Raw genomic sequence first — 57,671 nt, forward strand, 5'->3', positions numbered from 1 at the left:
CTGACATCCGAGTCGATGAAGGTTAACGGTTCTTCGGCAGACATGGGACGAACAATGGAGAGGATGAGGCCCGGATCCTCTATCGTCAGTACCTGGCCTTTTGCGGCACGATAGATAACATAATAGGCTGACTCGTTGCCGGCATGATCCTCCCAGGTCAGGCGGATCCCCTCCGCCAAGTTGTCCGTGCGGACGAGTGTTGGGGGCTGATGCACCATTTTTGGCAGCCAGTCCATTGCAGGAATAAGAGCGGGAGTCGCGTAAATCTCCTTTTTCAACCGTTCGGAAAAGCCGAGACGATTCGCCTGCAGACTGCTAGTGTTAAAGAACATGCTGCCCTTAACTTCTTCGTAGCGGCGATTGAATTTCAATTGATCCGGCAGCTCATCGGGGTTCATCCAGGCTGGATTTTCACTTGGCGAGCCGATCCGGTAAGAGGCTTGGCCGATATAGAGATGGGTATTGGAGCCGCGTTCCCGCAATTCCTTTATCCACCAATCGAGGACAACTTCATAGGCCGCTGACTCATTCCCGAAGTGCCAGTAGTTTTGCGGCGTCATGTAATCAACCCATGCTTCTTCAATCCATTTACGGGTGTCTGCATACAAGGCATCATAATTTTGCAAGCCGTTAGTATCGGAACCAGTGGGGTCGGAGGATTTGTTCCTCCAAATCCCGAAGGGGCTGATTCCGAATTTCACATAAGGCTTCTCTTTTTTGATCTCGGCCGCCAGCTTGCGAATAAAGGTGTTGACGTTATCTCTGCGCCAGTCAGCAATATTATTGAAGCGATCCTTGCCGTACGTCTCGTATGTTTGTTGATCTGGAAAATCACTTTCGTTAGCGGGATACGGGTAGAAATAATCGTCGAACTGGACAGCATCGATATCGTACTTCGATACAACCTCCATCACGCTGTTAATAATGTACTCCTGCGCTTCCGGGATGCCGGGATCGAGCAGAAGCCGTCCTCCGTAGGTGACCATCCAATCCTGGTGCTTTTTCAGCGGATGCTCGGCGGAAAGGCGGTTAATATCACTATGAATACTAATCCGGTAAGGGTTAAACCAAGCATGGAACTCCAGATTACGCTTTTGGGCCTCCTCAATCATAAATTGCAGCGGGTCATAGCCGGGGTCGCGGCCCTGTACACCGGAGAGCCACTCCGACCAAGGTCCGTATTCAGAAGGATAAAAAGAGTCGGCCGTTGGTTTGATTTGCATAATAATGGCGTTTATCCCGAGCGATTTTAGATCGTCAAGAATTTGAATATAATCGGCCTTTTGCCTTTCAGCTAACTGTTCCGGATCGATTACCCCGATCTCCTCCGGACTAAGCTTTGCCGGCCAGTCGATATTATCTACTGTAGCAATCCAGGCCGAGCGCATTTCCCGTTTGGGCGCTTTAACCGCGTCTTCATTAGTTACAAGCTGCCGGCTTACCACTTTTCCTCCTATGCTGGCGATATTCAGGTTTTTGCCCGGAGCATGTCCCGTCACCGGGGCGTTCTCGTCAATTGAAGCCGTCTGAGGTCTTGAGCTGGTGAAGCTGGCTTTTCCAGTCATTCTAGTCATATCGAACAACTCCTCATATAAGCTATATTTTAGTTCACCTTGCTCTTCTGAAGCGTTTTTCCGAAAGTCCAGATTCATTTTGTTAAAAAAATTCACGATAAATAAATTTATGTGAAACATTAATTCTCATAATCAAAGTATACTATAATCTTCCTGCAGCGGGCAAAGATGTAATGCAGGTATTAATGTTTTCGGCTGCAAGGCCGGGGACGTTAAAAAAGCAAAATAAACGCTTCGGGCTTGTTTATCTCCTTATAAAAAAGGGTAAGGTACAGGAAATGCAGCAAGCTGGCAGGTGAATATTATCATCACTAGTAAAGGAGCTGTTATTGATGGCTAAGATTGCTTTTTTGTTAGGACCCGGCTTTGAAGACAGCGAAATGAAGAAGCCTTACGACGCCCTCCGTGAAGCTGGCCATGAGGCGGTCATTGTTGGGCTAAAGGAAGGGGAGAAGCTCGAGGGCAAGAATAAGAAAGCGTCTTACAAAGTGGAGAAGGCCATTTCGGACATTAATGCGAAGGACTTTGATGGCGCGGTTATTCCCGGAGGCTCATCTCCAGAAGCGATTCGGATGGACAAGGACGTACAGGCTTTTGTAAGAGAGCTGGATGAGCTGGGAAAGCCCATTTCGGCAATTTGTCATGGCCCCCAAGTGCTGATCAGCGCAGACATACTGAAGGGGCGCACACTTACCAGCTATCCTGCCTTGGAGCACGATCTCGTGAATGCCGGGGCCACGTTCAAAAATGAAGAAGTGATTGTAGACCGCAACCTGGTCACCTCGCGGACTCCGGATGATGAACCGGCTTTTATCCGTGAAACGTTAAAGGTTATTGATGCAACAACTGTGAGCTCGTAAGGGTAGCGCAGCTTCAGGATGATTGCAAGTCTATGGCAACCACTACACAGGCAGTAATCGATAAAACACTCCCGCCATCCGAGAGATGGGGGAGTGTTTTTTGAGCCACGGATACTGAGGAAGAGAATTCCCCTTCCACTGCTTATTTAAAGGTCGAATTAGCCATAGCCGCGATAATATGCTTCTGTGCTAGTGTGAAGAGAATGACGATAGGAATAATCGCCATCGTACTTGCCGCCATAATGACATTAAAGAACAATGCTTCGTTACCAGCAACGGAGTCCCGCAGCATCGCAATACCGACAGTCAGTACCCGCATATCGTTCGAATTGGTCATGATCAGCGGCCAGAAGTAGGAGTTCCATCCGGAAATAAAGATTAGAATCCCCAGTGTTACAACGGTTGGCAGCGTCATAGGAAGCAAAATCCGGTATAAGATTCCGAATCTGCCGGCGCCGTCTACCCGAGCGGCCTCAATAACATCGTTGTTAACCGATTTGAACGCCTGACGCAGCAGGAAAATTCCGAATGCCGACGCTCCATGAGGGATAATCAGCGCGAGGAAAGTGTCCAGCCAGCCGACCTTGGACATCATGACGTAAACCGGGACGAAGGTAACCTGCTCCGGAACAATGAGAGCAGCCAGCACGAGCATGAAGAAAAGCTCCTTGCCCCAGAAGCGTCCTTTGGCAAAAGCGTAGGCGGCCATTAGAGCCACGTTCAGCTGCAGGATTACCAGGCCGGCCGCCTGCACAAACGTATTGAAGAAATAACGGGTATAAGGGACCACGTTGAAAGCTTCGATGAAGTTATCGAATACGAATTGTTTCGGCCACAAGGTAGGGACCGCCAGCCGCATTTCATACTGCGTTTTAAAGGCGCTGATCACCAGCCAATAGATCGGGAAAAACATTAAAGCAGTGACAAGCAGGGCTGCAATGATTCTAACAACATGCAAGACCTTCAAATTTTTCTGGCCCGCCATGCGGTTATCCTTCATAATGAACCCTCCTTTTACCGATGACCCATTGCACCAGTGTAAGCAGGAGAATGATTACAAACAGAATAACGACAAGCGCCGAGGCACGGCCCGTTCTGAACTCATCAAACGCCATCGTATAGATCCAATAGACGATCGCATTGGAAGCCTGCAGCGGACCTCCATTGGTCATAACATCAATGGATTGGAACACCTGCATGGAAGAAATGAATGTTGTAATCAGCAGGAACAAGGTCATCGGCGATAGCAGCGGCAGTGTGATCTTGCGGAACTGCTGGAACTTGTTAGCTCCATCAATGCTCGCCGCTTCATAGTACTCTACCGGAATGCCGCGCAGCCCTGCGATAAAGAGTATCATCGCGAAGCCTACGCCTTTCCAGACGGAGACAGCCACAATAGCCGGCAGTACCGTCTTCGTGTTAATGAGCCAGTCAACTGGCTGCAGACCAAACGTCCTCATAATCTCATTGAGCAGCCCATACTGGCCGTTATAGATCCAGATGAAAACCATCGCGGCGATAACCATAGATACATAATAAGGCATGAAGATAATCAGCCGCATAAAGTCAAACAGCTTGCTCGCTATGACATTAAACAATAGAGCGAGCAGCAAGCCGATGCCCAGTGTCAGCGTCACATCCATGACTGTATAGTACAGAGTAACCTTTAACGAATTATAAAAGGCATCGTTTGTCAACAGGTAAGTATAGTTGTCAATTCCGATAAACGTCCGGTTTGGCCGGGTCATGTTCCAGTTAGTAAAGCTAATCGAAATGGAATAGGCCAGCGGGTAATATAAAAAAAGCCCTAAGAAAAGCAAGGCTGGGAAAGCAAACGAGAAATCTTTGAGCTTTTCCAGCCTTTGGTGAAGGGAGGAGGCCCGTTTAGGGCCTGCCTCCACCTTAGGCTGTTTAAGTTCTGCGCTCATTTAACGGTAATCCTCCAATATCTCCTGGATTTTGACAGCGGCATCCTGCATTAACGGTTCAGGATCGGCTCCATTCAGCACCATCTCCCCGATAACCTCTTTGTACACGTTACTGAATTCCGGATAGGCTGGATGCTGTAAACGGGGCATAACGCTGTCAAAATTATCGAATACAGCTGCATACTGAGGCTGATTCTGGAAATATTGCTCTCCTTCCTCCGAGGTAAAGGCGGATTTACGCGTAGGCAGGTAACCGACCAGCTCCGCCCACCTGATGTTATGCTCAGCGGAAGTCATGTGCTCAATGAATTTCCATGCAGCTTCCTTCTCATTCGCTTTTGCTTTCTCCATCATTACGATACCGGCGCCGCCAATGTTGGAAATGCGCTCTGCATCTCCAGGAATAAAGGCTACTCCGACTTCAAAATCGGCATTCTCCAAATAAGTTTTAATTACAGCCGAGGAATGCTGAACCATAGCAATCTGGCCATCAAGGAACATCTGTCTCATAATGTCGGAGGCACCCCGGCCAAAGCCCATATGCATATAACCTTCATCCTGCCATTTTTTGAAATTCAATAAGTAACGCATGCTTTCCGGGTTGTGGATGGTCACTTCTGTATGGTCATCATTAAGGATGGATCCCCCGCCATTAATAACCCACGGATCATAGTACCAGGTATCCCAGCCTGGAACGGAGAAGGCATAGCGCTTGGTTTCCCCATTCTCAATGACCGCCACCTTTTTCATAAAGTCCTCAATCTCATCCCAGGTCTCCGGGGGCTTTACACCCAGTTCATCCAGCAGCGTTTTGTTATAGACGAATACCGAGGTGCTCACGATAAGAGGGAAGCCGTATTGAACGCCGTCATAAGCGTAGGCTTGCAGCATTCCTTCGGCAAAATCGTCGAGATCCGTTCCGTCCCTTTCGATCCAGGAAGTCAGATCGGCAAAGGTGCCGCTATCCGCAAAGTTGGGAAGCGAGGCCACCTCAACGTTGGTTACCGCCGGAACATCATTAGCCACAACCGCTGCCTGCAGCTTCTTGTGAAGGTCTGCGTAACCTCCCTGATAAACGGGTTCCACAGTAATATGTGGATATTTTTTAGTGAATTCTTCAATCATGTATTCGACACCGGGCATTTGGTTATCGGCATGGGCATGCCAATATTGAATCGTAATCGGCGTATCGTCGTCAGGATCGGCAGCGGCGCCCCCGCCAGACCCCGAAGAACACGCGACTAAACTAAGGGCGACAGCTCCGGTCAGTCCGAACTGTGACCATTTCAAGATCGTTTTTCTGTTTTCTTTCATTGTAAGTAACAGGCTCCCTTCAAAAATAGATTTATAAAGACGACACGGCTAACTCAAATACAGAGAGTCAAATCACCTCCACTGAGTAAACCATTGTATATTTAATGCATTTGGGTTTTCTCTTCGTCTCCACCCGAATGCGGTCTAGCACCAAAATGATTCATCGCCAATAGAGACATAACTGGCCCCATTGTTCAGGCACGCCTCGATTTCTTCTTGATAGCGTATCAAACCGCCAACGATCAGAGGCTGTTCAAGAGATTGCTTCAGCTCCCGCGCGATTCGCGGCATAAGGCCGGGCATCAGTTCAACCTCATCTGGACATGATTGGTGAATCATCTTAATGGCGGTATCCATAGCCGTAGTATCGATAGCGAAGATCCTCTGGATTGCACGCAGTCCTTCTTGCTTGGCTGCTGATATCACATTGGCCCTTGTCGTAATGATACCCTCGAAAGCGAATTCCCGTTTAAGGAAGGTGATCGAGGTACGGTCCCGGCCCAAGCCGCCTATCATATCCACATGAATATAAACTCGTTTACCTGCGCGATGAAGCTCCTTCAAAATTTGGTTCAGATTAACAATGTCTCCGGCCATCAGGTTGACCCTTTCGACGCGGCTGTGCCGGACGGCTTCCAGCTGGCTTAATTTTGTTACGGAAGCAATGATCGGGTTATAAGCTGCAGTTTCCATGCAAAGCACCACTTTCAGTTATTTCCTTATATGGTAACTTGTGATTGTAAACTCTGATGCCTACTAATATCAGCCTTTTGTAAAAAAGCAGTGCCGGGCAAAGAAATGGTCGCGACGAGATTAGTGTTGCCTTAATAAGGGAATTACTTGAAAAATAGGGATAAACATCTTTGTAAGCGGTTGTAATGGAAGTGATAGAAATATTCATACTAGCCGAAAATCAAGCTGAGCAAGTTATTCGGAAGGTATAGGTATGCTGCATCATTTCCACTGTCAATCTACAAGCGGGAAATTGTTCAAGCCTAGCCACAACGTGTCTTTTGGATGGTCCTTATACAATGATTCCGACATTGATTCCGCTTTCACTAATTTAGAAAAAAGTAACATCTAATGACAAGTGTAGTTTATATTATGCCAATAGGCTTCCCATTTAGCAAGGCTTACCAGAAATATTTTTTTATAAAATTTAATTAAATGAGGTTAAATATTACACAAAATAATTCGTTAAAATACAGAAATGAAAATCAATGTTAACAATAATTAATTTCATGGACATGGTTGCTTTCATGGACAAAGAAAAACCGTTCTTTCGTAAATGGCGGTCGCACTTCCATTTACCAAGAAACGGTTTGTTTTCTTTATTTTAGCTTTAAAATAGGACTTGTCATTTCCATGACTTGTGGGACAGCTCCCCACGATTGACCTTATTTAGACTGTGCTTTCAACAGGTCCCGAATTTCGCTGAGCAGTTCTTCTTCACGGGAAGGCTTGGGCGGAGCCTCGGGCTTCTTCTCTTCTTTGCGCTTCATCCTGGTAAAAAACTTAACAAATAAAAATACGGAGAAGGCAATTATAAAGAAGTCAAAAATCGTCTGCAAAAAGGCGCCATATTTCAATTCAACCCCTTGAATAAGCACGACACGTTCGGAGAAATCGACTCCTCCCGTCACGATACCAAGCAGGGGCATAATGAGATCATTCACCAATGAAGTCACAATCGCTCCGAATGCCGTACCGATAATAACCCCCACGGCCAAATCGATGACGTTCCCTTTCATAGCAAACTTCTTAAATTCCTGCCACATAATTATTCACCTGCCCTTCTATCCCATCAATCTCTTGCAAAACTATTGCCAGTATAGCAGACTCCTGCTTGTCCTACAGCGCCAAAAGACCTAATTTTCATAATGATTTCAAATTAAATGAGGAACGAGAGAGGAACGAGAACAGTGAAAGCCAGCTGAGTTCTCAGGCACAACTCCAGAATTAAAATAGCCAAGGATGACAGGGGTTCGCGGGGTTGTTTCCTGTGTTTTGTACGAATTCCATTCCTTGAGAGAATGAAGACATGCAGCAAATCCGGGCAGTTATCCGAGTGCTGCAGCTAATTCAGAAGTCTATAGAATCGTGAAGAACGCTGGGCTTAAAAAGAATATTGCGGGCTAATTTTCTCTACTAAAAATGCTGGTAAAGGGTCCGTCTCCCAGGTCATGCGGCCGGGGACAGACCCTTCATTCAAGGATACATGAAAACGCCTGCTTTTTAGTACAAGGCTCAATAATTACAAGGTTATGAAGTTAGTATATTAATCCATCATGATGTTGTAATGATTAAGCAATTGGGCAGATGTCAGCTCATAATCGTATATGGCTACTTTTCCAATCGCTCCTTCAAAGAAGGAGGCCATATCTCTAGTGGCAATACGAATTGGCGCGGTGCCATTGCCGGGAACGATGCTGTAGCCCGCCAGGCTGTCCTGATCTCTAAGCACTCCGTTTTTATAAACTTTGGTATATCCCGTAGGATAGGCTGTGCTGATATCGACAGTATTGATCACTAGTGTGTAATGAATCCATTCCCCGGCCGTTATCGGGTCTTGGAAATAGGAGCCCGCTCCTAATCCGCCGGAAAGGTTGAAGGCATAACCGCTGATGCGGTTCGGGCGATTCTCATCGTTTATGTAGCTGTACATTCGCGCAGCCCAGGAGTGCTGGCCCGGGGTGCCCTTGCCCATCCAATGGACATAGCCAGTACTCTGCTGATTGCTAAACTGCAAAGTATCTGGCCGCATCCACGCCTCGATGGTCAGAATTCCTGTTGTTGTCAGTTCCAGGTCATCATGATCGGCAATGGTAAAGTATTGGGAAGAACCGTTGAAAGCAGAAACGATATCTCCGTTAGGCATAGCAGCAGGGAGCGGCGAGCCGGTAAAAACGCCCAAGTGGCTATTTCCTGAATAATCTGCGGCTTCACCCGGTGTTAACGGCCAGTACCCTTTGGGCTGATCAGCCAAAACCGCTGCGTCATAGGCAGATGACGAGCTGGCGCCCATAACAGCTGCAGAGCTTGAGCCTGCGAATAATGTCATGACCAGGGCAACGGATACGGCAAGCAGTAAATAAGATTTGCGTTTTTTGTTCAACTTATGTCTTCCTTTCAAGATAGAATGGGAAGGAGTACACCTTCACTTATGCCTATTAGAGGCAGCCTCAGAAGATGCCGGCATTAAATGGTCTCTTATAGGCGCATTGACAATCTTTTGAATGCAGGTGTATCCTTAGAAGGAATTGAATCAACTGTTAGCCACTAGGGGAGTCCGTGAGGACTGAGACAAGAGAAGAAATCTTGGACCCTTTGAACCTGATCTGAATGATATCAGCGTAGGGAAGTGGAATGGCTTTTGTTGATCTACACAAATGTCCAAACCGCTCCTGTCCGGGGGCGGTTATTTTTTTAATGCAGGCAGGAAAGCACGGGTGGAACCGGAGCTGCCTGACGGAGAAGAGGATGGATAAGGAGGGCTTGTGATGAGGGATTTTCGGTTATATGCCATTACCGGGGAACAATTTCACCCTGGACGGGATGTCATCGAAGTGATGGAGGAAGCCATCTTGGGTGGTGTTGACATTATTCAGCTCAGGGACAAGACAGGAAGCAAGCGGGATATTCTGCACAAAGCGAGGAAGCTTAGGGAATTAACCCGCAAGCATGACGTATTATTCATTGTCAATGATCATATTGATATCGCACTGGCTTCGGATGCGGATGGGATTCACTTGGGTCAGGATGATTTGCCCCTTGCTGAAGCCAGAAAAATTATGGGTAATAAAATTATCGGAATATCGACGCATGCGATTGAAGAGGCAAGAGCTGCTGAGCGTGAAGGAGCGGATTATATCGGGGTTGGCCCGGTCTTCCCGACTAAGAGCAAGCTCGATGTGGTTGATCCGGTAACCACTTCTTATGTAAGGGAAGTTGCCGGGGAGATCCGGATTCCCTTCGTTGCCATTGGTGGCATTAAACTGCACAATGTCGATCAGGTGCTGGATGCCGGAGCAACCCGAATTTGCGTAATTAGTGAAATAGTAGGAAGCGATGATGTGCGCGGCACAGCGGAGAAGCTGCTGCAAAAAATCAGGACCCGCACAAACTCTTAAAACAAGCTCCGCTAATCCGGAAAATCGAAGGCATGAGAAAGTGGGGTTGATGATGGATTTAACTATTAATGGCACGGTTAGGCAGGTTTCCGCTGATACTGTATTAGGAGTTGTCGCGGAGCTGGGGCTGCAGGATAAATTGATTGTCGTTGAACTGGAAGGACGCATTATCGAGAAGGAACAATGGGACAGGGAATCGGTTCGCCAGGGAATGAAGATGGAAATAGTTCATTTTGTAGGAGGGGGTTAAGCGTATGTCATTAGTTAAAGATCAGTGGGAGATTGCCGGGCAAACGCTGAATTCCCGTTTTTTTCTGGGGACTGGCCGCTACCCGAATCCTTTTGTGCAAAATCAGGCGATCGAGGCTTCGGAAGCTGAGGTGCTCACCTTTGCAATTCGCCGGGTTAATCTCGATTCCGTAGAGGATGACGCTATTCTTCAGCATCTGCAGGAGCGGGAGTTTATTTACCTGCCTAATACATCGGGAGCGAAGAATGCCGAAGAAGCTATCCGGATAGCCCGTCTCGCCAAAGCATCAGGGATCAGCAATTGGATTAAAATCGAGATTAGCGTAAACGAAAGAACACTGCTTCCCGATCCGATCGAAACCTTGAAGGCAACAGAGGCCTTGGTTAAGGAAGGTTTTGTCGTGCTGCCTTACACTTCAGATGATCCTGTGCTGTGTAAAAAGCTGGAGGACGCCGGAGCGGCTGCGGTTATGCCGGGAGGCTCGCCAATTGGCTCCGGATTAGGAATTCTGAATCCCTATAACCTGGGCCTCATTATTGAGGAAGCCCGTGTGCCGATTATTGTCGATGCCGGTCTGGGCTCAGCGGCGGATGTAGCGCAGGCGATGGAGCTGGGTGCTTCGGCTGTGTTAATGAATACACCAGTAGCCAAGGCTAAAAATCCGGTACAGATGGCGGAGGCGATGAAATGGGCGATCCGTGCCGGACGTCAAGCCTATTTGGCCGGCCGGATTCCCAAGAGACGTTATGCAACAGCGAGCAGTGGACTGGAGAGTTATATTTCTTCTTCATCCTCCTGAAGAGAATTCGGCCTTTGAGCGTGCGTTATTAACCGATTCCGCCTGGGGCGCAGCTAAGACGGTATGCCGATACAGTTAGCACATATATCGAAAATCGACATGAGGAAAGCGGGTGGATATCCCATGCGTGAGCAGGTCATTGTCTTGGGAGGGGGAGTTATTGGCCTAGCGGTTGCATTTGAACTTGCGGGCAGAGGACATGAAGTGACTGTTCTTGAGGCCAATCGCTGCGGGGGACAAGCCTCTGGAGCAGCCGCCGGCATGCTGGCTCCCTATTCGGAGAATGGCGAAGGTCCAGATGATTTCTTCCACCTTTGCCGAAGCAGCTTGGCGCTCTACCCCCGGTGGCAGCATGAGGTGAAATTGGCCTCAGGCTGCACCTTCGAGTACACCGAATCCGGCAGTCTGTATGTAGGCTACCATGAAGCGGATGAATTGGCGATGGCTGAGCGGATGGCTTGGCAGAATGAGTGGGGGGCCGAGGTATCTATCCTGTCAGGGCAAGAGCTGCGGGAACGAGAGCCGCGCATCCATCCCGAGGCCAGGTCGGCGCTTTACTGCCCCGTTGAAAGCCATCTGTACGCGCCCGATTATGTAGTGGCGTTGGAGGAAGGCTGCCGTCAGCGAGGCGTCCGTATCATCGATGAGCTGGGAATGCTCCGGGTGGAGAGCTGGCAGAACGAGCTGGTGGTATCTGCGGGGGCAGGCCAGCGTTTTGAAGCAGATCGCCTAGTCATAAGTACGGGCGCCTGGTCAGGGCAATATGCCGAAGCGTTTGGTTTAAACCTGCCGGTTTATCCCATACGCGGCCAAATTTGTGCTTATGAGCAGCCAACACGCGCTGTACATCACATGGTGTTCAGCAGCCAGGGGTACGTGGTCGCAAAAGACAACGGTACCTTGGTCAGCGGGGCTTCGGAGGATGTGGCCGGCTTTGATACGTCGGTTACCGAAAAAGGAATCGAGCGCTTAATCCGCTGGAACAAGCGCCTGTTTCCTTACCTGGAAGATGTGCAGCCATTTCATCGCTGGGCCGGACTGCGGCCGGCCACCCAGGATGGTTACCCTTTGATCGGCAAGTTAAAAGGAGCCCGGCAAGTGATCTGGGCTACCGGCCATTATCGCAACGGCATTTTGCTAAGCCCGGTAACGGCCAAGCTCGTGGCGGACCTAATCGATGAGAGCGTAGAAGAAGACATGCTGAAGGCGTTTGCCCCGGAACGGTTTACGTAAACGACCGCCGCCTGTGAAAACAAACAAAAAGCTCCTGAGTTCCAGCCGGAACAAAGGAGCTTTTCATCTGTGTGAATTGGCGTGCTCACCCGTAGGTGAGCTTGGCGACTTGCTCGGCATCGAGGCGTTTGATCACCTCAACCAGGAGCTTGACAGTGTTATCGAAATCATCGCGGTGCAGAATAGCCGCATGCGTATGGATATAACGGGTTGCAATGGAGATGGCAAGCGCCGGAACTCCATGCGCGGTCACGTGAATGGCACCGGCATCCGTTCCTCCGCCGGCTACAAAATCAAACTGATAAGGAATGCCCAATTCATCTGCCGTGTCGGTTATAAAATGCCGAAGACCGGTGTGCGAGATCATCGAACCGTCGTAGACCAGAATCTGTGGTCCTTCACCGGCTTTCGCCAGGGCTTCCTTGCTTGTTACACCCGGTGTATCCCCGGCAATGCCCACATCCACGGAAAATCCTATGTCGGGCTGGATCAGATGGGTGGCGGTTTTTGCCCCGCGCAGCCCGACTTCCTCCTGCACCGTTCCTACCCCGTATACGCGGTTGGCATGCTTCTCTCCTTGCAGCTGGCGAAACACCTCGATGGCGATAGCGCAGCCGATGCGATTGTCCCAGGCTTTGGCCATCAGAAATTTTTCGTTCTTCATGACGGTGAAATCACATACCGGAACGATCGAATCGCCGGGGCGCACACCGAATGCCATCGCTTCTTCCTTGCTAGCGGCGCCGATATCGATAAACATATCCTTCTTATCTACCGGTTTTTTGCGGGCTTCCGGCGACAAAATATGCGGTGGTTTCGAGCCAATAACACCCGGAATTTGTTCTCCCTGCCGGGTAATGACGGTCACCCGCTGGGCAAGCATAACCTGCTCCCACCAGCCTCCCAAGGTTTGAAAGGAGAGGAAGCCCTGATCGTCGATCCGTGTAACCATAAACCCGATTTCATCGAGATGGCCAGCGATCATGATTTTTGGTCCGTCGGCTTTTCCATTCTTGACCGCAATGAGACTGCCGAGGCGATCGACCAGCACTTCATCAGCGTAAGGCTCAATATGCTTCTTCATTACTTCCCGCGGCTCGGCCTCATTGCCGGGGACACCTTTGGCATCGGTGAGGTCTTTCATCATTTGCAGCGTTTGATCCAATTGGGTCATAATTCTTCCTCCTTATTATGTACGGTAATAAATGAACTACGAATAGTTTAGCATTTGCCGACAGCACGCAGCCTATTCTTACCAATCGTTTTAGCTAAAAAAGAGAAACCGTTACCTAGCGAAATGGAAGCAATCCAAATTCCGGCATAGACGGTTTCTCTTGCTGTCAAAAGGCAGCGGGTCAGCAGCAGTTTAAGCTCCTGCCGGTCCCTTAACCCCTTTTTTACTCCGCACTTACTTTGCGGTAAGCGCCATGGTTGGTTGGTCCGACATAGCTGTTGAGTGCGAAGCCATGGCGAATAGCTTCAGTGATGAATGCTTTGGCCGTATAGACGGCTTCCTTGACATCTTTTCCTTTGGCCAGCTCAGCTGTAATTGCAGCCGAATAGGTGCAGCCGGCGCCATGGGTATAGGTGGTGCTGATCTTATCCGACTCCAGAATCTCGAAGTCTTGCCCGTCGTACAGCAGATCAACAGCACGAGGCTCGTTGACGAGCTTGCCGCCGCCTTTGATCAGCACGTAATTCGCTCCGAGGGAGTGGATTTTTAATGCGGCTTCCTTCATTTCCTCCACGGATTTGATCGGCCCGGAGCCGCTTAACTGGGAGGCCTCGAACAAATTGGGAGTAATAATATAGGAGCGCGGAACCAGCTTGTCCCGCAAGCTGTTGTTTGTCTCGGGATGAAGCGCTTCGTCGGCTCCTTTACAAACCATTACGGGATCAACGACAACGGTTTTTAAGTTGTACTGGTCAATCTTTGCCGCAACCAGCTCAATGATGTCAATCGAGCCGAGCATTCCGGTTTTCAAGGCATCGACGCCGATTCCATTGATGATCGTTTCCAGCTGAGCCTCCAATGTACTAACGGCAACGGGGTATACATTATGGAACCAATTATTATGAGGGTCTTGGGCGACAATCGTGGTGAGTGCTGTCATCCCGTAGACGCCGCGTTCTTGAAAGGTTTTAAGATCGGCTTGAATTCCAGCTCCTCCACTGCTGTCTGAGCCGGCAATCGTTAACGCTTTATTCATAAGAAAAGCTCCCCTTTAACAAAATAGATGTTCTTTTACCTATTTTACTATGATTTCACGGGTGGGGATACCTATTCTTTGTAGAACCTGTCTATTTTCTGCGCATGGCGTGCTTGTGGACAACCTATAGGGGAAGGGCTATAATGGGCATTACAGAGATTTGTCGACAACAGAATCTAAGTTTGGGGAGTTGGAATGTGGCCGGCTGAGATAGTATCCCTGGAAGATACGGACCCTTAAACCTGATCTGGGTAATGCCAGCGTAGGAAAACAAGCAAGCCGTTTTTGTATGCGCAGGCGTCCCTTTTAGGGGCGCTTTTTTTAAACTTAGCGGGCCTAGCCAAGCTAGGCACAACTAGCCTATTAGAAATTTTGTTGTACGGGCCCTGCCGCAAAGCACCCTAGTAACTTCGAAGCCGAAGCCCTGTTTAGTGGGGTTATCTGACCACATCAGAAAGTCTAAGTTTTCGATATCCGAAAACCCGCTTTCTGAGGATAGCTATTAGTCTGCTTCCATAAAGACTGTAGTCATAGCTGCACGGTAAATAGGGGAGCCTTGTACTAGAAGCGCTGGATGATACCCATGCCGCAAATCGCTGACTCATAGAGACAAATTACAAACCGAGGGGAGAACTGTAAGATGATGGTTAAGCAATGGAAAGGTATCGCATTAGGCGGATTGCTGCTGCTTGCAGCAGGCTGTGGAAATAGTCAGAATGAACCCGCTGCTCCTTCTGCCAGCCCGGAGGCTTCGCCCGAACCGCAGGTTCAAGCGCTGCAGGTTGTGCTTGACTGGGCGCCCAATACGAATCACACCGGCTTATACGTAGCTGTAGACCAAGGTTATTTTGCAGAAGAAGGATTGGAAGTAGAGATCATTCAGCCGGGAATGAGCGGAGCCGATGCCATGGTTGCATCCGGTGAGGTTCCTTTTGGAGTGAGCTACCAGGAAAATGTTACGCACGCCCGCGCAGAAGGTGTCCCTTTGGTTTCGATTGCCGCTGTTATCCAGCATAATACCTCCGGTTTTGCCTCCGCGCAAAGCAAGAACATTACTCGTCCCAAAGACTTTGAAGGCAAAACCTATGCCGGCTGGGGCGGGCCTGCGGAGCGCGCAGTTATTGAATCTGTGATGCTGGAGGATGGCGGGGATGTCAACGAAGTTAGCATCATTAATGCCGGCGATATTGATTTCTTTACAGCGATGCATCAGGATATCGATTTTGCCTGGATCTTCTACGCCTGGACAGGCATTGAAGCCGAGCTGAGGAATGAGCCGATTAATATGATCTATGTCAATGAGTATTCCGACAGCCTGGACTATTACACGCCGGTATTGATTACGAATGAAAAGATGATCGCCGAAGAGCCGGAAACTGTTGAAGCTTTTATGAGAGCCGTAAGCAAAGGCTATGAATATGCGATAGATCATCCGCGGGAAGCCGGAGAAATTCTCGTGAGCCAGGTACCGGATCTGGATGAGGAGCTGGTGCTGGCAAGTCAGGAGTGGCTTGCCACACGCTACCAGGCTGAAGCTGAACATTGGGGATTGCAAAAGGAAGAAGTGTGGACCAAATATGCGCAGTGGATGCTGGATTATGGACTGATGGAGAATGAGCCGGATATTGAGAAGGCGTTCACGAATGAGTTTATTCCCGGATATGGCTCTAACTGATCGGATGAATGTGCTGGTGTGATTAGGATGAACGTCCTGATACTGTTCGTTTTAAATTGGCAGTGAAGGTTAAATAAGCTCAAGAGGATATAGACGAAGGGGGAGAAGCCCCGATGTTTTCGATACGAACTTGGTTTAAGGCAGCATGGCCGCCCTTGGTGGCCATTGTTTTGCTGCTTGCCATTTGGCAAACGGCCGCAGAAATCATGGACCTGCCGCGTTGGATGCTGCCGAGTCCATTAGATATAGCTAATGAAGGTTTAGTCAGCTGGCAGAGGATACAAGAGCATTTGCTCGCTACGCTTGGCTTGACGCTATACGGCTTTGCAATCGGGACCGCAGTCGGGCTCATAGTAGCCTTTGTGCTGCATATGATAGCCCCATTAAGAACGGCGCTGTATCCCCTTATGATTCTGAGCCAAAATGTTCCGATGATCGCCCTGGCTCCACTGCTTATGATCTGGTTCGGTTTCGGCTTGCTGCCCAAGCTCATTGTCATTACGCTGGTCTGTTTTTTTCCGGTTGCTGTGGCCGCTTTGAACGGCCTTGCCCAAACCGACAGCACAATGCTCACTTATATGAAGATGGCGGGAGCTTCGCGCAGGCAAATCTTTACTAAGCTTGAGCTTCCTTCGTCATTGCCTTCCCTGTTCGCCGGGCTGAAGATTTCAGCCACTTACAGTGTCATGGGGGCTGTTATCGGGGAATGGCTGGGCACGGAAAGAGGCCTTGGCATGTACATGCTCCTGCAAAAAAATGCTTTCCGCACGGATCGTGTATTTGTAGCTATTGCGCTAATTGTTTTGTTAAGCCTTATCATTTTCGGGCTGATCGCCTTGCTGGAGCGGTGGTTGATCCGTTCGGAAATTCAAAAAGTAAGGAGGGTGGCAAATGGCGGAAGCGCCTCTGTTAAATCTGCAGCAAATTACTAAAAGCTATCGCGGCGGAGCCGGTGAACAGCAGGTGCTGGCGGATATAACGCTCAGTGTCCGCAAAGGAGAGTTTGTCTCCGTCGTCGGGCCCTCCGGCTGCGGGAAAAGTACGATTTTCCATATCGTTGGGGGAGTCGTACCGCCTACATCCGGCCGGGTTTTCCTGGATGGAGAAGACAAGACAGGTGCACGGGGGCAGATTAGCTACATGCCTCAGCAGGCAGCCTTGTTTCCATGGCGGACGATCGAGGACAACGTTATTTTGGCCCAGGAATTGTCCGGAGTGAAGAAAAGAGAGGCGCGCGCCAAAGCCCGTGACTGGCTGGCTCGTGTAGGACTGGAGGGCTATGAAAAGGCGTACCCGGCTACTTTGTCAGGCGGCATGCAGCAGCGGGTGTCCTTTTTGCGGGCTCTCCTGAGCCCGCAAGAGCTCATATGCCTGGATGAGCCGTTCAGTGCTCTGGACGCTTTGACGAGGCAGGATATGCAGCGCTGGCTGCTCACAATATGGGAGCAATACAGAAGGTCCGTGCTGTTTATAACCCACAATATTGAAGAGGCGCTTCTATTATCGGATACGGTTTATCTATTATCCAATAAGCCGACAAAAGTGCTGCGGCAGATTGAGGTTCCTTTCGCCCGGCCGAGATCAGACAAGCTGATTAGTGAGCCGCTGTTTGTTTCTCTCAGGCAGGAAATCTACGAGCAGATGAAGGAGGAGCAGTCTTTGCAGCGCGGCCGATGAAGGTTTTTATTTTAGGATGATGGATTTTATTTTGAGATGATGGATTTTTCTGGATAGTCCTAATCCCTTAACATTCCGTTGTCCATAGGGCAGTGCACTCAATTAGTTTTTAGCAGGAGGGAGGGAGTTTGGTGAATCAGTATATTGATGCACATATTCATCTGGACAGATATGAGGAACTAGATCGCAATAGAATAGTAAAAGAAATGGCTGATCACGGGGTTCAGGGGCTTATTTCCGTATCCATGGATCTGGCTTCCTCTATGGCTACCCGAAGCCTATATTTGGCCCATCCGGGCCAGGTGCATCCTGCATATGGTTATCATCCCGAACAGCCTCCGCTTGCGGCGGCGGAGCTGGAGGCATTGACGGCCTGGATTCGTGCTCATCATAGTGAAATGATTGCCGTGGGGGAGGTAGGGCTGCCTTATTACTCTCGCTTGGAAGCGGAAGCAGATGGTCGGGCATTCTCTTATGCGCCTTATACCGAAATGCTCGAAAAGTTTATACAATTGGCTGTGGAGCTTAATAAGCCGATCATTCTGCACGCTGTTTACGAGGATGCCGATTTGGCTTGCGACTTGTTGGAAAAGCATGATTTGCAGCGTGCGCATTTTCATTGGTTCAAAGGTGCTGCGGACACGATTGACCGGATGATTCATAACCGGTATATGATCTCTATTACACCGGATGTCCAGTATGAAGAAGAAATCCAGCAGCTGGTCAAACAGTACCCATTGGAGCTGATGATGGTGGAAACCGATGGTCCGTGGCCTTTCGAAGGACCTTTTGCCGGACAAATGACCCATCCCCATATGCTAAGCGAAGCGGTAGCCAAAATCGCTGAGCTAAAAGGGATTTCCAGCGAAGAGGCCGCTCAAAGGCTTCTTTACAATACAAAAAGCTTTTATGGCGTTTGATCTTAGCGTATCTTTTCACTTCAACCGATCTGTTGTAAAAAGGTTAGTTCAAATCAGGACAAGCCTTTTTCTTCGGATCGGTTTTGTGTTGTAACGCGAGAAAAAACCGGTCATTGAATTCTCAGGCACAACTCCTGCATGATATAACCAAGGTTGGCGGAGGTCGCAGGCTGCGCAGGCTTGTTGCCTGCTGTTGCTTGTTGGTTCCTGCGTTTTGTACGAAATGTCGTACAAATGCATGGGGTTAAAGTGGGAATACCGGAGATTTGTATGAAACGTCGTACAAATACAGGGAATTGAAGGGCAATTATCCAAGATTTGTATGACAAATCGTACAAATGCAGAGGATTGAAGGGCAATTATCCAAGATTTGTATGACAAATCGTACAAATGCAGGGTTTTAGGTGGTAAGCAGACACACAAAAAAAGTTGGACGGAAAATTATACGCTTTTCCGCCCAACTTTGGGTGCTTATTGGACAGCTCCAACCCCGCTAGTATGATGCAGCAGGTTTGGGGGCTTAAACCCAGCCTCTGGCCTCCATAGCTTCGTTAATGCGCAGCAAAGAGATCATATAAGCTGCCGTCCGCAGATCCGTTTTGTACTCGGTAGCAATCTTTCTAACTTCGTGATAAGAAGTAACCATGATTCCTTTAAGCTTGCCAATCACTTCTTCTTCTGTCCAATAGTGGTTCATCAGATTCTGGACCCACTCGAAATAGGATACCGTAACACCGCCGGCATTAGCCAGAATATCAGGGATAACGAGAATTCCCTTTTCGGCTAGAATCTGGTCGGCTTCAGGTGTGGTTGGTCCGTTCGCTGCTTCGGCAATGATTTTCGCCTTAATGCGATTTGCATTGCTTGACGTAATCACATTTTCCAAAGCTGCGGGTACCAGTACATCCACGTCAAGCTCTAGCAAAGCATTCTGGGTAATCCGGCACGACTCTCCATACTCCAGAATGGAGGAGTTGTCTTTTAGTGCTCCGATGCGTTCAAGATCAAGACCCTCCGCATCATAGATGCCTCCGCTGGAGTCACTGACAGCTACTATCTTGCAGCCCATCTCGGCGAGCAACCCTGCGGCAATTCTGCCGGCATTACCAAAGCCTTGAACAGCAACGGTTGCTTTCTCCGGAGGGAGATTTAATTCCTTCAGCGCTTCCTCGATTGTGTAAATACAGCCTTGGGCCGTAGCTTGATTGCGTCCTTTGGAACCACCAAGAATGAGCGGTTTACCCGTGATCACTCCAGGGCTGTAGCTGCCCTTAAGCCTGCTGTAAGTATCCATCATCCAGCCCATCACTTGCGGCGTGGTGTAGACATCCGGAGCGGGAATATCCTTGTCGGGTCCAACAATATCGGCAATGGCTTCCATAAAGCCTCTGCTGACCCTCTCCAGCTCCCCTGTGCTCATGGTACGGGGATCACAGATGACTCCTCCCTTGCCTCCTCCGTAAGGAAGGCCGACAACCCCGCACTTTAAGGACATCCACATGGACAGGGCTTTGACCTCATCAAGAGTCACGTCCGGGTGAAAACGAATACCTCCCTTCGTTGGTCCAATCGCATCATTATGCTGGGAACGGTATCCTTCAAATACCCGGATTTCCCCGCTGTCCATCTTTACAGGGAAGGTAACCGCAAGCACCCGTTTCGGCTTCTTCAGAATCTCTACCACGTGACGCGGAAGACTCAGAAACGAAGCTGCCTTGTCAATTTGCTTCTGGGCAATCAAAAAGGGGTTTAGACTTTCGTTTTCCATTAATGTGGAAGTGTCGCTATGCTGCATTCTTCATCAGCCTTTCAATTGGAATTTCGGAAGGGGACATCATGAACATTAGGTTCGAGGTGAACTTACATGACACGTTAAGAAAATATTATATGCTATCTTTCGTGATATGTAAAAATAATTCATGCAAAATTTTTTGAACATTTAATGTCAGGAAATGGTTTCCAGCCAAAAGTCAAGTTGTTTTTTAGCTGTTTAGACAGCAAAATTCGCTTTTCTAAACGGCAAATATCAAGATTCAATCAAGATAATCCGTTTTGCTTTATATTTTGTTTAATTGTACAGGAGCTGGAGAATTTATACAATATACAGTGTTAATGTTTGGGCTGGTGAGAGCAGCCTGAGATTTAACTGCTAATTAGGCCAAGGCCATGATTTCATTATGCTTCTTTAGTCCGAATCGGTTATACTGAGTAATAGGAAAAGCCTTCCTTTGGAAGGGGTCCGGGCTGACAGGCTGAAAAATGAGGGGTAGTTGAATGCGGCGATCCATACAGGTTATCCTGTTATTTATTATTATAGCGGTTTTGGTTTACTATTTAAACAATTCCTTTGGCAATACGATTGCCACTATATTAAGTATCTCCACATCTCTTGGCGTCATTTTTGTTAGCATCATTATCTTTTTGGAAAACCGGCACCCATCCAGCACTCTGGCATGGTTTTTAGTTCTTGCTTTAAATCCTGTTGCAGGCTTTTTCTTCTACATTCTGTTCGGCCAGAACTACAGGAAGAGAAAGATCTACGACCGTAAGGCTTTAAGGGATGCTGAGGCCTATTCCTTAATAGACAACCAGTCCATGGCTGATAAGAATAAGCTGGAGCAATTCTCGGACAGCCAGCGTCAGTTATTCCGTTTAGCACAGAAAGTCGCGAGAAGTCCGCTTTCCTTCCATAGCGAGACCGAAATCCTGACGAATGGGGAAGTAGCGTTTGCCGCCATTCTGGAAGAGCTTAAGAAGGCTGTCCACCATATACATATGGAATATTATATTTACCGGGATGACCGGATTGGCACAGAGATTAAGCAGATTCTCATGGACAAAGCCAGGTCGGGTGTAGAAGTCCGTTTCATGTATGATGATGTCGGAAGCCTCAAACTGCCCAATGTCTTTCTGGATGAGATGAGGGCCGCCGGCATTGAGGTTGTCGCATTCTCGCCGGTTTATTTCCCGCTGCTTTCCAACAAGGTCAATTATCGCAATCACCGCAAAATTATCGTAATTGACGGCAAAGTAGGGTTTACCGGAGGGTTGAATGTTGGGGATGAGTATTTGGGACGCTCTCAGACCTACGGCTTTTGGCGGGATACTCATATGCTGATCAGAGGCGAGGCTGTCCGAACCTTGCAGACTATCTTTTTACAGGACTGGCTTTACATGACCGGCAAAGCGTATTTGAGTCCGGAATATTTATCCCCGCAGCTGCTGGACAATCATCAGGATGGAGCGGTGCAGATTATATCAAGCGGACCGGATAATGAATGGAAGACCGTTAAAAACTTGTTTTTCTCTATGATTTCCTCAGCAAGAAAATCAATCTGGATTGCGACACCTTACTTTATTCCGGATGAGGATATTTATACAGCCCTTAAGGTGGCGTCCCTTTCTGGAGTGGATGTTAAGCTGCTGTTTCCGAAAAAGCCTGACAAATGGATTCCTTTCCTCGCATCCCATTCCTATTTTTCTGAAATGATGAGTGCAGGGGTCAAAATTTATGAGTATGAAAAAGGCTTTTTACATGCAAAGGTGCTTATTATTGATGGGGAAATGGCATCGGTAGGCACGGCCAATATGGATATGAGAAGCTTTCATTTGAATTTTGAAGTCAACGCTTTTATTTATCGGACGTCCAGCACCCAGCAATTAATCAACGATTATAAGGCGGATTTGAAGGATTCGACACAAATTGACGAGGATCAGTTCTCTAGGCGATCCTTAGTCCGTTTCTTTGAATCCGCTGCCCGGCTGCTTTCCCCGCTCTTGTAGCTGGAAAGATGTATACAATATTTCCGAGGAAATGAAGAATTGCAGACAGCTGGTTTAACGGCTGTAACACGAAAAATGCCGAGATCTAGAAATTCATGTTAATGCATGACTGCTTATGTCTATTTCGGTATTACCAAATAGTACAAATAGACTGAATTGCTTGGAACGGCAGGAAAATGGCTTCGGAAATCGAATATTTTTTAGTAGGCCGAAACAACTTCCAGTCACCTTAGGTAATACTGCTATAGGCTCTTACTAATTTGTCTCAGGTAACATGACCGTCCTGGTATAGGATGGTAATTGGAATGAAACAAGAGTGGTTTAGTGCCTTATATAGTCAGCGCCTTGCATGATTATTCTTCATTAATCGGGACATAAGATAAAGACCGGGCGGAACCTTGCTGAACGGATCTCAATCTTTCTTGAGTATACGGGGAATTTTTGCAAGATGCGCAGTTATGTAAATGCGGGTCAAGTAATGAAGCCTAAATATTTTAAAATAAGAGGAGGATTCAGCAATGCAGCTTCATTTTTTTGTAGGGAACGACAATGGGAACAGTGAGCATGACATTATTATTGATGGCAAGCTGATTCAGCAGCCAAACGTAAACTGCGCGGTAGACAAGCTGCCATGGAGCGAGGAGCAGGCACCGGAAACCTTCATCAAGAATTTGCAGGACCAGCTGATTGTGACGATTGATTCACCGGCTGCCCGGCCAGGAATGTATTACATAGGCAAGTTTGCCTTGGAAAGCGGAGAATTGCTGGAGAATATGCAGGTTGGGATTGATCATAAATGCGATGTCGATCTGCCGATCATCAACAGCTTGGGCCATATAGCTGCTGCGGCCGTGCAGAGAGCTTATGAGGAAGAGAAGAAAGTGCCGGCTGACCCTGTCGAGGTTCAGGTTGATATGGCGACAGCTCTTCCTATTACCCAGCATACCGATGATTCCTCTTCCAAGTTCGAGCGCAGATTTATGGAAGGGCCTCATCATGTGACCGTGCACTTGGGCAAACAAAGGGTTGCAGTGAAGATTGTATTTGTATACTGCAAGGCGATCCCTGAAGCTACGCCAGTCACCTTTGCACTGCAAAAAGACTCCGAAGGGAACTGGAGAGAAGGGGACATCTTTAAGGAATTCGTGGAAACCTACGGGCTGGATAAAAAATTCAATGGCAGTTACTTTAAGGACAAGCGGATCCTGCATATCGATATCGGCGATGGGTCCACGGAGTATCCCATTACTGAAGGCAATAAGTTTCTGCGCCAGTTCATTCACGGCAGTAACCACGGAGCAGGGTATGCAATCGAGGAAGCGCTGGATGAGTTCAACAGACTGATCCATCTGCCGGACAGTCCGCGCCAGTTTTTCAGCGATGTCATTAAGAACCCGAAGCATAAGTATCATGCCCGGGCAATCAAGACCTTGAGAAGGCCCTTGGAGGGACAATCCCGGCAAATCATGCAAAATATTCGTAAGCAATTAACCAAAGCAAGAAACGAGATCGACGTCATCTGCGTCTATGGCGGCGGCAGCATCCTGATGAAAAATATTTTATACCCCATGCTGAAGGAATTGTGCGATGAGCGGGAAATCCAGCTGTTGTACGTGCCATCGCAATATGCGGTCACAATGAACGCGCATGGATTAGACGCATTTGTCCGGGGAAAAATTTATGACGCCTTAAAGAATAAATCGAAAAAAGCGGTTTAACGGCCGACACACTGCAGGATAGCTTTGAAATCAGGCATTTTGTGGCTTGAAGAGGCGTAAGAGCAAGGGGTGAGCATCGATGAAAAAGCTAAAAAACCCTGGTGACAATATTAGCTTAAAGACAAAGAAGAGCGAAGATCCGGCGATAATGGAATGGATCAACAGTCAAAGCAACTTGATGGATTCCATCCGTTACCTAATAGAGAATGAGGTCCGGCAGAACGGTGTGCGCAACCTGCAAAGCTTCATACCTGCTGATCGCTCTATTGCTTCAGCGCCGATGATTCAGGCTGGACAAGGAGCAGGGATACCAGCACGGGCTTTGGTCTCCTCTGCTGACGAAGTCGCCGCTGCTGCGGCCCCGAATGAAGCGCATGCTTCTACAGAAGCGGTCGAAGAAACGGCAGTGTCCGAAGAAGCGGAAGAAGACAGCATTGACGATGAAGATATTGAATCCTGGCTGTGAAATCTACATTCAAAAAGTAACACTAGGCACTGCGATGTCATGCCGAGTGTTACTTTTTTTGCGTTATTCTCTTTTCAATTTGTATTAGGACTAAAGTCATTGTTTTGTAACATAAGCTTAATCTAACTTTAACTAAATTCTTCTGTCGAAATTTAGGACTAAATAGTATAATGGTATTAATTTTAGTCGCAAGTCAAATTGGATTGAACAGACATCGTAAGGAGGGAACGGAATGAATACATCCACTTCGGCAGGTGCTATTTTCACTAATGCAACCGCTTCCACGAAATTGTTAAAAGCGCTTTCCCGCAAGCGCTCTCGCTTGATTTCCTACATGCTGTTAACGGCGGCCTTTATCATTTTTTGCCTCGTTATCAGCTTCTATGCTTATATTGCCTGGCTGTTGGGCCGGCCGACTATCCCTCCCTTGCAGTCTAATCCGATGGAAGCAGTAGGATTGTCCTATGAGAATGTCCAGTTTTCCAGCGCCAATGGAGAGCATCTGGTGAATGGCTGGTACGTCCCGGGAGCAACCGACCATACCGTTATCCTGTCTCATGGCTATGGAACCAACCGGGAAGAGCCTTGGGTGCCAATGTACGAACTTCTTCAGGAATTAAATCACCGCCAGTTTACCGTGCTCATGTTCGATTATGGCTTTGTTGAACCGGGTCGAACGGTTACCGGCGGAGTTGTAGAGACACAGGAGCTGCTGGGTGCTATCGAATACATTCACCAGCGAGGGGCAGAACGGATTTTTGTATGGGGCTTCTCGATGGGAGCCGGAACAGCACTGCAGGCCGGATTGCAGACCGAACTGGTGGACGCGATGATTCTCGACAGCACTTTTATACTGGATCCGGATACGATGTTCTTTAACTTAAAGCAGAATGCCAGTATGCTTCCGCGATTCCCCTCCGTTTCTTTAGTCAGCATGTTTTTGCCCGTGTTTAACGGCTATAGCTTGAATCAAATCCCCTATGACACGGTGAAGTCAACAAGCTATAATATACCTATGTTTTTGATTCATGGGCAGCTGGATAACAAAGCTCCTTATGAAACCATTGTCCAATTTTACGATCAGCAGCAAAACGAAGCCACTCAATTGTGGTTGCTCCCGGACGCCCATCATGAGCTGATTTTCCGTACGAGGAAAGAAGAATATTTAGAAAGAACTATGGATTTTCTGGCCAGCTTTATCCCTGCCGAGGCAGAGGAAGAGGAATGGATACTCATTTAATATTCGATCTTGATGGTGGATGCCTTCCATAATTCAAACGGATGATTGGCCGGGCTGCAGGCCATTTGCCGGAAAGGGATGGAGCGATCCTCTGGAGGCACATTCAGCTGGCTGTAAATAAAGTCATCGTCAAAGCCGGCAGAGGCAGCCTGTTCCCGGGTATTCCAGTAGTAAACTGCCGCGGGCCTAGCCCAGTAGATGGCACCGAGACACATCGGGCAAGGCTCGCAGCTTGTATAGATGATGCAGTCCTGCAGCTGATAGCTGTTCAGCTGTTGACATGCTTCACGAATGGCCTCGATTTCCGCATGCGCGGTCGGGTCTTTTTTCTGTGTCACGAGATTTGCACCCTCAGCAATAATTTTACCATCCTTAACGATAACGGCGCCAAAAGGGCCTCCTGCGCCCTCCTTCGCATTGCGGCAGGCAAGCGCTATGGCCTGCTCCATAAACTTCGGATGATCAGTCACTGCTAGTCACACTCCTTCCAATTGCGGTCCGAATAATGTCCTGATAGTTGAGAGAGGGCAGGCAATGCCCTTGTTCCTCCAATACTCTATCCGCTTATAGTATACTTGAATTATTCCAATCGAATACGAACATTTCAAGAAATGAGGCTTTAAAAATGATTACAATTGGACTGTCCGGGTGGGGGGATCACCACACTCTATATACCCGAAGCGGGGCGGTCAATAAGCTGCAGCAGTACAGCGGGCATTTTCCTCTAGTTGAAGTGGACAGCTCATTCTATGCGGTACAACCGGCTACTCATTACGAGAAATGGAATTCATTAACCCCGGATCCATTTGGTTTCATCGTTAAGGCTTATCAGGGGATGACCGGCCATTTAAGGGGGAAAAATCCCTATGCCAATCAGACGGAGATGTATGATGCTTTTCTCCAATCCATCTCGCCCATCCGGCTATCGGGCAAGCTGAAGGCGGTGCTATTCCAATTTCCCCCTTGGTTCGACTGCACAAGGAAGAATGTGGAGCGGCTGCGTCAAATTAAACAACGGATAGGCGATTTACCGGCTGCTGTTGAGTTCCGGCATCAAAGCTGGTATTCCTCCAGCTATATAGCCGCAACACTGGATTTTTTAAGGAAGGAAGGCTGGATTCACAGTGTATGCGACGAGCCCCAAGCCGGGACTGGCTCCATCCCGGTTGTAGCGGTTTCAACTCACCCCCGCATGACTGTAGTACGTTTTCACGGGCGGAATGTTGAAGGCTGGCGGGCGCCTGTGGAAGGCGAAGAATGGCGGGATATTCGCTACTTGTATGAATATAGTGTGGAAGAGTTGAAGGAATGGACAATCCGGCTAAAAGGGCTGGAAACGGAATGCGAGGAAGTTTGTGTTATCTTTAACAATAATTCAGGAGGCCATGCCGCGGGTAATGCGAAACAAATGATAGAGCTGCTAGGTCTGCAATATGAAGGACTCGCTTCGCGGCAGCTGGATTTATTTGACTTCTAGGGAGGCAGAGTGCAGGAAGCCAAAAACTGGAGCCCGAATTCCGAAATGAACCGCAATAATCGGACACAAGTTTTTCATCATATTTCTAGTAATATGAGCAAATAGCTAGATCAAATCTAGCGCAGCCTTCATAGATTATACTGACCCTACTTAAAAAGGAGGAGTACAATCTATGAATAGAGGGAGAAGGCCTTCCCGGCCCAGAGTCAGAATGAGCGGCAGAGCGCATCATTCCGGAGCTGGTCAGAGGAGCGCAGGAAGAGCGAATGTCCAGCATCGTTCAGGTATATGCTATGGCGGAGAGATGACCGGGCATCATTCCGGAAGTCATCATTGTTCATGGGTTCCCCATCGTTCCATCGGGGGAGCTGGCTGCCACCGCAGTTCCCGCTTCGGCTTTGTAAGCCCTGGCATGCACCGCTCCCATTGCACCGGTTATGGGTGGCATCATTCGTGGGTCGGCGGAATTCCTTGCTGTAACCGGGGTAGATCGATTTGGCCCGAAGGGGATCCCGAGTAACGTTTACAACTATGCGTAATCCAAGAAGGAAGGCGGTTGTGCTTAGCACACCGTCTTCCTTTTCTATGTTAGAAGCCCCAACTGAGCTTGTAGCCTAATAAGATAGGTTAAAGCTGTTCATGATGCTGATAGCTCGTTACTGTAGTGAATGAAAGCAAATTAGGAAAAATGTTCATGCAGGCGGCGAAAAAGGTAGGACCAAGGGCTCTAAAAACCGCTCTTCTTAACGTCAGCAAAAAAGATATTTTTGTCCTATTATCATGTCTCTTATTATGGTTATGAAAGTAATTTGGTCGCATCTTTTGTAGGCCGTTGGCGTTTCTGGTGATGGGGATGAGGAATGTTAGATGGTTCTGTAGAAATATTGTGGGAACAAGACAGCTGACATATACTGACCACGATTGTATAAATTTGGAGAGAAATGCCGGAAAAGGAGGGGGGAGAATCGAATTATTACGGCCGTGGCTGTAGAAAGTCAGCGGAAGAGGCGGTGTTTTCTTTGCCAATGCGGAAGATGACAACAGCCATGCGATATGGAGAACCATATCCAAATCGGTGTTTACCCGGCAGAACGCCGTGTCGCAACCCTCATAATTATTTAGGAATAGTTAACATTACGGTTGCTACCAAGTACAAAGCCTTTCCTAATTAGGATGAGGAGGAACAGTTCACATTGAAGACTAAGTCGATTTTTAGCTTATTGATGGCTTTTGTCATGGTTACGATTAGTTTGTTTCAGCCTTTATCCCACCAATATGTAAAGGCAGCTCCTGCTGACAGCAATCGGCTGACTTACAAATTTGATGGATTCTCAAACGAGATTTTACAAAAGTCCTTTTCCGTCAATGGGGTTGCCGGGGTTCCGGAAGGAGCCGACTTTTTGCGTTTAACACCGGCAGCTATAGCACAGAGTGGAGGCGTTTTTAACATAACTCCGCTCAGCCTCAGAAATAACTATTCATTCAGCACCGTTTTTTCATTTCGAATTAGTGAGCCGGACAACCCGGGCGACGGGTTGACCCTCACGATTCAAGCCGATACCGCTGGTGCATTAACTCAAGGAGGCGGGATAGGCTACCAGGGCATTGAACCCAGCTTTACGATTAAGTATGATACCTACCGAAATACTGGTTATATGGATCCTTCCGCCAACTATGTCGGACTAGCCAGGGACGGGTCCGTCATCAATGATCGGGCCGATTGGTATATTGATTTGGATCAGTATAATACAGCAAATGGTACTGATTTTGTCTTACACAACGGAACCATGTACTATACGTGGATCGACTATGACGGGTTGGCCCAAAACGTTCAAGTTCGCCTCGGGACTACGCCTGAACGGGAAGAGGCTTCTCTAATCCTGGATGTTGGTGACATCGATCTTGGCGAAATATTTGAAGGAAAGATGGTTTATGCCGGTTTTACTTCGGCCACAGGCTCGGCTTACGAAAATCATGATATTCACAGCTGGTACTTTAGAAATGACTACGAGCCGATCACTACTCTTCAGCCGCCAAACGATTACGTCGAGAACCAGCTGCCCACCGCTCCAGATTACAACGCCCTTACACGGGTAGACACACCAGTGTCGGGACAAGTTGTAGGGAGCGATCCGGATGGCGATGATCTGACTTATCAGGCGGGCAAACAGCCAAGCAACGGTACGATTGTTGTGAATGAAGATGGCACATGGACTTATACTCCGAATGAAGGCTTTTTGGGCGAGGACACCTTTACGGTCATTGTTGATGACGGGTACGGGGGTACGATTGAATCGACCATTACGGTTCAGGTCGTTCCTGTTCCTCCGGATGCCTGTACGGCACCGGTCGCTCTAATCAACGGAAGCTTTGAAGAGCCTGCGTTTGCTGAGTCTGGAATTAGTCCGGCTATGGGATGGTTCAATGTCCCACAAGCACGGGTTCCGGGATGGCAGACAACCGATTCCTCAGGGATATTAGAAATCTTTAACCAATCGTTAATGGATCAAATTCCTCCTGGCTCGCCAGGGGATCAAGGCGGTCTTAAAAACGATGTTATTCACGGGCAGCAATTTGCCGAATTGAACAGCCGTGAGGCCGCTCAACTTTATCAAGATGTGACAACCACGCCGGGGCAAACGATCTACTGGCGTTTAGCTCATAAAGGCCGACTCGGCGACGATACCATGGCTGTCAAAATTGGATCGGCTGATATAGCACCGGGAGACTTGCCGACTGTAGCCACTTTCACTACCGGCAAAGATGAATGGAAGTACTATTCAGGAGAGTATACCGTTCCAGCGGATCAAACCGTTACACGGTTTGGCTTTGAAGCTGTTGAGTCCGCTGGTGGAAATCCTGCGGCAGGTAATTTCCTGGACGACATCTTCCTCGGAACAGAGCCTTGTGTTGTGGCGGAAAAATCCGTATCTCCTAACGGTGCAGTGTTTGAGGGTGATGTGCTTACCTACCAAGTAAAGATTAAAAATGAAGGTGGCGACATTGCCGCAGATACCGTTTTCGAAGACGCTATTCCGGAAGAGACAGAATATATTTCCGGCTCCATGAAAATTGTGGACGGGCCTAACGCCGGTGCGTTGACGGATGAAGACGATGATGATGCCGGTTACTTCGACGGGGATAAAGTCATCATTACACTAGGTGATTTGCCGAACGCAACAGATCTGCCAGACGGAATCACTGTCGAGTTCCAAGTTCGGGCATTGGCAAGCTATGCCGGGGAATCTGCAGCGAACCAAGCAGTTGTTCATTATAAGAACTTGCTGAAAGACGAGCAGAAAACGGCACAATCCAATGAAGTTTCCAATCTGATTACCGAAAGACCGGAGATTCCTAATGCTTGTTCTTTACCGGTATCTCTAATTAACGGAAGCTTTGAACAAGGACCGGCACAGGGATCTTATACCGCTCCCACTATAAATTAATGTTTTCTTGCATTTGCTCACGATTTCTTAGGTTTTCAACTTAAACATTTTCGAGAGATGGAGATATCATGCTACTATGACATATTTTTCTGGCGAAGCCGGTTGCGGGAATAGAGATTGGAACTCGATTTCCAATCTATGGATAACAATGGTATGTCCGCACCATGGATATCCACACCATTCCCTTGACGGCTTACCCTCCCATGTCACACTGGGTCTTAGCCCTCACATTCCTTCGTCCTGCCTCTCAAGGGGTGGACGCCGCTTCTTGCTCCTTTACTGGGTCGTTGCCCTTATGGAATAATTCCTTGCGGCTGCTCCGTGCTTCCGTTGTCGTTGTATAAAAACCTACTTCTTCGTCGGCAAATGAGTGAAGTTTGAATCTGGTTTTATGCTGCCATCTGAAGCTGGGGCTGGCGTACCGGACCCAGTACATCTATAAGGGTTATAGCCAATTTGTTTTGTTCCCAATGTGAATAAGACTCGGATGAGTTTTCCACATAAGGCTACAATAGATTGTTTCTTCTTTAGCGGATTGTTTGCCCGTTTTGTGTAGTAGTGATGTAATGCCTTGAACTCTGCATTTTTTGCTACCATCGGCATGACTGCCCGGAACAGTAATGCCCGTAACCGGAATCGTCCGCGTTTGGTGATCGTGGACTTCCCCTTCTTCTTGCCTGAGCTGTTCTCTTTCAAATTGAATCCCGCGAGCCGTATGATTTGTTGGCTGTGATCATAGCCCCGCAGATCCCCCACCTCCGCCAGAAATCCGGCCAGTGTCACGACTCCAACCCCAGGCACCGTCAACATTTCTTCTGAACCGGGAACCTGTTCTAACAGTAGTTCCACTTGTTGCATGATGTCTTCCAGCTGACGAGAAAATAAGTCGTACTGTTCCAGCAAAGCCTTCAATTCCATCTTGGCTGCGGTGAGACCCTCCGTAAGCCCGATCGAGTTCTTGGCCGTTTGAACCAGTTTCTCCGCTCGCTGCATGCCCACGGCACGTTTCACATCCTGCTTCCAACGCTTCAGAATCGTATAGGCGCCTAAAGATACGATCTCTTGCGGTGTCGGAAACTCCGAAAGGGTGATGAACGATGCTTTGCCTTCCCAGTCTTTAAACACCTGTTGGTATTCGGGAAAGAAACGGTCCAACCAATTCTGAATCCGCCGCTGCACTTGCCCGAAGTTCCCCATCACTTTTTCCCTTAGATTCATCAAGATGCGTAAATCCGCGTAGACGCTCTTCGGGAATTTGGGCTCGGTGTATTTCCCGTTTCGGATCAAATCTGCGATCACTTTGGCATCTTTGTAGTCGTTTTTCGTCGGTGAATTGTCCTCAAGTTCTTTACTTTTGTTCACATGGTGAGGATTGACGACGACTACCTTAATGCCCTCATGCTGCAGAAATTCCGCCAACGGGAACCAATAGTGTCCGGTTGGTTCAATGCCGAAGATCACATCGGTCTTGGCATGTTGCCTTTGAAGCTCCTTCATCCACTGTACCAGTTTGATCAGCCCTGGGCGGTTATTGCTAAACACGCATTCCTTGCCAAGTTCGATTCCCCGAAAGTCGATCCCACGTGCCACATGAGTTTCTTTGGCAATGTCTGCTCCGACAACTAGGGTTGCATCGGTAATTTGTGTAATCCGTTGATTCTGCTTCTTCGATTGCTTATACTTCATAGTGAGCGTCCTCCTTCTAATTAGGGCAGTGAATGACCGTCATTCCAGACCCAGCATACAGGAGGCGCTTTTTCTGTTCAAACCTCAAATTAATTCATTACAGGAATGGCTCCTTACTTCTTCTTGGAAGACGAGGTGCCAGGCTGGAGGACGACTGATGATAGTCAGGGCGTAAAAATTATTGAAATATGGGATTATGCCCAGGGGTACCCTGCAGCAGTGAGAAATTTCGCTGCTCCGCCTGATGGAAACCGCTATGCGGAACTGAACGCATTTGATAATGGATTGCTGTATCAAGATGTGGAGACGACGCCTGGTCAAACCATCTATTGGAGATTATCCCATATGGGGCGGAATGGCGAAGATACCATGCAGCTGCGGATCGGAGCTGCAACGGACGATCCTTATGATACGGTTGTGCAAAGGCAAATGACGTCAGGGAACACTGCATGGGAAACCTATTCAGGGGAATATACGGTTCCGGCTGGCCAAACGGTAACGCGCTTTGGTTTTGAAGCTGTCGAAACGGCTGGCGGAAGTCTTGGAGCAGGGAACTTCCTGGATGACATTTTCCTCGGCACTGAGCCTTGCGTAGAAGGAGAGAAGACGGTTTCTCCGGAGGGAGACGTCCATGCCGGTGATGTGCTAACGTATGAGGTAACACTCAAAAATAAAGGCGGGGACATTGCCGCCGATGTTGTCTTTGAAGACGTCATCCCGGACGGCACCGAATATGTTCCAGGCTCCATGAAGATTTTGAACGGGCCTAACGCTGGAAATTTGACTGATGAAGCCGATACGGATGCCGGGCATTTTGATGGCGAAAAGGTTATCATTCAGTTGGGTGATCTGCCGAATACGACAAATTCACCGGACGGAATCACCGTTCAATTCCAGGTAACCGTTAAATCGGATTATGCGGTTAAGGAAATTAGCAATAAAGCGCAAATTAGCTATGGCAATTTATTGACCGGCGACCGCAAAGAAGCGGAAACCAATGAGACCGGTACAACAGTCATTTACAATGATCCGCTTCTGGAATCCGAGAAAACCGTCAGCATTGAAGAAAAGGCGGACGGTAACGCGGATGCGGACAATCCGGAAGTTGGGGATACGCTGCTTTATACCATTCAGACGCGAAATACATCAACAGACAGTTTGGTCAGCAATCTGACGATTACTGACATCATTCCGGAAGGGCTGGAATACATTCCAGGCAGCCTGAAGGTGGATGGGGTTTCCGTCACCGATGCGGTGTACGATGACAATGGTCATTATGATAATGGTCAAGTCGTTGGCCAGTTCGGGGACATCACCGATACCGAATGGCACAGCATCGCCTTTCAGGTGAAGGTGCAGCCCGGTCAAGCGGGCAAAGATATTGTCAATACTGCGCAGGTGAGTGGAGACAATGTCGATGTGCCGGATGAACCGGAAAATACAGTAGAGGTTTATCCGCGACAAGCTGTTCTGGAAGCAGATAAATCAGCGGATCTATTTGCAAAAGCTGAGGGCAACACCGATGCGGACAATCCAGAAGTCGGCGACATCCTGCTGTACACGATCACAGCGCGAAATACGGTCGCAGACAGTTTGATCAGCAGCTTCACGATCACAGACGAACTGCCGGAAGGACTGGAATATGTTCCGGGCAGCTTGAAGGTTGACGGTGTTGCCGTCACTGACTCGGTCTATGATGACAGCGGCTATTATACTGATGGCCGGGTAGTTGGCCTCTTCGGAGACGTGACGGATACGGAATGGCGCACGCTTGAATTCAAAGCGACGATTCAGCCAGGCCAAGCCCAAAAGGATATTCGCAATGTAGCCATTGTAAGTGGCGACAATGTCGATACGCCAGGCCGTCCCGAAGAAGTCATTAAAGTTTACCCGAGACATCCGGTGATGGAGTCCGAGAAGACAGCTGTAAACACGATCGCGGGCAAGAGCACGTTTGAAGTGGGCGACAAAATTGTCTATACGATTCGGACGAGAACCGTCGTCAGCGACACTTACATCGGGAACCTGACCATAACCGATACGCTGCCGGAAGGATTGGAGTATGTTCCAGGCAGCCTGAAGGTAAATGGAGTGTCCGTCACCGATGCGGTCTATGATGACAATGGTCATTATGCCAACGGGCAGGTTGTCGGCCACTATGGAAACATTACAGACATGAATTGGCGTACGCTGGAATTCGAGGCGATCATCAAGGCTGGTCAAGCCGGTGAGACGATCCGAAATACCGCGGTGGTTAGCGGTGACAACATCGGCGAACCGTCCCAGGCGACTAAAGAGATCTCCGTAGAAACTCCGCCTGTAGACCCGCCAACGGAGCCGCCGGTAATCAACCCGCAAGCTCCGGTCATGGAATCCCGGAAAACGTCACGGGACATCAATGGCGGCAGCGTCCGCGTCGGTGACACGCTGGAATACACGATTGCGACACGCAATACGGTTTCCGGCAGCCGGGTAGAGAATCTGGTCATTTCCGACAAACTGCCTGAAGGACTGGAATACGTTCCGGGCAGCTTGAAGGTTGATGGAGTTTCCGTAACTGATGCCGAAGACGGGGATAAGGGTCATTATGCCAATGGCCGGGTAATCGGCCAGTTCGGGGATATTACGGATACTGAGTGGCATACGCTGGAATTCCGGGTTATCGTCAAATCCGGTCAAGCTGGCCAAACGATTGAGAACACCGCTGAAGTCCAAGGAGATAACATCGGACAAACGGATCGGCCAAGCGACCGGATCAGCGTAGTAAGAAGCGGTGGAGGCGGCGGGGGAGTCTTTATCCCGAACCAGCCGGTACTCGAATCGCAAAAAACTTCCCGTAACCTGAACGGCGACAGCTACAAAGTAGGAGACCGAATCGAGTATACGCTGCGGGTGCGCAATACCGCATCGTACAGCGTAGTCACGAATCTGGTCATTTCCGACCAGCTGCCTGAAGGACTTGTCTATGTACCGGGCACGTTGAAAGTAGACGGCAGCCCAGTAACCGATGAGCGGGATAACGACAACGGCTATGTAGAAGACGGCAGAGTAGTTGGCGAATTTGGCAGCATCGCGGATACAGAGTGGCATTCGATCGTATTCCAGGTTGAAGTGCAGGCCGGCCAAGCCGGAAAGACTATTGTGAATGTCGGTGAAGTGAAGGCCGATAACGTAAACACAGTAGAAAGGCCGTCCGAAGAGATCGCTATTGTGGGTGAGGCAGACGAGGACAGTACTATTGTCCAGCCTGAACTGCCAGGCACTCCGCAGCAGCCAGCTCCAAACCCTGAGCCGCAATTGCCACAGGATGGCTCTGAGCCCGTGACTGACGGGAACACTCCGTCCAACGACTCCAGTCTTCCTAACCAGCCGCAAGTACCAGCGGATAACGCAGCTGAGGAAGGCAAGACTGGTCCAAAGCTGCCTAATACATCGACGCATGTATACAACAATATGTTGGCCGGCTTAATGCTTGTGCTGGCAGGTATATTCCTGTTGAGAAGAAAGAGAGCATAAAGCTGGATTTGAGATGTATGAGCTATTCAAAAAGCTGCCCTTCAAGCGACAATGCTTGGGGGGCAGCTGTTATTTTTCCCTTAAGTCGGAAGGAGGCAGAGACGAAGTCGGGAAGTCCCCGCGGCATTAAAGAACAAATTGTTAAGCCAGTGTAGACAAGGATTGGCGGATCAAGTCTCTCCGTTCGTCGATGTAATTGCGGATGAAGGAAATCTCGGATTGAAAGGTGGGATAGCTCCATTTGCGTTTTGAATCCCGCATAACGTAAGGAGCTATCTGAGCGTGCATTTTTCGTGCTAGAGGCATTAGTCTCGCCCTGGTGAATTCGTTTTTGAGCAGAGTCATTAACAGGCGCCTGTAACGCTTGCGGTAACGGGGGACGTCCAGCACCTTGCGGGTCAAATGGTTATAACCTCTTATACGAACCAGGTCGCTTCCGCATGGCTTGCCGTAGCAGTTCCTTCCCCAAGTCCCCTCATAATCCCAGGGGAGAATGCGGTACTTTTTTGCCGGGGTCAAATAAAGCGCGTAATTATGATCGAAGCCATCATAATTACCTGTCAGCACAGCTCCCGCAAGCCACTTCAAATAGGCGTTAACATCAACATGTTTAGCGAGATAAGCCTCCATCTTGCCCTGGGGGAGCGAGTTCAGCCGGGTGATAAACGAAACGAGGTGCCGGTTGCCTGTTTCCCCTCCGAGAATGGTCTCATAGCCTTGCAGAAGAGAATGTTTTCTGGACTTCATTTGTGCATCGAACAAGCTAAAGTTGGCATCGTCATTAACTGCATAATGCAAGGATAGCGCCTTTAAATGGCGACGTTCAAAAAAAGCGCGGTCTACCGCTTCGATTTCTAGATAAATACCGTGGTTTTCACCGTTTACATACAGCTGGCAAAATCGGGTTTGTGGACTCGCCACCCCAATCCTCCTAAAAAAATTAAAGGAGAGAGAGTTGCGAATCATCGAAGGATCATCGTATTCGGCGTTTAAATGGAATGTTTTTCCATGGATGAGCAGTTCGAATGATTTTTTAGGATATTCCCGTGTATGGCCGCCCCGGAAGCGCAGTTTGATTCGTTCTCTGTAACGGTCATGCAGCAAATAAGCCTCTACAAATTTGCGGCTCCAAACATCTTTGTGAAGCTGCTCCCACTGCTGGTCCCCAATGGCAATATGCCGGACTGGCAAGCTCATATTTCTCCACCCTCCATATGAAAACAAGAGCCCTAGTCGGGATAGGCTGTTTACCATCAACCTATGTCACGGTTATAGGGAGAGACACGGCACTTGTGCCGGCTTGCGTAAAAAATACCTGCCAGAACAGCATCATCCACCAGTATCGCCCATCAAAATCGCCCATCAAAATCGTCTATCAACAGGTATAGCGATGATTCTCAACAGTTTGTCTCATAGTAAAGATATGACTTGTAGTAAAGATATGACTTGTAGTAAAGATATGATATGATACGAAATGAAGCAGAATCGTCCATTAACACATATATGGGAGGGATTATGTTGCCGAAACATTTAGCAGATTGTACCCGGCTTGCAAATGGAGTGGAAATGCCATGGCTGGGTCTTGGAGTATGGAAAGTGGAAGAGGGACAGCAGGTTGAGGATGCCGTCCGGACAGCCATAGAAACTGGATACCGAAGCATTGATACGGCGGCCATTTACAGAAATGAGCAGGGGGTTGGGCGTGCCATCGCCAATTGCGGCGTTCCCCGCGACCAATTATTTATAACTACAAAGCTGTGGAACGAGAACCAGGGGTATGAGACGACGCTTAAAGCGTTCGAGGAAAGTCGGAACAAGCTTGGACTGGAATACTTTGATTTGTATTTGATTCATTGGCCGCTTCCCAAGAGGGGTAAATATAAAGAAACCTGGAAAGCGATGGAGAAGCTGTATAAAGAAGGCTTGATTCGCGCCATTGGAGTTAGCAACTTCCAGGTCGATCACTTGAAGGACCTGATGTCGGATGCGGAAATTGCTCCTATGGTTAACCAAGTCGAGTATCACCCGCTGCTCAGCCAGCAGGAGCTTCTCGCCTTCTGTAAAGCTAATCAAATTCAGATGGAGGCATGGAGTCCCTTGATGCAAGGGAATCTGGATTTGCCGGTGCTTCATGAAATAGCGGATGCTCACGGCAAAACAGCGGCTCAGGTAGTGCTGCGCTGGGATATTCAGAACGGGGTTGTGACGATCCCCAAGTCGGTTACTCCGCATCGGGTTAAAGAAAATGCCGATATTTTCGATTTTGAGCTATCCTCCGAAGAGATGGAGCGGATCAATGCCCTGAATCAAAACAAACGCTTTGGCGGTAACCCGGACGAAATCAATTAAAAGCTTGCTTGAGTTGATTTTTGATAAATAGAGTTATTCTTTGCTGGAACGCTGAGATTTAAGCTGCGGACTGTCCGAGAAGTAATCGTTCATCCCCATTTTAAATAAAGGTTGGGCGGAAACGTTATCCGCCCAACTTTTTTTGTATGGTTGCTGTGGATCGCTGCGGCAGTTCTATGCGGATTTCCGCATACATTCTGCCTCTACGCCCCTGTGGCGTTGCTTCTAAGCGGTTTTCTGTGAAAGTAACCCCTCTCGTAAACTCCCCACATGATGAGCAATCTTGGGTATTAGTACCTCGACAACATGATTTGGGGCTTGTACGACATTTCGTCTGAAACACTGACTGCAGCTCCTTAATAGCTTAATGTCCTGCATTTGTACGATTTGTCATACAAATCTCGGGCAATCGCACTTCAACCTCCTGCATTTGTACGATTTGTCATACAAAACTTGGGTAATTGCCCTTCAATCCCCTGTATTTGTACGACGTTTCATACAAATCTCCGATATTCGTACTTCAACCCCATGCATTTGTACGACATTTCGTACAAAACGCAGGCGACAACAAGCAACAACAGGCAACAAGACTGCGCAGCCCGCGAACCCCGCCACCCTTGGCTATTTTCATGCAGGAGTTGTGCCTGAGAATTCAAAGGCATAACTGTTTTCCGCACATATCGCCAGGCACTCGCTGCGTCGGTTCTATATGGTTTTCCGCATACATATCGCCTCTACGCATTAGATGGTCCCTCTAATTTAGGTGCTTTTACTCAAAATGGACTTTCGAATATTTAGGTCAATTAGGATTTTCTGATTGGCCTTTCTTTATGGTCATTTCTGGACAGCCCGTTTAATTTTGCCGGATTGACATCCGTCAGGTGGAGAGGTAAAGTAAACAAGTAGTTCAACAATGAAACAATTCATCAAGTGAATTTCTTTTGCTGGTTTTGAAAGGAGGAAAGAGCTATGGACCTGGATAAGATGGCTCGCTGGATAGAACGCTATGAAACTTCCCGTTTTAGGATGAATCAGAGCTTGAATGCGATAATCAAGCAGCAAATTGATCCCCAACTGACCTTGGAACAGTTCTCTTTGCTCTGCAACATTTATAAGTCCAAAGGAGGGTGCACCCCGACAGAGCTGGCCGATTATTTTTGTGTCAACAAAAGCGCGATTACGGCCATGATTACCCGGCTGGAAAACAAGGGGTTGATAGAAAGGGTTCGCGACAGCACGGACCGCCGGGTCGTCTATTTGTCTTTGACTTCGCTTGGACATGAAGTGTGCGAGATGGGAAGAATCAATATAACTGAACAGCTAAGCCGGTATTTGAGCCAGTTTAGTGAGGATGAAATCGAGATGTTTATGGACAGCTTTGAGAAGCTGGCGGAACTTATGCAGCAAGATAGAAAGGAGTAGCGGGATGAAAGCCATACTAAAATGGAGATATGCCGTATTGGCTGTATGGGTAGCAGCCGTAGTGGGGTTGTTAGTAGCAGCGCCGGGAATGGCCGACTTGGTGCGGGAGAAGGGGCAAATTAGTGTTCCCGACGGATATTCGTCCTCAAGGGCGGAGGAACTGCTCAGCGATTTGAACCGCCAGGCGGAAGCTGGCGGAGGGGCGGCTCAGGCCGGGGACACAGTTCTGGTTTTCCATAACGAGTCCGGATTAACCACAGAAGACCTTGGTCAGGTTGAAGAAGCGGTACGGCGTTTGGAGAGTGAACAAAGTGAGCTCGGCATCCAGTCGATCATGAGCCATTTTGAGCAGGCTGAGCTGGCCGACCAGCTTGTGGCGGACGATGGAAAAACGATTATGGTACTGCTCGCTCTTGATTGGCAGGATCGGTCCGCTGATGAAGTTAGTTCCGAGCTGTACCGGGCGCTGGATGATGTGACAGTCGAGCACTATTTAACCAGCAGCCGGTTTATTGACGCCGATGTCATTACAAGCTCGGAGGAAGGCTTGAAGAAGACCGAGTATATTACGGTAATCTTTATTCTCGTCATTTTATTTATTGTGTTCCGTTCCGCAGTAGCTCCGCTGGTGCCGCTGCTGTCTGTCGGAGTCAGTTACTTGGCGGCGCAGTCGATCGTGGCTTTTATGGTGGACTGGTGGAACTTTCCGTTGTCCAATTTTACCCAAATCTTTATGGTCGCGGTTATGTTCGGAATAGGTACGGACTATTGTATTCTTCTTATCAGCCGCTACAAAGAGGAACTTAGTCATCGCCAGGACAAATGGGAGGCGGTAATGGAAACTTACCGCACAGCGGGGAAAACGGTGGTTTACTCCGGAATGGCCGTTATGGTGGGCTTTTCAGCGATTGGTCTTTCCACATTTATTCTCTATCAATCGGCAGCAGCTGTAGCGGTTGGAGTCGCTGTACTGCTGGTAGCACTGTTCACTTTAGTGCCGTTTTTTATGGTGACGCTTGGGGAGAAGCTGTTCTGGCCAGCCAAGGGTTCTCTAGAGCATAAGCCTAGCCGGTTGTGGGGTGCGGCAGGGGCATTCTCTATGAAACGGCCGCTAGTTACCCTGCTGCTGATCGCTATTGTGGTTGCGCCTCTGATGATCAATTATAGCGGAAAGTTATCCTTTAACGCATTGGATGAGTTGGGCGATGATTATCCATCGGTTAAGGGCTTTGCGATAATTTCTGACAGCTTCGGTCCGGGACAGTCTTTACCTACCAAGCTCATTATCAAACATTCCGAGCAGCTGGATTCCGCCGAAGGGTTGGCGATGATTGAAAGAATCAGCAGGGAGATTGTGCAAATTCCCGGCATCGATTCCGTACGGAGTGCCACCCGGCCGGTAGGGGAGGAGCTGCGGGATTTGTTCGTTGCCGAACAGGTGAAGCAAGTGGATGAAGGTCTCGGCATGGGTGATGATGGCCTGAGACAAATTCGCGACGGGTTGAGCACGGCGGAGCAGGAGCTGTCCCGTTCGGCTCCTGAGCTGCTTACAGCGGCTGAAGGAGCAGCTGAGCTGACTCGTGGAACAGAGCAGCTTCAAGCCGGCATTGCCGAGCTGGATCAAGGTCTGCGTCAGGTCGAGCAAGGAATCCGTGACGGCTCCGCAGGGGCCGGCGAGCTCGTCCAAGGCTTGCAGCAAGCGGCCGCATCAGCGGAGCAGCTGGCAGCAGTCAATGAGCGGCTGTTGGCCGGATACAGCCAAGTAGGAACAGGCCTAGGTTCCTTCACGACAGGATATCAGCAAATTGAACAGAGCCTGTCGGGAATCTCCCAAGGCCTTTCCGGAGTAAGCGGCGATCTGTCACGACTGGCTGAAAAATATCCCGAGCTGCAGCAGGACCCGGATTTCCTGACGATACAGGGGACGGTGAATCAGCTTCAACGGGCGGCTGGTGAGCTCGGAGCCGGATTGCAGGAGTTGAATGCTCAACTGGCCGGGGTCAGTGCATCACTGAATCAGGCGAATGAAGGCTTCCAGCAATCGCTTGCCGGGCAGCAGCAGTTAAATTCAGGGCTGGCTGCACTAGTGGAAGGCTTGAACGAACTGCAGCAAGGTATTCTGCAGGCTGCTGATGGTCAAGGGCAAATTGTTGCCCGGCTGCCGGAAGTGCGGAATGGTTTGGAGCAAATTTCTGCCGGCCAAAGAGAAATCGAGCAGGGCTTTGCCGATCTCGAGAACCAGCTCTCCATGCTGACACAAGGGCTGTCGGATAGCGTGGATGGTTTGTCGCAGGTATCTGGAGGGCTGGACGAGGTGCGCGGTTACTTATCCGGGCTGGCTTCTGCCTCCGATGAACCGATGGCCGGCTGGCACATTCCGCAAGAGGTACTGAACGATGAGGAATTTGCCCAGGTGCTGGATACGTATCTGTCTGCCGACAGACAAATCGCCACATTGGATATTGTGCTGAGGGACAATCCGTACAGCACTGAGTCGATTGAACTGATGGCCGAGGTGGACGGTGCCGTACAGCGGGTGATTGCCGGAACCTCATGGGCGGATATAGAGTATGGGATTGGCGGAGTCACCGGCATGTACGCGGATCTAAATCAGATTTCCAGTGCGGACTACTCCCGTACTGTCATTCTGATGCTGGTCGGAATAGCCATTATTCTGCTGATTCTGCTGAAATCGGTTATCATGCCGCTCTATTTGATTGTCTCTTTGATTTTGACGTACTTTACTTCAATGGCGATTACCGAAATTATATTTGTGCATTTCATGGGTTATCCGGGGCTCAACTGGGCGGTGCCATTCTTCGCATTTGTTATTTTGGTTGCTCTTGGCGTCGATTACAGCATCTTCCTGATGGACCGCTTCAACGAGTACAGACATCTGCCGGTTAAAGAAGCGATGATCCTCTCGATGAAAAACATGGGGAAAGTGATTATGTCCGCGGCTGTCATTCTGGGCGGTACCTTCGCTGCGATGCTGCCCTCGGGTGTGCTGTCGCTGCTGCAAATTGCTTCTGTTACGATTACAGGGCTGCTGCTGTACGCTCTGGTGATCATGCCGCTGTTTGTTCCTGTCATGGTCAGAACATTCGGTACCGCCAATTGGTGGCCTTTCACCAAAAACAAGGAAGAACTGCCGCTTGCCTCAAGCTCCAACAACTCCCTGGATGCTTAATTCATCTGTTTAGCTGTAAAAAGGAAGAATCTCCTTATCTCAGGCATCCCTTGCGAACGCCGAATTGTTCGCGGGGATGCTTTTTTTATCCGGAGCATCAATCTTTGAAAGACGGACCCCGTGTCTGGTAGACTATATCTTAGGAAAAGGTAATGGACTGTCGGAGGAGGAGTACGATGAGTCAAGAACGGGATCATGCCAGTCGTATCCTTTATGAATATAAACAAGCCCAAATGAATCCCTACGCTTGGGTCCTTCTATGTCTGGGCTGGGTGCTTATGGCCTCTTTGGCGCTCGCTTTGCTGGGGCTGCCTGTCTATCTGGCTGTAGACATTCACTGGCTATGGGCGGCTGCTGCTTTGATCTGCATGCCTGCGGGAATTCTCTTTTTTCTTGTTCTAATTAAAAAAGCCCGCAAGCATCTGATTCGCAATCGTTATCCTGAACACTATCAATTGAAAGCGGATGGGCTGATATTCACGCGCCGTAATCGCCGGACAGGCAAACTCGAACGGAGAAAGCATGTAGATTACACTCAAGCGGATTATGCAGTCATTTCTATTCATGCTTTTATTGGTTATGAGGAGCGGGAAGCTGGAAAGCTGACCGAAGCGCAGTTTCGTGAACGGGTGTATCCCGCTCTGCATTTCATTGTCAGCAGGGATGGGCAGCGCCGCCATGACAGCATGAAAGTCCCTGGTCGGGAGAGAAGTGAGGACCTGAAGCTAGCTCCCCGGGGTTATAGTGGCAATGAAGGGGAGGGCAGCTTATTTGTCCAGTCTGATGTGATTTCCGTGCCGATTATGGATCCAATGAGCCTGCCGGGGCTGTTGGAGGCGCTGATTGAACGGCGGCTTCCTCTTTATCTGGCCCCGGCCAGTGTCCTGCCAGGCAAAGAAAGCAGCCTGTTCCAGTGGAAAGTGGGCGGCATGCTGTTCCGGCTTGAAGAGAATCAGCCCTTCTATACTACTTTTTATGAGCTGTTCATCGAGACCCGCTTCAAATATCGGAAAGCTTATCGGCATGTGCAGACACGGCTGACCGATACCGGACCGGAGAACCTGCCAGCGGCGGGAAAGAGCAGCCGCAGCACCTTTCCGTTCACCTTGGTGAGCGCCGGATTTTTATCGCTGCTGCTGCTGGGCGAATTGGGGTTCCTGCAGCGGACGAGCCTATGGACGGGCTGGCTTGTTCTCGTCCCGGCTTTCCTCGCCTATTCGGCGGCCGCCAAACCGGACCTTCGCAGGCCCGTAGTGTTCGCTGCATTATGTATGCTGATAGCAGGGGCGGTGATGGCAGGAGGACATTACCTGCTCGGATTGGGGCGGGAGCCCGTCATCCTGGAAACGTTAATGTCCGTTGCCGTCTTTCTGCCTGTCAGCTATCCGCTGTATCTGATTGTTCTTCTGCTCAAAAAAAGAAGCTCTATGCACAGCCGGCGGACCCGCGCACCCGGGGTTTGACATAGAGCTTGCCCCTTTATTTCACTATTTTAATTGGGTCCACTGGTATTGGAAGTTCGCAACAGCTTGATCCGTTTCCACATCGAGCAACGTTGTCTGCTCCCCCGGCTGCAGCTCGCTGAGCTCAAGTGTCCGGTTGGCCAAAGGGCGGCCGTTTTCGTCAAAAAAGCGCAGTACCAGCTGTCCCTCCCGCAGCGGCTGTTCACCGTAATTACCTAAGTATACCCGGTTGAGAAAGCCTGCCCCTTCTTCCCTCGAACTGACCGCGATAACGAGTCCTTGCTGCCGAATCATCTCGCTCGGCCGGTGTTCCTGAATATAGTCATGCTGCCGGTCAAGCACCTTTTGTCTATGGAACAGCTCTCCGTAGTGCAGTCGGTAAAGCACACTGACGGTTAGCGCATAGGACAAAAGCAGGCACAGGAAGGTGGTGCGTGCTATAGTTTTCCAAGGATAACGGCCGAGCAGCAGGGCGAAAAAGGCAGCGGCCGCGACAGCAGCGGCAATCCGTGTCCATGGGGACAGCAATAAATCAGCATAAGTCATGGCCGGCCACCTCCTTGTTAAATGGATGGATGCAAGAATTTGACCGCTGGGCCTTTGCGATACTGAAACTGCTCCCATCTATGAGACGTAAATGCAGCCGGGAAGTTTCTATAAATCTAGCATTATCGTCAGATAAAATCACAGCGGCCTGTCAGTCTGGAAAGTTGTCGTCCAGCCGCAATAAAAGGTATAGTAGAAAAGTAAGCGCATTCTTAAGCTCAGCGTTTTGCATGTCCTTCAGCTGCGGGAAAAGACAGGATGATGTAAAATGCTTAAACTAAATCTAATGGCGGTGAAAACATGGATTTTACCGAAATGAGAGCCTTGGCCAACAGGATCAAGGAAAATGTGGGCAAGGTGATTGTCGGCAAGGAGGATGTGGTCGATCTGCTGCTGGTTGCGGTCATTTCTTCCGGGCATGTGCTGCTGGAGGACGTTCCCGGCACAGGGAAAACATTGCTGGCCAAAGCGATGGCCAAATCGCTCGGCTGTTCATTCAAGCGTGTGCAATTTACACCGGATTTGCTTCCAACTGATTTAAGCGGAATTTATTTTTACAATCAAAAAAACGGTGAGTTCGAGTTCCGTGCAGGTCCGATCTTTTCACAGATTGTGCTGGCTGACGAGATTAACCGGGCTACGCCAAGGACGCAGTCCAGTCTGCTGGAATGCATGGAAGAAAGGCAGATCACGGTGGACGGAATCACTCAGCGGCTGGAGCGTCCATTTCTCGTGCTGGCGACACAAAATCCAGTGGAAAACCAAGGGACGTTCCCGCTGCCGGAAGCCCAGCTGGACCGTTTCCTCATTAAAATCGGCATGGGCTACCCCTCAAGCGGGGAATCTGTGGCAATATTGAAGCGATTCAAAGGGGGCAACCCTCTGGATACGATCACAGCAGTCGCCTCGGCCGATGATATTATCGCTGCGCAGAATTTATATTCGGAGACGCGGGTCGATGACGACCTGCTGCGCTATATTGTAGAACTCGTGGAGAAAACACGCAGTCATCATGAGGTGGCCATGGGAGTCAGCCCCCGCGGAAGCCAATCACTGCTCAAGGCGGCTCAAGTATACGCTGTGCTGCAAGGAAGGGACTATGTTATTCCCGATGATATTAAAGCCATGGCGGTCCCCGTGCTTGCTCATCGGCTGGTGCCGAAGGGGAACTTGCGCTATAAGGAACGCTGGAGCGAGCAGGTGATTGAAAAGCTGCTTAACGATATCCCGGTTCCGACAGAGGCGCAGTTGGCCCAAAGGCAGGAATAATATGAGTATAGCCTGGACATTGTTCGTAGCGTTTCTGATCATCGCGGGGCAAAGTCTGATCTACAAAAAATGGGCGCTGAAAAATATCACGGTCACCCGTCATTTTAGCCGCTCAGCTGTCTTTGAAGGGGAAGAAGTGCAGCTGGTGGAAAAAATCAGCAACCGCAAGCTGCTGCCCGTTCCATGGCTTAAGCTCGAGTCCTTGATTCATGCCAACTTGCAGTTTCGCAAACAATTTAATTTGAATATATCCGGCGGCGAGATGTTCCAGAATCATTCCAGCTTATTCAGTCTCATGCCCAACCGGCTGATCACCCGGCGGCATTATATTGTGTGCAAAGGGCGTGGGGCTTACAATCTGAACAGCGCCACGGTAACCTGCGGGGATCTGGTAGGGCTGCAATCCGTCTATACTACCATTCCGCTCAATGCAGAACTGCTGGTCTATCCGCGGACTCTCAGCATGGACGAAATCCCTCTGACCCGCCGAAGCTGGCAGGGGGAGCTGCTGGTCAAGCGTTGGGTGATGCCTGATCCTTTCATGATCCAGGGAGTTCGTGAGTATCGGAATGGGGACTCTATGAAGGATGTCAATTGGAAAGCCACCGCGAGCACGGGAGAGCTGCAGGTGCATAACCGCGGCTTTACCGCCGATCAGAAGATGATTATTCTTCTTAACTTTGAAGTATCCGAAAAAATGTGGAATGCCGTCACGGATCCCGAACTGGTCGAGCTGGGGATCCGCTATGCAGCTACTATTGCGGAGGATGGTATTCGCCAGGGGATGGAGGTTGGCTTCGGAACCAATGGTTATACGGTAGACGCTCCTAAAGAGCCGGTCTGGATTCCTCCGTTAAGCGGACAAGAGCATATGACGCATCTGTATGAAACAATGGCTAAGCTGGTTATTGATTGCAGCTGTGAGATGGCTGCTTACCTGGAAAGAGAATTTACCCGCGATAGTGGAAACGTTGCTTACGTTTTCATTACAGCCCATACCGCGGATAAGCTGATGAGCAATATCAGGCGTCTGGAGCGAAACGGAAGCAAAGTGGACATTATTCCGCTGGAGCATAAGCAGCAAGCAGAAGCCGGGTCCACTGGCGATGTCCGGTCGGAGGTTGAAGGCGAGGAGGCTTTAGGAGAAAAGGTTCGGGAAGGGGAGGGGACAGCTATTGCATAAGCTTCGCGCAGTACTTAAAGCTTTTGGGCATGGGGTCATTGAAATGATTTTGTTCATGCCGCTTCTGCTCCTGCTTCCCATATATCTGGCACCGGCGGGCACCATGGCGATATGGCTGCTGCTGCTGTCAGCCGGTTATTTGGCTGGAGCGGTGTTCGTCATAGGTCTCCATATGCGGCGCAAGTGGCAGCAGTTTCTCGGAGCGGTGCTGCTAGCCTTCCTGCTTGCCTTGAATATCATCGGCACCACTCTCTGGGGCTATATTACCGTGGTCCTGCTGGTCATCGTCATATTGCGGGGAGTATATATGGCATACCGGCAAATCAATCAGGTGTATCCCGAACTCTTTTACTTTATCGGGCCTGGACTATACTTTTTGACTGCGATATTTTACTCCCGGCTGGAAGAGCTGAATCCCTATGCGACCTTTATGTTTTGGCTGGGCTTGCTCTCGCTTCTTATCTGTCTCTTCTTTTCCAACCGGGTTCATCTGCAGTGGACCTCGATTACGCAAAATCGCAATCAGAATCAAGAGGGTCAGCAGAAGCTGAACAAGGGGCTGCTTCTGCATAATCGAATTCTGCTTCTGGGGCTGCTTCTGATCATTGTGATAGCCAGTCTGTTACGGCAGATCCAGCAAGGGCTGGCGTGGCTGTACTCGCAGCTCGTGGAATGGGTTAACCGTTTATTGGCCTCCGATCCTGTGGAGCCGCTGCCGGAGACCGAGCCAGGCGCTCCTTCATCACCAGATTTCGGGTATATGGAGCCTGCTGAGCCGCATCCATTCTTCGTCTGGTTGGAAAAAGCGGTGCAGGCAGTCTTTTATGTAATTATGATCGCTGTTATCCTTATCCTGCTATTCTGGCTGGGCAAACGATTGATCCGTCTGGCCGGCTGGCTGTCGAATTGGTTGAATTCCAGAATGGACCGGAAGGGCGAGGATAGCCCGTATACCGGTTATGTGGATGAGGAGGAAGTGCTGGATGGGGGCTGGAAGCCGTTCGCCGGAGCGACTGCTGAACGCATGCGGAGCTGGATGGATAAGCTGCGAAACCGAGAGGCTGCATGGGAGGCTCTGTCGAGCAATCGGGAGAGAGCCCGGTACTTATTCCGACACTATATCCGCAGCCGTCCTTCGCGGCAGGCTGTCCGTGAATCGGCTACTCCCCGGGAGGCTGCTGTAGCGTTATCCGGTCAATACCCGGAGAATCAAGAAGCGATAAAGAAGCTTGCGGAAAGCTATGAACAAGCGCGGTATGGCGACAAAGAGCCGAGGGAGGATCTGGAGCAAATCCGTAGGGAGCTTAACATTAAATAAACTCGCTCCCGGATAACTAGCCGGACTGAGAAGGCGTTATAGACTGACGATAAGCTATTATTTCGGCTCGGTGTGATCTATTTCTGGTCAGCAAGATTTATTTCTGCTGGATAAGATTTATTTCCGCTCAGCATGATCTATTTCTGCATGATAAGATTTATTTCTGCTTAGTAAGATCGCTACTTTTTATCCGGCGGTAGCTCTTGCGAGCCCAATTCAGGATAAATCCTGGCACCGGAGGCGGGGGAAGAATCAGGAAGGGCCAATAGAACCGGTGATAAGCTTTCTTTAAATCATCCCACATCGGATCGTGCCCGGGATATAAGAAAGCCGAGACATCGACAATGCAGCCGCGGCCCTCAGCGACCATCACATTTTTGCCGTGCACATCTCTAGGGTTAAGCCCCTGCTGGATGGCGTGGCTTAGAGCCTGATCAACATCTATGATGACCTGACGCGGAATGCGGATGCCTCTCTTCAGGCAATCGTACAGAGTTACTCCTTGCAGGCGTTTTAGAATCAGGTAGGAGATGCCCGCATGGTAGCATTCGGAATAAGCCGGGTGGCTCCCCAGCTTGCGGTAGACTGCGATTTCGTCCCTTAGCCCGGGTCTGCCCTTTGCATAAACCTTTATCGCAAAAGAATCAAAGTCGGGATGTGTGAACACGGCGGCGAAATTCCCTTTTCCAAGAAGCACCCAGCCTTCTGGCTGGTTATTGATTTCAACGGGGTCCTCAGGAGCTATGCTCTTCAGCACCAGGGAGGGGAGCAGGTCGGTTTCCGCTTTTTCAATGAGTTCTTGCAGCGCGGCCAGGTTCATTGGCATCCCGGGGTAACCTCCTCAAGCTAGAGTTGTGTCGCTTCCCAGGTATACCCATTACAGAAGCAAGATATTCATGCGGGAGCGAAGGAGTATTTTTCCACGCCTGCCGGTCCTTGCTCATAGGAACTGCTGCGCTTCTAGCTTATAGGAAATACCCGCAGTTCCTGTTTACAGGAAACCTCCCTGATTCATACTCCACTTGTATTTAACTGAGTGATGCTGCGGCGGGAAAAATGACACACGGTCTGCCTCTAATGGGCAGACCGTGTTTTGCGCTAATGTTTGCTCTCGTTCGTATTCGGGGAGAAAGAAGGGGTTACATTCTAACGCTCGCCCTCGTTCCCCTCGAACAACTGTTATTTGCGGTGAAAGTGATCCCGGTACGAGCGTTAGAATCGAAAAAGGAGCGCAGCGGGCCGCAGCGGCCGGCTGCACCGGGTCTAATATCGGACTGGATAATGTTCCAGTATAGACCGTTGAAGCTGCAAGAACCTTTTTACATGAAGCGAGCAAACCAAACGGCTACTCGATTGTTTTCAGCTTCACCTCGAACAAGTCCGTGCGCCGATCCTTCAGCTGCAGCACACTGCCGGAGTGACGGATGCGGCGAAGCAGCTCAAGGTCAACGTCCCCAACGATCAGCTGCTCAATATTCGGATGACATTCAGCGATAATTCCGTCTCTTGGGAAGGTGAAGTCCGAAGGGGTAAAGATCGCCGACTGAGCGTATTGAATATCCATGTTGACCGTATGCGTCAAATTTCCTACCGTTCCGGCTATTACCGTATACACCTGGTTCTCTACAGCCCGGGCCTGGGCGCAATAGCGTACACGCAGATAGCCTTGACGGTCGTCCGTACAAAACGGACAGAAGATGATGTTAGCGCCCAGGTCGGTCACAATACGGGCCAGCTCAGGGAACTGAATATCATAGCAGATCAGAATGGCGACCTTGCCGCAGTCCGTATCAAACACACTAATTTCATTGCCGGGCTGAATTCCCCACCATTTCCGCTCATTCGGAGTAATATGCAGCTTGTACTGCTTCTCGATCGTCCCGTCACGACGGAACAAGTAAGCAATGTTGAAAATCCCCTGATCTTCCTCGACAAAGTGGGATCCGCCAATAATGTTGACGTTATATTTGACCGCCAGATCAGTAAAGTGCTGAATATAGGGCTCCGTATATTCGGACAGCTCCCGTACGGACTGGCTTGGTGATTTTTCCGCCAAGAAGGACAAAAGCTGAGTGGTGAAGATCTCCGGAAACACGATAAAGTCGGACTTATAGGTCGAGCTGACTTCGACGAAATATTCGCATTGAGTTGCAAAATCTTCGAAAGTATCGATTTTTTTCATTTCGTATTGAACAACTGAAAGGCGGACCGGATGCGATGTTTTGAACTGTTTTTTCTTGACGGGCTGATAATCAATATTGTGCCATTGCATCAAGGTGGCATAACTTAAGGAGGCCTTGTCGTCCTTCAAATAATGCGGATTAATCCGGTTTAGCACGAAGCCGTTCATGATTTGAAAGGTCAGCACCGGGTCGAAAATGTTATGGTTAATCACTTCGTTGACATACTCTCGTGGTGTCATTTCAGATGCGTACTTGTGATAATTCGGAATCCGGCCTCCAATTAATATGCTGCGCAAATTAAGCTCTTTTGCTAAATTTTTGCGGGCATCGTACAGTCTGCGGCCTATCTTCATTCTCCGGTATTCCGGATCAACCATTACTTCAATGCCGTACAAATCCAATCCGGATGGATCGTGATTCGTAATATAGCCATTTGCAGTAATCTGATCATATGAGTGCTGATCGTTGTATTCTTCGAAATTGATAATCAGGCTGGAGCAGGAGCCGATAATTTTGCCATCGTATTCCACACAGAATTGGCCTTCCGGAAAAATGGCAAGGTGACTGCGTAGATGCTCCTTTTTCCAGGGGTCCATATTTGGAAAGCAGCGGGTCTGCAATTCAATGATTTTGTCAATATCAGCTGCTTCTATTTGGCGTAATTCAATCTTCTTTTCAAACTTGGAGAGATCCAAATCGGACATTTTCTATTCCCCCTTCTATATGTCTTGTCAAAGGAATGCTATTCCAGTGAGGGTTTATCGTGAATGGGCCGACTGTGCTTAACATAGCAGAGCCCTTGTAGCTGCGGCAATCCTCTTCATTTTACCCGGAAACCGGGATGTTGAAAAGCACCCGTTTATTCCCATGCTAGGGAGCTTTGACGGAAGGCATGGAACCGATGGCTGCTTGATGCGTACTATACGTTATAATGTGAACACTAAGGCTTGTGATCATGTTATTGCAGGAGTTGCAGGAGTGGAGGAAATTTCTCCTGCGCGAAAATAAAGGCCCCCAACCAAATGAAAAAATGATATCTTGAATACATCCCTTTCATAAACAATTTTAATCTGCCCGGGTACCCAATTTAGATTCATCTGAACCGGTGATTCTTTACTTTATGTTGTGGATTAAGCTCGGACGTTGGTATTATGAAATTGATTCGGATGTGAAAAACTTAGGATAAGGAGATTAAGGTATGAACAGAGACACTTTACGCATAATCAGCGTTGTGCAATTGCTGTTGGAAATTGGAATTATAGCCGGCTACGTGATCGCTCTCATTCCATTCGGATATGTCTGGTCTTCAGGCTGGGTGCTTCCGCTTACGGTGATCAGCTTCATTATTGCTCTTTTCGCAAAGAACAACACAGGTGTATTTACTGGTCTTAACGTAGGGATGGCCTTGTTAAGCTACATTCCGGTGATCGGTTACGTTCCAAGAGTTGTAGGGATCATCTTGTCCATCATTAATATCAGCCAGATTCGTCGTGAGCTGTAATTGAAACCGGCTGATTAGCAATGCGGGAGCAGGAATGGACAATCGGAGAACCGTTTTCTCAATCCTTCGCATAACAGGTAAGCCGGCCAAGGAGAATGTCCTTGGCCGGCTTAAGTTTGTCACGGCTGAAAGAGCCAGCTTAAGAAAAGGAATATGCGGAAGCCGACAGGTACGGATTACCGGAAGCTTTCTAACGGGATATTCAATAGGTGCAGGGGGCTCCCGTCCTTAGCGCTGGCTTCCCAAATTTCGAGGGTCAGCGTACCGTTAACCGGAAGCCTATCCTGTGGAATAGCCAGGTCAATGGTGAAATTCCCCCAACTAGGTGCTCCGTTAGAGGCAGTTGTGAAATCCTCCAGCAAATAATCGTGGCCATCGCTTACTGCATAGACGAAGGAAGCTTCCCACACTCTGGCTTCCCCGGTAATTGTATAGTTACCGTTGCTCCCTGTGATTTCATGAATGCGGAAGGCCTGGTTTTCGTACACATCTCTAATTTCAACGGCGAATTTCTCCTGGTTCCAGCGAACTGTAGTGTTCAAATTCTCAGAGATCGCTTGAAGAGGAACATAAGTATTGCCTTCATAATTAAGCACGGGCAAACCGGCATTATTATATTCCAATGTGTTAACTTCAATAGGATAAGTGGCTTCCACAAGCCGATATTCCTTAATAGTATTGGCGAGGATAGTGGTAGACGCTGTTAAGCTGGCGCCAATTACTATGCCGATAATCAATTTTTTCATAATCCATATCTCCCCTTTCGGACGGTGAAGGTATGATAAAAATAATAAAGGCCTTAAGAGGTAAAGCTTTCCTGGTTCAGGGGAATACTATTGCTTTACCCCGCGAGGCTCTTATCTAAACAGACGCAAGAAACCATAAAATGTTACAGTAAAAAGAGAATTTATTCTCCTGCCTACATCGGAATGACCAGCAAATATAAATGACGGTTTAGATCTTGTACTCATACAGAACAGCAAGGAACATCTCCAGTTTAAAGAATGGAGACTTAAGAGTTGCACTACTATATAAGCTATAAAGGGCGGAGGTTAAAAGGGCCTCTGACAAGAGAGGATGCGATTAAAGAGCTATTCGAATTGAAGCGTACATTTAAAGGCTTGACTATTGTTATAGTAGATGAGCAAACGGGAAAAATAAAAGGCGAGATTAATCCGGGACGCAAGAGAAGAAAATAATCCTGGTGCGAACTAGGCAAAGTCAAGCAAATGTCGTAAGGAATAGTGTTAAAAACCATCTATTGACGATTGGTGCATAGGGTGCCATAATGATCAATAGTTAAATAATGTAGGTAGAGACGACGTGAGAAAACCTAGCTGTTCCAGCGATATTGAGCTTGGCGTAAATGGTCATTAACTGTTTCGCTTTTTCTGGCTATACCGCTGCAGGTTTTTGTCGTCTTTTTTTGCTGTGGCTTATTTTCTTGGCTGGAGCACACCACTAATCGACCAGAAGGAGAGACTTTGACATGTCAACCAGTAAACCGCTCGTTATTGGGCATCGCGGAGCTTCTGCCATAGCTCCCGAAAATACACTGGCAGCTTTTAAGGAAGCACTTAAGCAGGGAGTCAATATGGTAGAGCTGGATGTGCATTTAACGAAAGATGATCAAATTGTTGTATGCCATGATCAAACCATCGATCGTACGACCAATGGTGAAGGTGTTATTCGCGAGATGACATTGGAGAAAGTTCAGAGCTTTGATGCGGGCAGCTGGTTTGGCGATGCTTTTAAGGGCGAGAAAATTCCGACTCTGGAAGAAGTTATCAATCTTTTTCCCGCTGACGTGTGGATTAATGTAGAGGTAAAAAACTTTTATGACGGCCGCTTAGGGGAACAGCTGGCTTCTCTCCTAAAGCGGACCAATCGACTGCATACAGTCGTCGTTTCCTCCTTTTATCATAAGGAACTTGTCCAATTTAAAGAAAACAACCCCGAAGTATTGGTTGGCATACTTTATAACGGCAGAGATTTGTATGATCATGTTCACTATGCCCAATCGCTGCCGGTTCCGATTTATTCGCTTCACCCGAATTTTAAAGAGATTCCGGAATCTGATATCAAGAAAGCGATTGAGCACGATATTAAAATTTTCCCGTACACCATTAACGAGCCTGAAGATATGGTTGCCCTTATAGAAAAAGGAGTTACTGGACTAATTACCGATTATCCGGACAGGCTTCAGGCAATAGTAAAGTCGTTATAAATTCATGCCCTGAGTTTATCCGAGGATCCAGGGTAATTTCGAAGGAGAGCTCTGTTCATATTGTTCTGATTAATAGGGCTCTCCCTGTTATTCTCATTAATAACAAAGGAGAGATCCCATATTCATGGCGAATTATAAATTGCTTGCACTGGATCTGGACGGAACGCTGCTGACAGAGGAAAAGAAAATTACGGAAACGGCCAAGCGTTATATTCATGAGGCTGTAGAGCAGGGAGTTACCGTTATATTTTCTACAGGTCGGGGAATTCAAACGACGGAGCATTTGTGGAACGAGTTGGGATTGCAGTCTCCGATGGTGCTGCTGAATGGGGCCGAGCTGTGGGGAGGTCCGGGTGAAGTAGTTGAGCGTCATATCATTCCGAAGGAAGATATTATCAGGCTTCACCAGCTGGCTGTTGAACATGATGCCTGGTTCTGGGGGTACAGTGAAGAGGCTCTGACACGGAAAAGCGAATGGACCGATGAAATGTTTGAGCGCGAATGGATGAAATTCGGTATTCGCCATGATGATTTGGAAGTGATCGGACCGCTGCGTGAAGCAGTGGAAGAATGGGGAAACTTGGAGGTAACGCGTTCTGCACCGGTTAACATGGAGATTTCCTGTCAAGGTATTTCCAAAGAAAGCGGAGTGCGAAAAGTATGCAGCTGGCTAGGAATCGAGCTGTCAGAGGTAATGGCTGTAGGAGACAATATGAACGATGCCAAATTAATAAAGGCAGCGGGGCTTGGTGTAGCTATGGGCAATGCCGATGAAGAGCTGAAACGGATTGCGAAGGAAACAACCGATACTAATGAACGGGACGGGGTAGCCAAGGCGATCAGCCAGTTTTTACTGGGACGTACCTATTCCCAAGCTCCTGCCTAGGGGCCTGTGCCTTACCCGAAAATAGCAATCGATTATAATACCCGGTTAAGTAGATAATATAAACATAAATAGGCGGCCTTTAGTCCTGAATTCCGTGGACTAAAGGCCGTTCTGTTTTGCCTGCAATTGCTCGTAAGACCAACGCCTGCGCAGCAGGCAGCATCTCTGCCGCGGGCTCCGCGGGCAACGTATGCGAAAAACGCATAGAAACACCGCAGCGCCCTCGAGGGCGTTTTTGTTTTTTCACCGTTAGGCAGAAACCGCTCGTATAAGCTGGAACAACTCGATTCCCCTGCCTGTAGACATTAGGCCCATCTTAGGTAGGGGAGAGAACCTAGACCTCAGTCGGGTCATAAGGAAAATATGACTGGATTCACAGGAGGATTATGACTTTTTCCACCTTTCAACAGAAGACCCAACCGTTATAATGTGAAAGGGACTAGTAGGGTTTTCATCAAAAAACGATATCACGGATTTACCCAAATAAAGAGCAGAGGGGGATAATGGGAATTGGATCAAATGATCAAATTTTCAATGAAGAACGTGGCCGCTCTGATCATTATTATGATCATGCTTTTGTTAGGCGGCTTATACGCGACTTCCAAGTTGAAAGTAGAAATGATGCCGGATATGTCCTTTCCGGTGGTGATGATCTCAACACAATACATAGCTCCTCCACGTGATGTGATGGAGCAGGTAACAGAGCCGTTGGAGAAGGCGATCTCCGGGCTTGCTGGATTAAAGAGCATGAGCTCTACTTCCAGCGATAATTTCTCCTCGATCATGCTGGAGCTGGAGAACGGGTATGATGCTGAGGAAGCCAAGCAAGAGGTTGAAAATTTAATTAAAAGCGCCCGGCTGCCTCAATCCGCTGAGACACCGAATGTCGCGACCTTCGGTTTCGCTTCGGAGCCTGTTTATTACTTGGCTCTGTACGGCCAAAACGGCATGAACCAGGTTGAGCTGGATAAGGTGTACAATGACATCATCTTGCCTGGATTAGAGTCTATTTCCGGTCTCGATCACGTGGATTCGATCGGAAACCAGGAGGCGACCTTAACCATTCAGCTGGATGCCCCGCTTCTTGATCATTACGGATTAACTCCAGGTCAAGTTACCCAGTTTATTCAGGCCTCTATGTTAGCAAGCCCTGCGGGGACCGTCGAGCTGAACGGAAACACCCAACAGGTGCGGATAGCCGGACAGTTCGATACGATCTACAATCTTGAACGGATGGAAATAGCAACTCCTCGCGGCCAGACTGTCCAATTGCAGGACATTTCAAGAATTGAGGCAATCAGTGAGTCTACGTTTATTGCCCGTTTTAATGATATGCCGGCCATTGGTGTCCATTTGTACAAAACGAGCAGCGCTAATGCGGTAGAGTTTGCGGATGCCGTGGATGCGATGATCGAGCAATGGCGCGTCACGATGCCTAATATTGCCTTCCAAAATATTTACAACACGGCCGAGGATATTAAAGATTCCATTGCCGGCATGGTGCAGGAAGGATTGCTTGGCGCCCTGCTCGCTTCTATCATGATCCTTCTTTTCTTGAAAAATGTTCGCATGACTTTAATCGTTCTCGTTTCTATTCCACTGTCAGTTTTCTTAACGATGCTCGTTATGCTGCCGTTAAATATTTCGCTGAACATAATGACTTTGGGCGCGATGGTTATTGCCATTGGGCGCGTCGTTGATGATTCGATTGTCGTCATCGAAAATATATATTCCGAGCTGCAGAAAGCCGAGAAACGCAATGAGTCTGTTATTTTCCTGGCGACCAAGCAAGTAGGGATGGCGATCAGTTCTTCTACAATTGCAACCGCTGGCGTATTCCTGCCTCTTGGATTGGTAGGGGGGCCGGTAGGAGAAATATTCCGGCCGTTTGCTATAACGCTGGCCACAGCTTTAATGGCTTCCTTGCTGGTTGCTCTGACGGTTATTCCGATGCTGGCCAAAGTGCTTGTGCTGGGAAGCAAGTCGATCAAGCATGAGGAAAAGGTAGGGCCGATCACCAGAGGCTATCAGAAAGCGCTGGAGTGGTCGCTTAAGCACCGGATTAAAACGATGCTAGCTTCGGTCCTTATTTTTATTCTTTCTGTTGTTCTTATTACTCCTTTTCTGGGAGTGGCATTCATGCCGGACAGTGAATCGGATAAACAGATTATTTTTGATATCAAGCTGCCCCGGGAGACAACTATGGAAATGACGGATGCTGCTGTCCGCAAT

45 protein-coding genes, 1 pseudogene and 2 riboswitches (1 of these 48 cut by a window edge) are annotated in these 57,671 nt (G+C 48.8%); of the genes and pseudogenes, 29 read left to right on the forward strand and 17 right to left on the reverse strand.

Annotated features, from left to right (window positions below; all coding sequences use genetic code 11):
• Positions 1–1,574 (reverse strand): glycoside hydrolase family 10 protein (locus PSHG_RS28765; protein WP_235782111.1); only part of this gene is annotated, 1,574 nt, incomplete at its 3' end.
• Between the two features lie 332 nt (positions 1,575–1,906).
• Between PSHG_RS28765 and PSHG_RS22915 the strand changes: the two genes are divergently transcribed.
• On the forward strand, positions 1,907–2,434 hold the full coding sequence (locus tag PSHG_RS22915; protein WP_010278307.1) for a type 1 glutamine amidotransferase domain-containing protein: 528 nt from the start codon (positions 1,907–1,909) through the stop codon (positions 2,432–2,434).
• Positions 2,435–2,576: 142 nt separating this feature from the next.
• Here the strand turns inward: PSHG_RS22915 and PSHG_RS22920 are convergent, their stop codons facing one another.
• The 6 genes from PSHG_RS22920 to PSHG_RS22945 all read right to left on the reverse strand — a co-directional run bounded on the left by PSHG_RS22920 (position 2,577) and on the right by PSHG_RS22945 (position 8,791).
• Positions 2,577–3,434, reverse strand: a complete 858-nt coding sequence (locus PSHG_RS22920) for a carbohydrate ABC transporter permease (RefSeq protein ID WP_010278310.1) — start codon at positions 3,432–3,434, stop codon at positions 2,577–2,579.
• Positions 3,424–4,362: a carbohydrate ABC transporter permease gene (locus PSHG_RS22925; RefSeq protein WP_010278313.1), complete on the reverse strand. Its 939-nt coding sequence runs from the start codon at positions 4,360–4,362 to the stop codon at positions 3,424–3,426. Before PSHG_RS22925 ends, PSHG_RS22920 begins: the two co-directional genes overlap by 11 nt.
• Complete coding sequence (locus tag PSHG_RS22930) at positions 4,363–5,676, reverse strand: ABC transporter substrate-binding protein (RefSeq protein WP_010278315.1); 1,314 nt, start codon at positions 5,674–5,676, stop codon at positions 4,363–4,365. It lies immediately after the preceding gene.
• A gap of 144 nt (positions 5,677–5,820) precedes the next feature.
• Positions 5,821–6,369, reverse strand: a complete 549-nt coding sequence (locus PSHG_RS22935; RefSeq protein ID WP_010278318.1) for a glycerol-3-phosphate responsive antiterminator — start codon at positions 6,367–6,369, stop codon at positions 5,821–5,823.
• A 704-nt stretch (positions 6,370–7,073) separates the two neighbouring features.
• Complete coding sequence (gene mscL, locus PSHG_RS22940; RefSeq protein ID WP_010278320.1) at positions 7,074–7,454, reverse strand: large conductance mechanosensitive channel protein MscL; 381 nt, start codon at positions 7,452–7,454, stop codon at positions 7,074–7,076.
• A 500-nt stretch (positions 7,455–7,954) separates the two neighbouring features.
• On the reverse strand, positions 7,955–8,791 hold the full coding sequence (locus tag PSHG_RS22945) for a LamG domain-containing protein (RefSeq protein WP_010278321.1): 837 nt from the start codon (positions 8,789–8,791) through the stop codon (positions 7,955–7,957).
• A 156-nt stretch (positions 8,792–8,947) separates the two neighbouring features.
• Positions 8,948–9,053: riboswitch (TPP riboswitch) on the forward strand.
• A 123-nt stretch (positions 9,054–9,176) separates the two neighbouring features.
• On the opposite strand from PSHG_RS22945, the gene thiE reads away from it, so the two are divergent.
• From thiE to thiO, 4 genes are all read left to right on the forward strand, one after another.
• Entirely contained in the window at positions 9,177–9,806 is a 630-nt protein-coding gene (gene thiE / locus PSHG_RS22955) for a thiamine phosphate synthase (RefSeq protein ID WP_010278323.1), read from the forward strand.
• Between the two features lie 49 nt (positions 9,807–9,855).
• The gene (gene thiS / locus PSHG_RS22960) at positions 9,856–10,056 is read left to right on the forward strand and encodes a sulfur carrier protein ThiS (protein WP_010278325.1); all 201 of its coding nucleotides are present in this window, start codon (positions 9,856–9,858) and stop codon (positions 10,054–10,056) included.
• Positions 10,057–10,060: 4 nt separating this feature from the next.
• Positions 10,061–10,855 (forward strand): thiazole synthase, encoded by a 795-nt coding sequence (locus PSHG_RS22965; RefSeq protein ID WP_010278327.1) that lies wholly within the window; start codon positions 10,061–10,063, stop codon positions 10,853–10,855.
• A gap of 123 nt (positions 10,856–10,978) precedes the next feature.
• Positions 10,979–12,088, forward strand: a complete 1,110-nt coding sequence (gene thiO, locus PSHG_RS22970; protein WP_010278328.1) for a glycine oxidase ThiO — start codon at positions 10,979–10,981, stop codon at positions 12,086–12,088.
• Between the two features lie 85 nt (positions 12,089–12,173).
• Here thiO and PSHG_RS22975 read toward each other — a convergent pair whose 3' ends face one another.
• Both PSHG_RS22975 and pdxK read right to left on the reverse strand, forming a co-directional pair.
• The gene (locus PSHG_RS22975; RefSeq protein WP_010278330.1) at positions 12,174–13,262 is read right to left on the reverse strand and encodes a M42 family metallopeptidase; all 1,089 of its coding nucleotides are present in this window, start codon (positions 13,260–13,262) and stop codon (positions 12,174–12,176) included.
• Positions 13,263–13,485: 223 nt separating this feature from the next.
• Positions 13,486–14,298: a pyridoxine/pyridoxal/pyridoxamine kinase gene (pdxK, locus tag PSHG_RS22980; RefSeq protein WP_010278331.1), complete on the reverse strand. Its 813-nt coding sequence runs from the start codon at positions 14,296–14,298 to the stop codon at positions 13,486–13,488.
• A 173-nt stretch (positions 14,299–14,471) separates the two neighbouring features.
• A riboswitch (TPP riboswitch) is annotated at positions 14,472–14,584 on the forward strand.
• Positions 14,585–14,938: 354 nt separating this feature from the next.
• Between pdxK and PSHG_RS22985 the strand changes: the two genes are divergently transcribed.
• The 4 genes from PSHG_RS22985 (at position 14,939) to PSHG_RS23000 (ending at position 18,570) form a co-directional block, all read left to right on the forward strand.
• Positions 14,939–15,973 (forward strand): ABC transporter substrate-binding protein, encoded by a 1,035-nt coding sequence (locus tag PSHG_RS22985; RefSeq protein WP_010278334.1) that lies wholly within the window; start codon positions 14,939–14,941, stop codon positions 15,971–15,973.
• 113 nt (positions 15,974–16,086) lie between these two features.
• Positions 16,087–16,905 carry an ABC transporter permease gene (locus PSHG_RS22990; RefSeq protein ID WP_010278337.1) on the forward strand — a complete coding sequence of 273 codons (819 nt, stop codon included), beginning with the start codon at positions 16,087–16,089 and terminating at the stop codon, positions 16,903–16,905.
• Complete coding sequence (locus PSHG_RS22995) at positions 16,865–17,650, forward strand: ABC transporter ATP-binding protein (RefSeq protein WP_026021573.1); 786 nt, start codon at positions 16,865–16,867, stop codon at positions 17,648–17,650. Before PSHG_RS22990 ends, PSHG_RS22995 begins: the two co-directional genes overlap by 41 nt.
• 128 nt (positions 17,651–17,778) lie before the next feature.
• On the forward strand, positions 17,779–18,570 hold the full coding sequence (locus tag PSHG_RS23000; protein WP_010278343.1) for a TatD family hydrolase: 792 nt from the start codon (positions 17,779–17,781) through the stop codon (positions 18,568–18,570).
• A 520-nt stretch (positions 18,571–19,090) separates the two neighbouring features.
• Here the strand turns inward: PSHG_RS23000 and PSHG_RS23005 are convergent.
• Entirely contained in the window at positions 19,091–20,365 is a 1,275-nt protein-coding gene (locus tag PSHG_RS23005) for a Glu/Leu/Phe/Val family dehydrogenase (RefSeq protein ID WP_010278346.1), read from the reverse strand.
• Positions 20,366–20,844: 479 nt separating this feature from the next.
• On the opposite strand from PSHG_RS23005, the gene cls reads away from it, so the two are divergent.
• The 4 genes from cls (at position 20,845) to PSHG_RS23025 (ending at position 25,777) form a co-directional block, all read left to right on the forward strand.
• Positions 20,845–22,353 carry a cardiolipin synthase gene (gene cls / locus PSHG_RS23010; RefSeq protein WP_010278348.1) on the forward strand — a complete coding sequence of 503 codons (1,509 nt, stop codon included), beginning with the start codon at positions 20,845–20,847 and terminating at the stop codon, positions 22,351–22,353.
• Positions 22,354–22,871: 518 nt separating this feature from the next.
• The gene (locus PSHG_RS23015; protein ID WP_010278350.1) at positions 22,872–24,071 is read left to right on the forward strand and encodes a ParM/StbA family protein; all 1,200 of its coding nucleotides are present in this window, start codon (positions 22,872–22,874) and stop codon (positions 24,069–24,071) included.
• 79 nt (positions 24,072–24,150) lie between these two features.
• On the forward strand, positions 24,151–24,537 hold the full coding sequence (locus PSHG_RS23020; protein WP_010278353.1) for a hypothetical protein: 387 nt from the start codon (positions 24,151–24,153) through the stop codon (positions 24,535–24,537).
• Positions 24,538–24,769: 232 nt separating this feature from the next.
• The gene (locus PSHG_RS23025; protein WP_010278355.1) at positions 24,770–25,777 is read left to right on the forward strand and encodes an alpha/beta hydrolase; all 1,008 of its coding nucleotides are present in this window, start codon (positions 24,770–24,772) and stop codon (positions 25,775–25,777) included.
• Here PSHG_RS23025 and PSHG_RS23030 read toward each other — a convergent pair.
• Complete coding sequence (locus PSHG_RS23030; protein ID WP_010278357.1) at positions 25,774–26,247, reverse strand: nucleoside deaminase; 474 nt, start codon at positions 26,245–26,247, stop codon at positions 25,774–25,776. The two genes, PSHG_RS23025 and PSHG_RS23030, sit on opposite strands and share 4 nt — an antisense overlap.
• A 155-nt stretch (positions 26,248–26,402) precedes the next feature.
• Between PSHG_RS23030 and PSHG_RS23035 the strand changes: the two genes are divergently transcribed.
• The 3 genes from PSHG_RS23035 (at position 26,403) to PSHG_RS29650 (ending at position 30,700) form a co-directional block, all read left to right on the forward strand.
• On the forward strand, positions 26,403–27,254 hold the full coding sequence (locus PSHG_RS23035) for a DUF72 domain-containing protein (RefSeq protein ID WP_010278359.1): 852 nt from the start codon (positions 26,403–26,405) through the stop codon (positions 27,252–27,254).
• 172 nt (positions 27,255–27,426) lie between these two features.
• Positions 27,427–27,774 (forward strand): hypothetical protein, encoded by a 348-nt coding sequence (locus tag PSHG_RS23040; protein WP_010278360.1) that lies wholly within the window; start codon positions 27,427–27,429, stop codon positions 27,772–27,774.
• Between the two features lie 673 nt (positions 27,775–28,447).
• On the forward strand, positions 28,448–30,700 hold the full coding sequence (locus tag PSHG_RS29650; RefSeq protein WP_010278361.1) for a lectin-like domain-containing protein: 2,253 nt from the start codon (positions 28,448–28,450) through the stop codon (positions 30,698–30,700).
• 389 nt (positions 30,701–31,089) lie between these two features.
• Here PSHG_RS29650 and PSHG_RS28775 read toward each other — a convergent pair.
• Positions 31,090–32,386 (reverse strand): annotated as a pseudogene (locus PSHG_RS28775) (IS110 family RNA-guided transposase).
• Between the two features lie 219 nt (positions 32,387–32,605).
• Here PSHG_RS28775 and PSHG_RS29655 point away from each other — a divergent pair.
• A complete protein-coding gene (locus PSHG_RS29655) occupies positions 32,606–35,902 on the forward strand; it encodes an isopeptide-forming domain-containing fimbrial protein (protein WP_162137300.1) in 3,297 nt (1,098 codons plus the stop codon).
• Positions 35,903–36,043: 141 nt separating this feature from the next.
• Here the strand turns inward: PSHG_RS29655 and PSHG_RS23060 are convergent, their stop codons facing one another.
• The gene (locus tag PSHG_RS23060; RefSeq protein ID WP_010278364.1) at positions 36,044–37,099 is read right to left on the reverse strand and encodes a CotH kinase family protein; all 1,056 of its coding nucleotides are present in this window, start codon (positions 37,097–37,099) and stop codon (positions 36,044–36,046) included.
• Positions 37,100–37,420: 321 nt separating this feature from the next.
• Here PSHG_RS23060 and PSHG_RS23065 point away from each other — a divergent pair, with 321 nt between their 5' ends.
• From PSHG_RS23065 to PSHG_RS23080, 4 genes are all read left to right on the forward strand, one after another.
• A complete protein-coding gene (locus PSHG_RS23065; protein WP_010278367.1) occupies positions 37,421–38,251 on the forward strand; it encodes an aldo/keto reductase in 831 nt (276 codons plus the stop codon).
• Positions 38,252–39,220: 969 nt separating this feature from the next.
• Positions 39,221–39,673, forward strand: coding sequence for a MarR family winged helix-turn-helix transcriptional regulator (locus PSHG_RS23070; RefSeq protein WP_010278370.1), 453 nt, complete (start codon positions 39,221–39,223; stop codon positions 39,671–39,673).
• Between the two features lie 4 nt (positions 39,674–39,677).
• Complete coding sequence (locus PSHG_RS23075; protein ID WP_010278373.1) at positions 39,678–42,863, forward strand: efflux RND transporter permease subunit; 3,186 nt, start codon at positions 39,678–39,680, stop codon at positions 42,861–42,863.
• A gap of 176 nt (positions 42,864–43,039) precedes the next feature.
• Positions 43,040–44,326 (forward strand): hypothetical protein, encoded by a 1,287-nt coding sequence (locus tag PSHG_RS23080; protein ID WP_010278376.1) that lies wholly within the window; start codon positions 43,040–43,042, stop codon positions 44,324–44,326.
• 24 nt (positions 44,327–44,350) lie between these two features.
• Here the strand turns inward: PSHG_RS23080 and PSHG_RS23085 are convergent, their stop codons facing one another.
• On the reverse strand, positions 44,351–44,872 hold the full coding sequence (locus PSHG_RS23085; RefSeq protein ID WP_010278380.1) for a hypothetical protein: 522 nt from the start codon (positions 44,870–44,872) through the stop codon (positions 44,351–44,353).
• 300 nt (positions 44,873–45,172) lie between these two features.
• On the opposite strand from PSHG_RS23085, the gene PSHG_RS23090 reads away from it, so the two are divergent.
• Genes PSHG_RS23090 through PSHG_RS23100 form a run of 3 tightly spaced genes read left to right on the forward strand, consistent with a single transcriptional unit; the run spans position 45,173 to position 48,642 of the window.
• Positions 45,173–46,141 carry an AAA family ATPase gene (locus PSHG_RS23090; protein ID WP_010278382.1) on the forward strand — a complete coding sequence of 323 codons (969 nt, stop codon included), beginning with the start codon at positions 45,173–45,175 and terminating at the stop codon, positions 46,139–46,141.
• Between the two features lies 1 nt (position 46,142).
• The gene (locus PSHG_RS28785) at positions 46,143–47,324 is read left to right on the forward strand and encodes a DUF58 domain-containing protein (protein WP_010278385.1); all 1,182 of its coding nucleotides are present in this window, start codon (positions 46,143–46,145) and stop codon (positions 47,322–47,324) included.
• On the forward strand, positions 47,317–48,642 hold the full coding sequence (locus PSHG_RS23100; RefSeq protein WP_010278387.1) for a DUF4129 domain-containing protein: 1,326 nt from the start codon (positions 47,317–47,319) through the stop codon (positions 48,640–48,642). Before PSHG_RS28785 ends, PSHG_RS23100 begins: the two co-directional genes overlap by 8 nt.
• Positions 48,643–48,799: 157 nt before the next feature.
• Here the strand turns inward: PSHG_RS23100 and PSHG_RS23105 are convergent, their stop codons facing one another.
• Together PSHG_RS23105 and PSHG_RS23110 are read right to left on the reverse strand one after the other, a co-directional pair.
• Complete coding sequence (locus PSHG_RS23105; protein ID WP_010278389.1) at positions 48,800–49,468, reverse strand: serine/threonine-protein kinase; 669 nt, start codon at positions 49,466–49,468, stop codon at positions 48,800–48,802.
• Between the two features lie 519 nt (positions 49,469–49,987).
• The gene (locus PSHG_RS23110) at positions 49,988–51,529 is read right to left on the reverse strand and encodes a bifunctional GNAT family N-acetyltransferase/carbon-nitrogen hydrolase family protein (protein ID WP_010278391.1); all 1,542 of its coding nucleotides are present in this window, start codon (positions 51,527–51,529) and stop codon (positions 49,988–49,990) included.
• A gap of 494 nt (positions 51,530–52,023) precedes the next feature.
• Between PSHG_RS23110 and PSHG_RS23115 the strand changes: the two genes are divergently transcribed.
• A complete protein-coding gene (locus PSHG_RS23115; RefSeq protein WP_010278393.1) occupies positions 52,024–52,326 on the forward strand; it encodes a hypothetical protein in 303 nt (100 codons plus the stop codon).
• 176 nt (positions 52,327–52,502) lie between these two features.
• Here the strand turns inward: PSHG_RS23115 and PSHG_RS28790 are convergent, their stop codons facing one another.
• On the reverse strand, positions 52,503–53,072 hold the full coding sequence (locus PSHG_RS28790; RefSeq protein WP_010278396.1) for a Gmad2 immunoglobulin-like domain-containing protein: 570 nt from the start codon (positions 53,070–53,072) through the stop codon (positions 52,503–52,505).
• A gap of 273 nt (positions 53,073–53,345) precedes the next feature.
• Between PSHG_RS28790 and PSHG_RS23125 the strand changes: the two genes are divergently transcribed.
• The 4 genes from PSHG_RS23125 to PSHG_RS23140 form a co-directional block, all read left to right on the forward strand.
• On the forward strand, positions 53,346–53,525 hold the full coding sequence (locus tag PSHG_RS23125; RefSeq protein ID WP_026021574.1) for a hypothetical protein: 180 nt from the start codon (positions 53,346–53,348) through the stop codon (positions 53,523–53,525).
• A 290-nt stretch (positions 53,526–53,815) separates the two neighbouring features.
• Positions 53,816–54,553 (forward strand): glycerophosphodiester phosphodiesterase, encoded by a 738-nt coding sequence (locus PSHG_RS23130; RefSeq protein WP_010278398.1) that lies wholly within the window; start codon positions 53,816–53,818, stop codon positions 54,551–54,553.
• A 124-nt stretch (positions 54,554–54,677) separates the two neighbouring features.
• Positions 54,678–55,439, forward strand: coding sequence for a Cof-type HAD-IIB family hydrolase (locus PSHG_RS23135; RefSeq protein ID WP_010278401.1), 762 nt, complete (start codon positions 54,678–54,680; stop codon positions 55,437–55,439).
• 510 nt (positions 55,440–55,949) lie between these two features.
• Positions 55,950–57,671, forward strand: the 5' portion of a protein-coding gene (locus PSHG_RS23140; protein WP_010278405.1) for an efflux RND transporter permease subunit. Its footprint extends 1,377 nt past the window's final position; the window shows 1,722 of its 3,099 coding nt (coding positions 1–1,722); its start codon is at positions 55,950–55,952; its stop codon lies off the right edge, out of view.

The organism is Paenibacillus senegalensis JC66 (genome assembly GCF_000285515.1).
Classification (GTDB): Bacteria; Bacillota; Bacilli; order Paenibacillales; family NBRC-103111; genus Paenibacillus_L; species Paenibacillus_L senegalensis.

Excerpts from the sequence above, each read along its gene's own strand:
- PSHG_RS23080 (WP_010278376.1), top strand. The coding sequence starts at position 43,040 with ATGAGTCAAGAACGGGATCATGCCAGTCGTATCCTTTATGAATATAAA.
- thiE (WP_010278323.1), top strand. The coding sequence starts at position 9,177 with ATGAGGGATTTTCGGTTATATGCCATTACCGGGGAACAATTTCACCCT.
- PSHG_RS22965 (WP_010278327.1), top strand. The coding sequence starts at position 10,061 with ATGTCATTAGTTAAAGATCAGTGGGAGATTGCCGGGCAAACGCTGAAT.
- PSHG_RS22985 (WP_010278334.1), top strand. The coding sequence starts at position 14,939 with ATGATGGTTAAGCAATGGAAAGGTATCGCATTAGGCGGATTGCTGCTG.
- PSHG_RS23025 (WP_010278355.1), top strand. The coding sequence starts at position 24,770 with ATGAATACATCCACTTCGGCAGGTGCTATTTTCACTAATGCAACCGCT.
- PSHG_RS23075 (WP_010278373.1), top strand. The coding sequence starts at position 39,678 with ATGAAAGCCATACTAAAATGGAGATATGCCGTATTGGCTGTATGGGTA.
- PSHG_RS23005 (WP_010278346.1), bottom strand. The coding sequence starts at position 20,365 with ATGCAGCATAGCGACACTTCCACATTAATGGAAAACGAAAGTCTAAAC.
- PSHG_RS22925 (WP_010278313.1), bottom strand. The coding sequence starts at position 4,362 with ATGAGCGCAGAACTTAAACAGCCTAAGGTGGAGGCAGGCCCTAAACGG.
- thiS (WP_010278325.1), top strand. The coding sequence starts at position 9,856 with ATGATGGATTTAACTATTAATGGCACGGTTAGGCAGGTTTCCGCTGAT.
- PSHG_RS23060 (WP_010278364.1), bottom strand. The coding sequence starts at position 37,099 with ATGAGCTTGCCAGTCCGGCATATTGCCATTGGGGACCAGCAGTGGGAG.
- PSHG_RS23020 (WP_010278353.1), top strand. The coding sequence starts at position 24,151 with ATGAAAAAGCTAAAAAACCCTGGTGACAATATTAGCTTAAAGACAAAG.
- PSHG_RS22935 (WP_010278318.1), bottom strand. The coding sequence starts at position 6,369 with ATGGAAACTGCAGCTTATAACCCGATCATTGCTTCCGTAACAAAATTA.
- PSHG_RS22995 (WP_026021573.1), top strand. The coding sequence starts at position 16,865 with ATGGCGGAAGCGCCTCTGTTAAATCTGCAGCAAATTACTAAAAGCTAT.
- PSHG_RS23070 (WP_010278370.1), top strand. The coding sequence starts at position 39,221 with ATGGACCTGGATAAGATGGCTCGCTGGATAGAACGCTATGAAACTTCC.
- PSHG_RS23035 (WP_010278359.1), top strand. The coding sequence starts at position 26,403 with ATGATTACAATTGGACTGTCCGGGTGGGGGGATCACCACACTCTATAT.
- PSHG_RS23015 (WP_010278350.1), top strand. The coding sequence starts at position 22,872 with ATGCAGCTTCATTTTTTTGTAGGGAACGACAATGGGAACAGTGAGCAT.
- PSHG_RS23090 (WP_010278382.1), top strand. The coding sequence starts at position 45,173 with ATGGATTTTACCGAAATGAGAGCCTTGGCCAACAGGATCAAGGAAAAT.
- pdxK (WP_010278331.1), bottom strand. The coding sequence starts at position 14,298 with ATGAATAAAGCGTTAACGATTGCCGGCTCAGACAGCAGTGGAGGAGCT.
- PSHG_RS22975 (WP_010278330.1), bottom strand. The coding sequence starts at position 13,262 with ATGACCCAATTGGATCAAACGCTGCAAATGATGAAAGACCTCACCGAT.
- PSHG_RS22915 (WP_010278307.1), top strand. The coding sequence starts at position 1,907 with ATGGCTAAGATTGCTTTTTTGTTAGGACCCGGCTTTGAAGACAGCGAA.
- PSHG_RS23135 (WP_010278401.1), top strand. The coding sequence starts at position 54,678 with ATGGCGAATTATAAATTGCTTGCACTGGATCTGGACGGAACGCTGCTG.
- PSHG_RS22920 (WP_010278310.1), bottom strand. The coding sequence starts at position 3,434 with ATGAAGGATAACCGCATGGCGGGCCAGAAAAATTTGAAGGTCTTGCAT.
- PSHG_RS23130 (WP_010278398.1), top strand. The coding sequence starts at position 53,816 with ATGTCAACCAGTAAACCGCTCGTTATTGGGCATCGCGGAGCTTCTGCC.
- PSHG_RS28790 (WP_010278396.1), bottom strand. The coding sequence starts at position 53,072 with ATGAAAAAATTGATTATCGGCATAGTAATTGGCGCCAGCTTAACAGCG.
- PSHG_RS23085 (WP_010278380.1), bottom strand. The coding sequence starts at position 44,872 with ATGACTTATGCTGATTTATTGCTGTCCCCATGGACACGGATTGCCGCT.
- thiO (WP_010278328.1), top strand. The coding sequence starts at position 10,979 with ATGCGTGAGCAGGTCATTGTCTTGGGAGGGGGAGTTATTGGCCTAGCG.
- cls (WP_010278348.1), top strand. The coding sequence starts at position 20,845 with ATGCGGCGATCCATACAGGTTATCCTGTTATTTATTATTATAGCGGTT.
- PSHG_RS22990 (WP_010278337.1), top strand. The coding sequence starts at position 16,087 with ATGTTTTCGATACGAACTTGGTTTAAGGCAGCATGGCCGCCCTTGGTG.
- PSHG_RS22930 (WP_010278315.1), bottom strand. The coding sequence starts at position 5,676 with ATGAAAGAAAACAGAAAAACGATCTTGAAATGGTCACAGTTCGGACTG.
- PSHG_RS23110 (WP_010278391.1), bottom strand. The coding sequence starts at position 51,529 with ATGTCCGATTTGGATCTCTCCAAGTTTGAAAAGAAGATTGAATTACGC.
- PSHG_RS23115 (WP_010278393.1), top strand. The coding sequence starts at position 52,024 with ATGAACAGAGACACTTTACGCATAATCAGCGTTGTGCAATTGCTGTTG.
- PSHG_RS28785 (WP_010278385.1), top strand. The coding sequence starts at position 46,143 with ATGAGTATAGCCTGGACATTGTTCGTAGCGTTTCTGATCATCGCGGGG.
- mscL (WP_010278320.1), bottom strand. The coding sequence starts at position 7,454 with ATGTGGCAGGAATTTAAGAAGTTTGCTATGAAAGGGAACGTCATCGAT.
- PSHG_RS23105 (WP_010278389.1), bottom strand. The coding sequence starts at position 49,468 with ATGCCAATGAACCTGGCCGCGCTGCAAGAACTCATTGAAAAAGCGGAA.
- PSHG_RS23040 (WP_010278360.1), top strand. The coding sequence starts at position 27,427 with ATGAATAGAGGGAGAAGGCCTTCCCGGCCCAGAGTCAGAATGAGCGGC.